38 protein-coding genes and 3 tRNA genes are annotated in these 57,671 nt (G+C 57.9%); 11 read left to right on the plus strand and 30 right to left on the minus strand.

Features of this window, described 5'->3' with window-relative positions; translation table 11 throughout:
- The first annotated feature begins 202 nt into the window (after positions 1 to 202).
- On the plus strand, positions 203 to 1,408 hold the full coding sequence (csdA, locus tag AC6I8A_RS15545) for a cysteine desulfurase CsdA (protein WP_479486139.1): 1,206 nt from the start codon (positions 203 to 205) through the stop codon (positions 1,406 to 1,408).
- A gap of 4 nt (positions 1,409 to 1,412) precedes the next feature.
- Entirely contained in the window at positions 1,413 to 1,868 is a 456-nt protein-coding gene (gene csdE, locus AC6I8A_RS15550; protein ID WP_479486140.1) for a cysteine desulfurase sulfur acceptor subunit CsdE, read from the plus strand.
- Here csdE and tcdA read toward each other — a convergent pair.
- Together tcdA and mltA are read right to left on the minus strand one after the other, a co-directional pair.
- On the minus strand, positions 1,856 to 2,662 hold the full coding sequence (gene tcdA, locus AC6I8A_RS15555) for a tRNA cyclic N6-threonylcarbamoyladenosine(37) synthase TcdA (RefSeq protein ID WP_436333214.1): 807 nt from the start codon (positions 2,660 to 2,662) through the stop codon (positions 1,856 to 1,858). The two genes, csdE and tcdA, sit on opposite strands and share 13 nt — an antisense overlap.
- A gap of 28 nt (positions 2,663 to 2,690) precedes the next feature.
- Positions 2,691 to 3,839: a murein transglycosylase A gene (mltA, locus tag AC6I8A_RS15560; protein WP_265299342.1), complete on the minus strand. Its 1,149-nt coding sequence runs from the start codon at positions 3,837 to 3,839 to the stop codon at positions 2,691 to 2,693.
- 204 nt (positions 3,840 to 4,043) lie between these two features.
- Here mltA and AC6I8A_RS15565 point away from each other — a divergent pair.
- From AC6I8A_RS15565 to AC6I8A_RS15575, 3 genes are all read left to right on the plus strand, one after another.
- A tRNA-Met gene (locus AC6I8A_RS15565) sits at positions 4,044 to 4,120 on the plus strand.
- 53 nt (positions 4,121 to 4,173) lie between these two features.
- A tRNA-Met gene (locus tag AC6I8A_RS15570) sits at positions 4,174 to 4,250 on the plus strand.
- A 51-nt stretch (positions 4,251 to 4,301) separates the two neighbouring features.
- Positions 4,302 to 4,378 (plus strand) — tRNA-Met (locus tag AC6I8A_RS15575).
- A gap of 72 nt (positions 4,379 to 4,450) precedes the next feature.
- On the opposite strand, the gene amiC is transcribed toward AC6I8A_RS15575, so the two are convergent.
- Positions 4,451 to 5,686 (minus strand): N-acetylmuramoyl-L-alanine amidase AmiC, encoded by a 1,236-nt coding sequence (gene amiC, locus AC6I8A_RS15580; RefSeq protein WP_265299341.1) that lies wholly within the window; start codon positions 5,684 to 5,686, stop codon positions 4,451 to 4,453.
- Between the two features lie 233 nt (positions 5,687 to 5,919).
- Between amiC and argA the strand changes: the two genes are divergently transcribed.
- Positions 5,920 to 7,248, plus strand: coding sequence for an amino-acid N-acetyltransferase (gene argA, locus AC6I8A_RS15585; protein ID WP_265299340.1), 1,329 nt, complete (start codon positions 5,920 to 5,922; stop codon positions 7,246 to 7,248).
- A gap of 122 nt (positions 7,249 to 7,370) precedes the next feature.
- Here argA and recD read toward each other — a convergent pair whose 3' ends face one another.
- From recD to rppH, 12 genes are all read right to left on the minus strand, one after another.
- Entirely contained in the window at positions 7,371 to 9,209 is a 1,839-nt protein-coding gene (gene recD, locus AC6I8A_RS15590; protein ID WP_497818742.1) for an exodeoxyribonuclease V subunit alpha, read from the minus strand.
- Positions 9,206 to 12,745 (minus strand): exodeoxyribonuclease V subunit beta, encoded by a 3,540-nt coding sequence (gene recB, locus AC6I8A_RS15595; protein WP_497818743.1) that lies wholly within the window; start codon positions 12,743 to 12,745, stop codon positions 9,206 to 9,208. The genes recD and recB overlap by 4 nt, the downstream gene beginning before the upstream one ends.
- The gene (gene ptrA, locus AC6I8A_RS15600; protein ID WP_497818744.1) at positions 12,742 to 15,639 is read right to left on the minus strand and encodes a pitrilysin; all 2,898 of its coding nucleotides are present in this window, start codon (positions 15,637 to 15,639) and stop codon (positions 12,742 to 12,744) included. The genes recB and ptrA overlap by 4 nt, the downstream gene beginning before the upstream one ends.
- A gap of 107 nt (positions 15,640 to 15,746) precedes the next feature.
- Positions 15,747 to 19,127, minus strand: coding sequence for an exodeoxyribonuclease V subunit gamma (recC, locus tag AC6I8A_RS15605; protein WP_497818745.1), 3,381 nt, complete (start codon positions 19,125 to 19,127; stop codon positions 15,747 to 15,749).
- Positions 19,128 to 19,196: 69 nt separating this feature from the next.
- Positions 19,197 to 19,538 carry a prepilin-type N-terminal cleavage/methylation domain-containing protein gene (locus AC6I8A_RS15610; RefSeq protein ID WP_256697257.1) on the minus strand — a complete coding sequence of 114 codons (342 nt, stop codon included), beginning with the start codon at positions 19,536 to 19,538 and terminating at the stop codon, positions 19,197 to 19,199.
- Positions 19,471 to 19,893: a DUF2509 family protein gene (locus AC6I8A_RS15615; protein WP_256697258.1), complete on the minus strand. Its 423-nt coding sequence runs from the start codon at positions 19,891 to 19,893 to the stop codon at positions 19,471 to 19,473. The genes AC6I8A_RS15610 and AC6I8A_RS15615 overlap by 68 nt, the downstream gene beginning before the upstream one ends.
- Positions 19,890 to 20,429 carry a prepilin peptidase-dependent protein gene (locus AC6I8A_RS15620; RefSeq protein WP_265299335.1) on the minus strand — a complete coding sequence of 180 codons (540 nt, stop codon included), beginning with the start codon at positions 20,427 to 20,429 and terminating at the stop codon, positions 19,890 to 19,892. Before AC6I8A_RS15620 ends, AC6I8A_RS15615 begins: the two co-directional genes overlap by 4 nt.
- A complete protein-coding gene (locus AC6I8A_RS15625) occupies positions 20,420 to 20,890 on the minus strand; it encodes a prepilin peptidase-dependent protein (RefSeq protein WP_497818746.1) in 471 nt (156 codons plus the stop codon). Before AC6I8A_RS15625 ends, AC6I8A_RS15620 begins: the two co-directional genes overlap by 10 nt.
- A 178-nt stretch (positions 20,891 to 21,068) precedes the next feature.
- Positions 21,069 to 21,863 (minus strand): thymidylate synthase, encoded by a 795-nt coding sequence (gene thyA / locus AC6I8A_RS15630; protein WP_256697263.1) that lies wholly within the window; start codon positions 21,861 to 21,863, stop codon positions 21,069 to 21,071.
- Positions 21,860 to 22,741 carry a prolipoprotein diacylglyceryl transferase gene (lgt, locus tag AC6I8A_RS15635; protein ID WP_008109262.1) on the minus strand — a complete coding sequence of 294 codons (882 nt, stop codon included), beginning with the start codon at positions 22,739 to 22,741 and terminating at the stop codon, positions 21,860 to 21,862. Before lgt ends, thyA begins: the two co-directional genes overlap by 4 nt.
- Before the next feature lie 113 nt (positions 22,742 to 22,854).
- Positions 22,855 to 25,101: a phosphoenolpyruvate--protein phosphotransferase gene (gene ptsP / locus AC6I8A_RS15640; RefSeq protein ID WP_256697265.1), complete on the minus strand. Its 2,247-nt coding sequence runs from the start codon at positions 25,099 to 25,101 to the stop codon at positions 22,855 to 22,857.
- A 12-nt stretch (positions 25,102 to 25,113) separates the two neighbouring features.
- Positions 25,114 to 25,641 carry an RNA pyrophosphohydrolase gene (rppH, locus tag AC6I8A_RS15645; RefSeq protein ID WP_007890933.1) on the minus strand — a complete coding sequence of 176 codons (528 nt, stop codon included), beginning with the start codon at positions 25,639 to 25,641 and terminating at the stop codon, positions 25,114 to 25,116.
- A 682-nt stretch (positions 25,642 to 26,323) separates the two neighbouring features.
- Between rppH and mutH the strand changes: the two genes are divergently transcribed.
- From mutH to AC6I8A_RS15660, 3 genes are all read left to right on the plus strand, one after another.
- Positions 26,324 to 27,010, plus strand: a complete 687-nt coding sequence (gene mutH, locus AC6I8A_RS15650; protein ID WP_479489241.1) for a DNA mismatch repair endonuclease MutH — start codon at positions 26,324 to 26,326, stop codon at positions 27,008 to 27,010.
- 104 nt (positions 27,011 to 27,114) lie between these two features.
- Positions 27,115 to 27,333 (plus strand): YgdI/YgdR family lipoprotein, encoded by a 219-nt coding sequence (locus AC6I8A_RS15655; RefSeq protein WP_007890930.1) that lies wholly within the window; start codon positions 27,115 to 27,117, stop codon positions 27,331 to 27,333.
- A 144-nt stretch (positions 27,334 to 27,477) separates the two neighbouring features.
- A complete protein-coding gene (locus AC6I8A_RS15660; RefSeq protein WP_265299333.1) occupies positions 27,478 to 28,518 on the plus strand; it encodes an NADP(H)-dependent aldo-keto reductase in 1,041 nt (346 codons plus the stop codon).
- 59 nt (positions 28,519 to 28,577) lie between these two features.
- Here AC6I8A_RS15660 and lplT read toward each other — a convergent pair whose 3' ends face one another.
- The 12 genes from lplT to AC6I8A_RS15720 form a co-directional block, all read right to left on the minus strand.
- Complete coding sequence (gene lplT / locus AC6I8A_RS15665; RefSeq protein WP_436333380.1) at positions 28,578 to 29,768, minus strand: lysophospholipid transporter LplT; 1,191 nt, start codon at positions 29,766 to 29,768, stop codon at positions 28,578 to 28,580.
- Positions 29,765 to 31,915, minus strand: a complete 2,151-nt coding sequence (aas, locus tag AC6I8A_RS15670) for a bifunctional acyl-ACP--phospholipid O-acyltransferase/long-chain-fatty-acid--ACP ligase (RefSeq protein ID WP_497818747.1) — start codon at positions 31,913 to 31,915, stop codon at positions 29,765 to 29,767. Before aas ends, lplT begins: the two co-directional genes overlap by 4 nt.
- A gap of 463 nt (positions 31,916 to 32,378) precedes the next feature.
- Complete coding sequence (locus AC6I8A_RS15675) at positions 32,379 to 33,782, minus strand: efflux transporter outer membrane subunit (protein WP_497818748.1); 1,404 nt, start codon at positions 33,780 to 33,782, stop codon at positions 32,379 to 32,381.
- Entirely contained in the window at positions 33,783 to 36,887 is a 3,105-nt protein-coding gene (locus AC6I8A_RS15680) for an efflux RND transporter permease subunit (RefSeq protein ID WP_497818749.1), read from the minus strand.
- Entirely contained in the window at positions 36,884 to 40,027 is a 3,144-nt protein-coding gene (locus AC6I8A_RS15685) for an MdtB/MuxB family multidrug efflux RND transporter permease subunit (RefSeq protein ID WP_497818750.1), read from the minus strand. Before AC6I8A_RS15685 ends, AC6I8A_RS15680 begins: the two co-directional genes overlap by 4 nt.
- Positions 40,024 to 41,268, minus strand: coding sequence for an MdtA/MuxA family multidrug efflux RND transporter periplasmic adaptor subunit (locus AC6I8A_RS15690; protein WP_497818751.1), 1,245 nt, complete (start codon positions 41,266 to 41,268; stop codon positions 40,024 to 40,026). The genes AC6I8A_RS15685 and AC6I8A_RS15690 overlap by 4 nt, the downstream gene beginning before the upstream one ends.
- Before the next feature lie 142 nt (positions 41,269 to 41,410).
- Positions 41,411 to 42,811: an efflux transporter outer membrane subunit gene (locus tag AC6I8A_RS15695; RefSeq protein ID WP_497818752.1), complete on the minus strand. Its 1,401-nt coding sequence runs from the start codon at positions 42,809 to 42,811 to the stop codon at positions 41,411 to 41,413.
- Positions 42,801 to 45,935: an efflux RND transporter permease subunit gene (locus AC6I8A_RS15700; protein ID WP_497818753.1), complete on the minus strand. Its 3,135-nt coding sequence runs from the start codon at positions 45,933 to 45,935 to the stop codon at positions 42,801 to 42,803. Before AC6I8A_RS15700 ends, AC6I8A_RS15695 begins: the two co-directional genes overlap by 11 nt.
- A gap of 8 nt (positions 45,936 to 45,943) precedes the next feature.
- A complete protein-coding gene (locus AC6I8A_RS15705; RefSeq protein WP_497818754.1) occupies positions 45,944 to 47,080 on the minus strand; it encodes an efflux RND transporter periplasmic adaptor subunit in 1,137 nt (378 codons plus the stop codon).
- A 290-nt stretch (positions 47,081 to 47,370) separates the two neighbouring features.
- Positions 47,371 to 47,559 carry a toxin-antitoxin system HicB family antitoxin gene (locus AC6I8A_RS15710; protein ID WP_293794505.1) on the minus strand — a complete coding sequence of 63 codons (189 nt, stop codon included), beginning with the start codon at positions 47,557 to 47,559 and terminating at the stop codon, positions 47,371 to 47,373.
- 404 nt (positions 47,560 to 47,963) lie between these two features.
- Complete coding sequence (locus AC6I8A_RS15715; RefSeq protein WP_061719881.1) at positions 47,964 to 49,694, minus strand: penicillin-binding transpeptidase domain-containing protein; 1,731 nt, start codon at positions 49,692 to 49,694, stop codon at positions 47,964 to 47,966.
- A gap of 269 nt (positions 49,695 to 49,963) precedes the next feature.
- Complete coding sequence (locus AC6I8A_RS15720; protein ID WP_293794502.1) at positions 49,964 to 52,225, minus strand: molybdopterin-dependent oxidoreductase; 2,262 nt, start codon at positions 52,223 to 52,225, stop codon at positions 49,964 to 49,966.
- A 197-nt stretch (positions 52,226 to 52,422) separates the two neighbouring features.
- Between AC6I8A_RS15720 and galR the strand changes: the two genes are divergently transcribed.
- On the plus strand, positions 52,423 to 53,424 hold the full coding sequence (galR, locus tag AC6I8A_RS15725) for an HTH-type transcriptional regulator GalR (RefSeq protein ID WP_036649453.1): 1,002 nt from the start codon (positions 52,423 to 52,425) through the stop codon (positions 53,422 to 53,424).
- 135 nt (positions 53,425 to 53,559) lie between these two features.
- Here galR and AC6I8A_RS15730 read toward each other — a convergent pair whose 3' ends face one another.
- Together AC6I8A_RS15730 and lysA are read right to left on the minus strand one after the other, a co-directional pair.
- Entirely contained in the window at positions 53,560 to 54,009 is a 450-nt protein-coding gene (locus tag AC6I8A_RS15730; protein ID WP_008108205.1) for a GNAT family N-acetyltransferase, read from the minus strand.
- A complete protein-coding gene (gene lysA / locus AC6I8A_RS15735) occupies positions 54,009 to 55,262 on the minus strand; it encodes a diaminopimelate decarboxylase (RefSeq protein WP_154155361.1) in 1,254 nt (417 codons plus the stop codon). The genes AC6I8A_RS15730 and lysA overlap by 1 nt, the downstream gene beginning before the upstream one ends.
- Positions 55,263 to 55,372: 110 nt before the next feature.
- On the opposite strand from lysA, the gene AC6I8A_RS15740 reads away from it, so the two are divergent.
- Complete coding sequence (locus AC6I8A_RS15740; protein ID WP_256697281.1) at positions 55,373 to 56,293, plus strand: LysR family transcriptional regulator; 921 nt, start codon at positions 55,373 to 55,375, stop codon at positions 56,291 to 56,293.
- Here AC6I8A_RS15740 and AC6I8A_RS15745 read toward each other — a convergent pair.
- Positions 56,290 to 57,453 carry an MFS transporter gene (locus AC6I8A_RS15745; RefSeq protein WP_256697282.1) on the minus strand — a complete coding sequence of 388 codons (1,164 nt, stop codon included), beginning with the start codon at positions 57,451 to 57,453 and terminating at the stop codon, positions 56,290 to 56,292. The two genes, AC6I8A_RS15740 and AC6I8A_RS15745, sit on opposite strands and share 4 nt — an antisense overlap.
- Positions 57,454 to 57,671 lie beyond the last annotated feature (218 nt).

Consider the following 57,671-nt stretch of genomic DNA (forward strand, 5'->3'; position numbering starts at 1 on the left):
TTTCTCCTTGCAGATTGATTGCATTAAACCACCCGCATGCGCTCACCAAAGGTAGCGCCAGTGAAATCGACTGTGAATAGCGACGCGTTATGCGGGTTTCGGTTCAAACCTTGCAATAATTAGCATAACGCGCTTTTCCAGCTTTGCCAGGCAACGGGCCAGCTTTCAGCCTGGTCCTAATATGATTAACAGTGGGCTGAGTATGACCATTTTTTCCCCAGGCGCCTTCCGCCAGCAGTTCCCCGCAATGAGCGATGCCGGTATCTACCTCGATAGTGCCGCCACTGCGCTCAAGCCGCAGGCAGTGATCGACGCAACCGCACAGTTCTACAGCTTAAGCGCGGGCACCGTGCATCGCAGTCAGTTCGCTGCCGCCCGCGCGCTGACGGAAAAGTACGAACAGGCGCGCGGTTTAGTGGCGCGCTGGCTCAATGCTGCGGACGATCGGCAGATTGTCTGGACGCGCGGCACCACCGAAGCGATCAATCTGGTGGCGAACAGCTGGTTGGCACCGCGACTGCAAGCTGGCGATGAAATCGTGGTTAGCGAAGCCGAGCACCACGCCAATCTGGTGCCGTGGCTAATGGTGGCACAAGCGGCGGGCGCGAAAGTGGTGAAATGGCCGCTGGGCGCCGATCGCTTGCCGGATATCGCGCAGCTGCCGGCGTTGCTCAATTCACGCACCCGATTGCTAGCCGTTGGCCAGATGTCGAACGTCACCGGCGGCTGTCCGGATCTGGCGCAGGCGATCCGTTTAGCCCATGACGTCGGCGCCAAAGTGATGGTTGATGGTGCACAAGGCGTGGTGCATTGTCCGCCGGATGTGCAGGCGCTGGATATTGATTTCTATGCTTTTTCCGGCCATAAACTTTACGGCCCGATGGGCATTGGCGTGTTGTATGGCAAGGCGGAATTGCTGGAAGCGATGGATCCATGGCAAGGCGGCGGCAAAATGCTGACGCAGGTCGACTTTAACGGTTTCACGCCGCAGCCGGTGCCGTGGCGTTTTGAGGCTGGAACGCCTAACGTTGCGGGCGTGGTGGGTTTGAGTGCCGCGCTGGAGTGGCTGGCGCAACATGATGGCAAAAAAGCCGAAATGTGGAGCCAGCAGCTGGCCAGCCTCGCTGAAGAGCAGCTGAGCGAGATCGCCGGTTTTCGCAGCTTCCGCTGTGGCAATGCAAGCCTGCTGGCGTTTGATATTGCCGGCATTCATCACAGCGACATCGTCACGCTGCTCGCCGAGCACGGCATCGCGTTACGCGCCGGACAGCACTGCGCGCAGCCGCTGATGGCGGCGCTTGGCGTAACCGGCACGCTGCGCGTCTCGTTCGCCCCCTATAATAATTTGCAGGACGTGGATGCGCTGGTGCGCGCCATGCGCCATGCCGTCGATTTACTGAGTGAATAAGCCCATGAAATCAACTCTGCTCGCCCCGCATCCGTTCGGCGATCTGATCACCGCAGCCAGCCTGACGGAAAAGTTCACCCATTTTCATCAGTGGGAAGATCGCTATCGTCAGTTGATCCAGCTCAGCCGCCAGCTGCCTGCGTTAGCCGAAGAGCTAAAGACGGCGGATATCGAGCTTACAGGCTGTGAAAATCGCGTGTGGCTCAGCTGCCAGCTGTTGAACGACGGCACGCTGCACTTTTATGGCGACAGTGAAGGACGCATCGTGCGTGGATTGCTGGCGGTGTTACTGACGGCGGTGGAAGGCAAAACGCCAGCCGACTTGCTGCAGCAAGATCCGCTGGCGTTGTTTGATACGTTAGGGCTGCGTGCGCAGCTGAGTGCGTCGCGCAGCAGCGGCTTACAGGCGCTGGCGGATGCGGTGCAACGCGCTGCACGTCAGCACACTCAGGCCGTTTGACGCGCCGCTTTCGCCAGAAACTTCTTCAACGCGTGAGAAACCGCCACAAACCCGAAAGTGGCGGTCACCATGGTCGCCGCGCCGAATCCGGCGGCACAATCCATCCGTTTCGGCCCTTCGGCGGTGGAGCGTGAAGTGCACACGCTGCCGTCCGGCTGCGGATACATCAGTGCTTCCGTTGAGAACACGCAGTCGATGCCGAGCTTGCCTTTGCTGTTCTTCACCACGCCGAAATCCCCTTTCAATCTCTCACGCAGCTTAGCCGCCAGCGGATCCTGAATGGTTTTCGCCAGATCGCTAACCTGGATCTGTGTGGGATCGATCTGGCCGCCCGCGCCGCCGGTGGTAATCAGCGGGATCTTGTTGCGACGACACCAGGCAATCAACGCAGCTTTGGGCCGCACGCTATCAATCGCATCAATCACGAAGTCGAACCCCGCCGATAACAGTTCGGCGGTATTCTCCGGCGTGATGAAGTCATCGATACAGATCACTTCGCATTCCGGATTGATGGCGCGCATACGTTCCGCCATCACTTCGGTTTTCGCCTGGCCCACTTTGCCCTGCAGCGCATGGATCTGGCGGTTGGTATTGGTGATACAGACATCGTCCATATCAATCAGGGTGATTTTACCGATGCCGGTGCGCGCTAACGCTTCCGCCGCCCATGAACCTACGCCACCAATACCAATCACGCAAAAATGCGCGTCGGCAAAACGCTGTAGCGCGTCCTGCCCATAGAGACGCGCCGTGCCGCCAAAACGTTGTCGCCAGGCGTCGCTTACTACTGTCATAACCAAACCTTTCCGCTAAAACGGGACATTAATTAGAACCTAACAGCAGCGAACCGTTGTTGCCATTTTGTGGGTTGCTGAACACCGGCTGACCGGTGCCCGGCGCGGCTTTCAATACCCAGACGCGGCCATAGTGGTTGTAGAAACCGGCCAGATGCGCCGCATCGGGGCCAACGCCCTGATAGATATCGAAGTGCTGGCCTTTAATCGCGCCGCCCACGTCCAACGCCACCATCAGGCGCATCTCATATTTGCCATTGAACTTGCCCTTCTCGTTCAGCTGCGGCACTTCCGCTAACAGCACGGTTCCGGCTGGAATCAGTGAACGATCGGAGGCAACAGAGGCTTTGGCAATTAGCGGTACCGCGCTGGCACCGCGCACCGGCACATACTCTTCCGGTTTAAAGAAGACGAAGGATTGGTTGGTTTCCAGCACCGAACGCACTTCCTGTGGCGAATGCTCTTGCGCCCACTGGCGAATCGCCTGCATCGACATATCTTCGCGCTTCACTTCACCGCGATCGATCAGCTCTTTACCAATGCTGTGGTAAGCCCAGCCATTTTTGCCGCCGTAGCCAAAGAAGCGCAGCGGACGGCCATCGCCAAAATCAACATAGCCGCTGCCCTGCACATCCATCATGAAGTTATCGATCAGCGAGTTGCTGTAAGCAATGATGTAGCGATCGTCGAGCCCGCCGCTATATATAGAAGCGCGACTCGGCAGCTTCTGTCCGCGCGGACGCGGCGGCATACGATAAATCGGATACTGGAACTCGCCCTGACGGGTATAACGCGCTTCCACGACCGGCGTGTAGTAGCCGGTAAATTGCACGTTACCGTAATTGTCGGTGCCTTCCATCTGGTAGGCATTCAAACCAAACTGATTAAGCTGACGCGTATCGGCGCCGGACAGCAGCCAGTTTTGCACTGCGCTGTAGGTGCCGTTGTTGCGCCCAAACAGGCCAGAAGAGGCGTTTTGAATCTGCACCACCTGATCGCCAAAGTCTTTACCGTTCACCGGACGCCCTTTGGCATTCGGCTGATTGACCAACCCGAGCGGTTGCTCCAGCTTGCCATCAATATATTGTTGACCGCGGTCGGTCGGTTTGGAACTACAGCCCGCTAACAGCGCGATAAATGCGCCAGTAAGTGCATACTTCGCCCAATGTCCTTTCATAACCTTCTCTTTTTATCGATTGTTTGCCCGGCGAAGATAGCAAAGGGACAGAGAGATTGAAATCTGCCCTAAGCGGTCACGCTCACATCTGTACAATAATTCACCCGATGGCGAGTTTATTCATCAACTGACTGTAAATTTGGCGTTTTGTCTCAAAAAGGGGTTGCATCGCCGCGCGTCCAGAGTATAGTGCGCATCCACGGACGCGGGGTGGAGCAGCCTGGTAGCTCGTCGGGCTCATAACCCGAAGGTCGTCGGTTCAAATCCGGCCCCCGCAACCAATTCTTCTTAAATGAAGAGACAATGTGAAGTGTCGTGTAACGCGTCAGTCGGACGCGGGGTGGAGCAGCCTGGTAGCTCGTCGGGCTCATAACCCGAAGGTCGTCGGTTCAAATCCGGCCCCCGCAACCAATTGTCTTAAGAAGAATACAATGTGAAAAGTCGCTTAATGCGACAGACGGACGCGGGGTGGAGCAGCCTGGTAGCTCGTCGGGCTCATAACCCGAAGGTCGTCGGTTCGAATCCGGCCCCCGCAACCAATCATTTAAACACCTTAACGGGTGTTTTTTTGTTTCTGGCGTTCAAAAAAAGCGGCATTGCTGCCGCCCTCCTCAGCGATGTGCCAGCGCCGCACCTTTATCAAAATACGCTTTAATCCCATGCAGAATCGCCTCGGCCACCTGATGCTGATAGCGCGACGTGCGCAGCTTGCGCTCCTCTTCGACATTACTGATAAACGCGGTTTCCACCAGAATCGAGGGAATATCCGGCGCTTTCAGTACGGCAAATCCGGCTTGATCGACCGTGCGCTTGTGCAGGTGGTTGATATGTCCCATGCGCGAAAGTACCTCTTTGCCAAACTTCAGGCTGTCGCTGATGGTTTGCCGCTGCACCATGTCAAACATGGTGTGGTCGAGATAGCGATCGCCGCTCATGCTGACGCCGCCAATCAAATCGGCCTCATTCTGCGTTTGGGCGAGGAAGCGCGCTGCCGCTGAAGTTGCGCCGCTGGTTGAGAGCGCAAACACCGATGAACCGCGCGCGGCGCGACTGGTGAAGGCATCAGCGTGGATCGAGATAAACAGATCCGCACGCTGCTTACGCGCTTTCGCCACGCGAACGCGCAGCGGGATGAACACATCCTCATTGCGCGTCATGTAGGCTTTCATGTTGCGCTCTTTGTCGATCAGCGCCTTCAGATAGCGACCAATCTTCAGCACGATATCTTTCTCACGCGTTTTGTATTTGCCATGCGCGCCAGGATCTTCACCGCCATGTCCGGGATCGATCATGATAATAATCGGGCGATCGCGCCCCGCTTTCCCCGGCAGCGCCGCCTGCACCGGCTGATCGCGCTCAAGATCGCCCTGATTGTAATCCTGCAGTAATGCCAGTAGCGGATCCTCTTCCCGTGATTGCTGATTAGGATAGAGATCGACCACTAAGCGATGCTTGATGCCCGCCACCGGCGCCAGGGTGAAGGTCTTAGGTGCCGTGCTGCGCTTCAGTTCCAGTACAAGGCGTACCGTGTTGGCGTCAAACTGACCCACGCGTGCCGTTTTGATGAAGGGATCGTCCACGCGCACCAACTTATCGACCCCTTTCAGGACCGGATTGATGTGCATATTTTCAACATCAATAACCAGACGATCGGGATGACTCAGCGTGAACTGCTTGTACTTAAGGGGAACGTTCGATTCCAGTGTAACGCGGGAGTAAGTCGATGATGGCCAGATGCGCACCGCCACAATGTGCTGACTGGCAGCCAGCCCGGTGCGCGTGACGCTCAGCATGAATAGTGCGCCTGCGCCCTGTAATAATCGTCGTCGTGTGAAAGCTTCGGACATGCCGCTCCAACTACTGTGTTATGTCTAAAAAATCGTCACTTGATGGCAAGAAAGTGAAAACTTTGTTCGATGAGAATTGTCTTGTCTTGCCGGAAAACCCAGATAATGCAGGCTGTTAGCGCGTGTTGCATCAGGAAAATCGTAAAGTAACGTCAGGCCCGGCGCTTGCAATAAGGGGCAAAAGAGCATAAAAATACGAAAATTACGAATAAACATGCACAGAGGGCTTTGCCGTGAAGGAACGCAGTACAGAACTGGTTCAGGGTTTTCGCCATACCGTTCCCTATATAAATACCCATCGTGACAAGACCTTTGTCATCATGTTGGGTGGCGAGGCCATCGAGCATGAGAACTTCTCAAGCATCGTTAATGACATCGGTTTGCTGCATAGCCTCGGCATTCGCCTGGTGGTGGTTTATGGTGCGCGTCCGCAGATTGACGCCAGCATGGCCCAGCAACAGCTGGAACCGATTTACCACAAACACACCCGCGTGACCGATGCGCAGTCCCTTGAGCTGGTAAAGCAAGCCGCAGGTCGTTTACAGCTGGATATCACCGCGCGTCTGTCGATGAGCCTAAACAACACGCCGCTGCAAGGTGCGCATATTAATGTGGTGAGCGGCAACTTCATCATCGCGCAGCCGCTGGGCGTGGACGATGGCGTTGATTACTGCCACAGCGGCCGTATTCGTCGTATTGATGAGGAAGCGATTCATCGTCAGCTGGACAACGACGCGATTGTACTGCTCGGTCCGGTGGCGGTTTCTGTGACCGGTGAGAGTTTTAACCTGACGTCAGAAGAAGTGGCGACGCAGCTGGCGATCAAATTGAAAGCCGAGAAGATGATTGGTTTCTGCTCTGAACAGGGCGTGACCAATCGCGAAGGCACGATTATTTCTGAACTGTTCCCGAACGAAGCCCAGGCGCGCATTGACGAGATGGAAAGCGACGGCGATTTCCTTTCTGGCACCGTGCGTTTCTTGCGTGGTGCGGTAAAAGCCTGCCGCAGCGGCGTGCGTCGCAGCCACCTGATTAGCTATCAGGAAGATGGTGCGTTGCTGCAAGAGCTGTTCTCGCGCGACGGTATCGGTACCCAGATTGTGATGGAGTCGGCCGAGCAGATTCGTCGCGCCAACATCAACGATATCGGCGGTATTCTTGAACTGATTCGCCCGCTGGAGCAGCAAGGGATTCTGGTGCGTCGTTCCCGCGAGCAGCTGGAGATGGAGATTGATAAGTTCACCATTATTCAGCGCGATAACCTGACCATCGCCTGCGCCGCGCTCTATCCGTTCCCGGATGAGCAGATTGGCGAGATGGCTTGTGTGGCAGTGCATCCGGATTACCGTAGTTCGTCGCGTGGCGAACTGTTGCTGGATCGCGTGGCGTTACAGGCGCGTCAGATGGGGCTGAAGAAGCTGTTTGTGTTAACCACGCGCAGCATTCACTGGTTCCAGGAGCGTGGCTTTACGCCGGTGGATATTGAGTCGCTGCCTGAGAGCAAGAAGCAGATGTATAACTATCAGCGCCGTTCAAAAGTGCTGATGGCGGATTTGGGTTAAGTGCGGTTGGTGTGATTGGTCGCCATGAATGGCGACCCTACTAAAACCGTTCATATCGGCCATACGAAACCATTCCCGTAGGGTCGGCATTAATGCCGACCTTGTCCATCACCGCACCAGCTTTACTCACCGCTCAACCGCTCCAGCAAACCGCTGCGTCGCTGGGTACGCAACTGCACAGCACGGCGGAACACGCAGTCATCGCTATACAACGTCAGCTGCTTACGTGCGCGGGTAATCGCGGTGTAAATCAGTTCGCGCGTTAACACTGGCAGAAACTGCGCCGGCATCACCAGCGCCGTATGATCAAACTCCGAACCCTGCGATTTATGTACCGTCATCGCCCACGCGGTATCGTGCGTCGGCAATCGGCTCGGCTGCACCGCTTTAATGCTGCCATCCGGCAACGGGAAGAACACTTTCAGCAGACCTTCCTCATCAAACAGCGTAATGCCGATATCGCCGTTAAACAGGCCCAGCGCGCTGTCGTTGCGTGTCACCATCACCGGACGTCCCTGATACCAGCGACTGCCGCCGGTTGGACGACGAATCAGCTGCAGCTGCATCAGCTTCTGCTCAATACGCTGGTTCAATCCCTGCACGCCAAACGGCCCTTCACGCAGCGCGCACAGCAGCTGATATCGGCCAAATGCCGCGATAATCTCTGCAGGATCAGCGCGTTGGCTAATAAGTTTCAGGAATGGCTGATAACCGGCAGCAATCTCCGTCAGCATCGCCTGATACGCATCCGCATCCTGCAAAGGTTGACGGGTGATATCGCTGAACCCGGCCTGGAACACAGCTTCAACCGCCTTTACATCACCGGCGTTAACCGCTGCGGCCAGTTGGCCAATGCCGGAGTTGGCATCAAAGCGGTAGCTTTTACGCAGCAGGCAAATCGCGTCGCGTACGGCGGGTGCGCGGATGTCATCAATGCCCGCCACCTGGCTGCCGGTGAGTTCGCTCAGCTGCGCAGCACGTATCGGGCTGTAACCGGCTTCAGCACAGCGACAGATATCACCGAGCACCGCGCCCGCTTCCACCGACGCCAGCTGATCGCGATCGCCAAGAAATATCACGCGCGCCTGCGCTGGCAATGCCGCAATCAGGTTCGCCATCATGCCGAGATCGACCATTGAGGCCTCATCCACCACCAGCACATCCAGATGCAGCGGATTCCCGGCGTGATAGCGCAGGCGCTGCGTTTCCGGCTGCGCGCCTAACAAGCGGTGCAGCGTGGTGGCATCAGCGGGAAAGCGCTGCCGTTCCGCCTCGCTCACCGGCAGCTTTTGCAGCGCCTTGCCCAGCGATTCGGTGAGGCGCGCCGCCGCTTTGCCGGTCGGTGCAGCCAACTGAATACGTAACGCGCCTTCGCTAAGACGGATCAGCGCCGCCAGCAGTTTCGCTACCGTGGTGGTTTTGCCGGTGCCGGGACCGCCCGAGATCACCGCAGTTTTCTGCGTCAGCGCCACCGCAGCCGCAATTTTCTGCCAGTTATCCGGCTCGCTGCCAAACAGCTGATCCAGTACTTGCCGGACCTGTTCAGGCGCAAAAGGCTGTGCTGTTGACTGTGACTGAAAGAAGCGTGCCACCTGCCCTTCGTTGTGCCAAAGGCGATGCAGATAGAGACGATCTTCGCTCAGCACGATGGGTGCCGCTTGCTCGCTGCGACTCAGCGCCGACCAGCCGGCTAAAATTGCCGGCCAACCCTGCGGTTCGCCTGCCGCTTGCCAGATAGCCTGCGCCAGCTCCGCATGACGCCCTTTAAACAGGTTGTCGCGGCTCAGCTGTGATAACGGCAAACAGACATGCCCATCTCCCGCTTCCGCGCTCAGGCAGGCCGCCAGCAGCAGACGCGCCGGTTGCTCGTCATCAGCCAGCAGTTGGGCGAACTGGACATCCAGCGAGCGCAGCAAACGCAGCTCAGCCGCTTGTGCTAAAAGCGCGGTCATACCGCTCATGCTGTCGCTCCCGGCCCGCGAAACAGGCTATCCAGTTGTGAAACAAAATCGAACGTCGGACGGGTGTGGAACACGCCGTTGTCTGGCGAGCTGCCGTCCATGCCACGCAGGAAGAGATAAAACACGCCGCCGAAATGCTGCTCATAATCGTAATCCGGCACGCGATGTTGTAAATAGCGGTGCAGCGCCAGCGTGTAGAGCTGGTACTGCAAATCGTAGCGGTGGTCGATCATCGCCTGCGCCATTGCCTGCGGCGTGTAAGCTTCATGGCTGTCGCCGAGCCAGTTGGATTTATAATCCAGCAGGTAATATTTGCCCTGCCAGCGGAATACCAGATCGATAAAGCCTTTCAGCATGCCCTGAACCTGACGGAAATCGAGCGGTGGAGCCTGCGCCGATAAGGCATCCTGAGCAATCAACGCGCTCAGTTCACGCGCGGTCAGCACGTTGTCAATTGGCAGATAGAACGCCATCTCCACCAACCGATCGCTGCTCTGCACCTGCGCCAGATGAATGCCCTGCGCGTTAAGCGGCGTGCTCAATACGCGCGTAATCCACGCGCTGAGCATCGGCTGCCAGTGCAGCGAATAGCCGTTTTGCTGCAGATGTTGCGCCAGCTTCTCCTCGGAAGGCGGCTGCGGGAAATCCAGTGATTCGAACAGTTCATGCAAAAACGTTCCCGGCGCAGCACCGCGCGGGAAGTGATGTGGCGTAAGCGCCGCTTCCCCTTCCTCTTCACGATCCTCTTCGCCAGCTGCTTCCACATCGAAATTCGGCATCACCTCAAGCAGACGATGAGAACTGTGCTGCTGCAAACCAGAGTAACTCGTCACGCGCCACGGATCGGCCAGCACGCGCGTTACGGATCGCGCACCCAATTCGCTATCGGCGACTGCCTCAACCTGCCAGCGCTCGGCTTGCATATCTTCTGCCAGCACCACATCGGTGCCCGCCGCGTCCATGTCATGCAGTAATGCACCGAGCTGTTCGGCCGTCGCCGCTTCGCCGCGTTGCAACAGAAAACCGAGCGCGCTTTTATGCAAATCGCTCTCGCCCTCTTTCTTGCGCGTGCCGCGAAACAATGGCGCCACGCCGACGCTGCAGTGATAGATCGAACGGGTCAACGCCACGTAGAGCAGGCGCAAATCCTCTGCCAGACGCTCCTGTTCGGCCAGCGCCAGGCTCTCCTCATCGGCTTGCAGATCCAGTACCGCGTCAAAGTTCTCACGATCGTGATAGAGCGCGGTATCCGCCTCGCGGAAACCGGCGGCGAACGGCAGCCACACTAGCGGATACTGCAGCCCTTTAGATTTGTGGATGGTGACAATCTGCACCAGATGGCGATCGCTCTCCAGACGCAGCTGCTGGCTGGCAGACTGGCTGTCCGGACGCGCGATCTGCTGTGCCAGATGGCGCACCAGCGCATGCGGGCTATCCAGTTGTGCAGCCGCTTCCTGCAGCAGTTCGCCCAGATGCAGTAAATCTGTCAGACGACGCTCGCCGTTCTCTGATGCCAGCAGATTTTCCGCCAGCTGGCGCTCCAGCATCATTTCGCGCAGCATCGGCAAAACGCCACGCTGCTGCCACACCAGCTGCCAGCGGGCAAAGGTATCCACCAGTTCATCCCAACCGCGCGCATCCTGATCCAGCGCATCCAGCTGCGAGGCATCAAAAGCAAACAGCGAGGTTGCCAGCGCGGTGCGCAGCATACGCTCCTGCTCCGGCGCCAGTACTGCCTGCAACAGCCATAACAGCTCACGCGCTTCCGGCGTGGTGTAAACGCTGTCGCGATTCGAGAGGTAAACCGATGGAATGCCCAGCAGATTGAGTGCTTCGCGAATCAGGTTGGCTTCGTTACGGCTGCGCACCAGCACGGTGATGTCAGAGGCTTGTACCGGCCGCAAAGTGGGCGCTTTGCCCAGCATCGCGCGCTGCTGCTGCCCGGCCTGCAACCAGCGACTAATATCGGCTGCACACTGCTGCGCCATACGTTGCTGATAATCGCCAACGCTGCAGCCTTCGCCTGGTTGTAGCCAGAAGCGTAACGCCGCTTGCTCAACCTGATCGATGCTAAGAGACAACGGCTGGTTTGGTGGTGCGAACTGCACCGGCTGGAACGGGATCTCCGCAAACAGGAAGGGCGCGTCGAGGCGTGCAAACAGTTGATTAACGCTATTGACCATCGCTGGCGACGAGCGCCAGTTGGTGTCCAGCGTGTAGTGCGCACTGACTTCGCTGCGCGCGCGGATATAGGTAAAAATATCCGCGCCACGAAACGCGTAAATCGCCTGTTTGGGATCGCCAATCAGCAGCAGCGCATGCGCTGGCTGATTGATGTAAAGCGTGCGGAAGATGCGGTATTGCAGCGGATCGGTGTCCTGAAACTCATCTATCAGTGCCACCGGGAAACGCTGGCGAATCGCCTGCGCCAGCTGCTCACCGCTCGGCTGTTGCAGGGCTTCGTCGAGGCGGCTCAGCAAATCATCAAAGCCTAACAGCGCCTGCTGACGTTTCTCTTTGCGCACCGCAGCGCGCACCTCGACCAGCGCGCGCGCAATCACCAGATCGCGCAGCGACAGCGGCTGGGCAAGGAAACTGTCGATGGCGTCAAACAGGGTGTGATGCGGCGGATTGCCCTTTTTGGTCTTCTCTTCAAGCATGCGCTGACCGAAGCGCGCCAGTTCGGCAGGCACCTGATAATCACGCGTTTCACTCTGCGCCCAGGAGCTAACTTTGTTGACCCAGACCGGCAAATTTTTGCTGCTGTAGCTGCGCTTATCCACATCAGATTGCCCCACCAGCGTCAGCACCTCTTCACCCACCGCCAGCCATTGCGCTTTCATGGCGGCGATACGCGCCAGGTTTTCGCTGTGGCGTGAAGCCAGAGTTTCACTGTCAGCAGGCGGCAGAAGCAGGCTGGGCGATTCGCCCTGCAACCACGGACGCAAAGTGGAAAGCAACTGCTCTGGGCCGCTCCATTCACTGACAATTACCCGCGCAACATCCAGCGTCAGCGGATAGCAGTGACGACGCCAGAAATCGGCGGTCGCCTGGCGCAGCAGCAGCTGTTCATCCTCAATCAGCTGTTGTTCAAACAGCATGCCGGACTCAAAGGCGTTGAGATTCAGCATGCGCTGGCAGAAGCCGTGGATGGTGAAAATGGCGGCTTCATCCATCTGACGTTCGGCGGCCAGCAGCAGCGAGGCGGCATCGGCGGGTTTCGGGATCTCTTGCAGCAGCTGCATCAGCATCGGATTGCTGCTAATGCCGCGCAGGCAGGCTAACCGCAGCTCGTGGATGTTGGCGCGAATACGCCCGCGCAGTTCAGCGGTAGCGGCCTCGGTAAAGGTCACCACCAGAATCTCTTCGACCGACAGCGGACGCGAATAAGCATGTTGTCCGCCCAATCCCAGCAGCAGCCGCAGATAGAGCAGCCCGATGGTAAAGGTTTTACCGGTCCCTGCGGAGGCCTCAATCAGACGCTCACCGCGCAGCGGCAGCGTCAGAGGATTGAGCGATTCAGGTAGCAGACTCATTGCGCGTCACTCTTCACGGGCAACGATTGCTGCAGTTTCTGGACCTCATCCCATGTGGTCCAGCCCGGCAGCTGTGCGTAGTCATCTTTGGTCGCGCCATCATGGCTGCCGCCAATCTGAGAAATCATCGCCATGCCTGTTTGTGCTAATACCGCCTGATGGAAGAAGTCGGCCAGACCAGCTGGTGTTAGCTGCTGGATTTGCTCAATCGCCTTTTCACGCGTATCGAAAGCAAAGTTCTGACGTTTAAAGTCACGGTTAAAGCGGTTCGCCTCTTCATCCAGCGTTTGCGGGCGCTGCTTCATATCGTTAATTAGCGCCTGCTGATACTGGGCAAAATCTTCCGCTTTCATGCTGCGCAGACGCTGTTCCGCCTGCGGATAAAACGCCTGGAAGCGTTGCAGTAAAAACGCCGGCTGCTTGCTGTTACTTTGCAGCAGGAAACCGATGCCCCATTGCCGACCAATCGGCATCTGATACGCAAACACCGCGTAGCCGAGCTGCTCTTCGGTACGCAACTGGTTGTAGAACCAGGGTTGGACGATCTGGCTCAGCATGGTGCTGTTGGCCATGCTTTGATATTCGCTGAAGCCCAACGGCACATACAGTGCGGCCAGCGCCGAATCGGTGCTACTGCCGGCTTTTTGCAGGTTGGCCTTCATCGCTTTATCCACCGACACATAATCACTGTGCCAGTAGCCGTGACCATCGCTCTGCAACTGCTGCTGCAGCTCATCGCCGAGCTGTTTCACGCGATCGGCAGAGAGATTGCCCACCACCATCATTTCCGGCGTTGCATGATGAATCAGCGCATCGCGGTAATCGGTGACCTCTTTCAGCGTGATGTCCTTCACCAGTTTGCGGCGCGTTTCACGCTGGGTGTAAGGCAGCTGCGACAACATCTGCATCGGCTGAATCGCCTGCTCAAACGCTTTGCCCTTCTCTGCTGCCTCCAGTCGATCCAGATACCAGGATTTGGCCTGCTCCAGCTGCTGCTGATCCGGCGTAAAGGTGGCGTAACCTTCCACCAGCTTCTTCAGCAATTCCGGAAGACGTTGGGTAAAACCGCTGGCGCTAAACACGATGCCATCATCTTCCCCGGTGGAGAAACTGATGCCGCCAACCGAGGCCTGCGAATTCAGTTCATCCAGCGCCAGGCTAGAGAGATAGTCATTCAAGCCAAACAGCACCTGCTGGCGCGCATCGCTAATCGCGGATTTGTTACGCAGCGCCAGGGTGATAGCGGCTTTCGGTTCGCTGGCAAACAGCTGACTTGGCATCCAGTAAATACGCATGCTGTCGCCATTGGTCAGTGCGACCGGATGATCGTAGGTTTTGCCATCGGCAGGAATGATGGAGAAATCCGACGGAATGTAGGGATTCAGCGTGGGCATCGACAGCTGGAGCTGTGCGGCGCGTTGCTGCCAGTCGCTGAATTGGGCCTCGCTGATTTTGTCCACCTGATAGGGCGCATTCACAAAGTAGGCCTCTTTGTTATGCGGCTCCTGCGGGCTGATGTACCAGATACGCGCGTTCTGCGGCGTCATCTCATCGAGACGCGTTTTGATTGCGGCGGGATCGAACTGATCTGCCAGATACGGCGCATCCAGCGTGTGTTCAACCGGCACCCGCAGCATGGTATCCACCAGCCACTCAATGTAATCCATATCGCGGGTAATCGATGGATAACGGAAATCCAGCGCCAGCACGTGGGAGACTTCATCGAAGTACGCTTTACTGATGCCTTTGCTGCGCAGCATATCGAGGTAGCTAAACACCGCAGCGACCACTTCATCGCGCTGCGCCAGACCTTTGTCGGTTAACGAGACGCTGATAGCGAAGACGCCGCTGTTGCGCTCGGTCATTGGGTCAGCACCTGCACTGACGCCATCCGCCAGCCCCTGCTTTTGCAGCCAGTCGTTGAGGGTGTTTTTGCTGCGATTGCCGAGAATGTAGCTGATCAGCGTATCGGTTTTACTGCGGAACTGGCCGCTGTTGTTCGGGATACGGAACTCAATTTTTAACTGCTTGCGCGGCTGCGCGGGCACGTAATGGATAATGATGCCCTTCTGCGCGTCGGTCACCACCGGCACGTCAATCTCTGGCACGGTGGTCTGATGATTAGCCACACGACCAAAGGTTTTTGCCGCAATGTCGGCCATCTCGGGTAGCGGTTTGTTGCTGTAGATCACCGCCTTCATCAGATTGGCGGAATAATGGCTGTGACAAAAATCGGTCAGCGCCTGATGTAATTTGCTGTCCGGCTTGTCACTTAACGTATCGAGGTTGCCGCCGGAATAGCGCGAACCCGGATGCGCAGGGTTAAGGGTTTCTGCGCCCACCTGCGCCATGCGCAAGCCATCGCGAGAGCGAGCCATGGTCAGTTCTGCGTTGACCGCATGACGCTCACGATCGGCATTAACCGGATCGAGCAGCGGTTCAGCAATCGCATCGGCCAGACGATCTACCGCTGGCTGCAGCGCACTGTTTTCCACTTCCAGATAGAACGCCGTGCGATACGACGCGGTGCTGGCATTGTGGCTGCCGCCATTCTTTTTCAGGAATTCGGCGAGATTATCAGGCTGCGGATAACGCTTTGATCCCATCAACACCATGTGTTCGAGATAGTGCGCCAAACCCAGTTGCTGATTAGGATCGTCCAGCGAACCAATCGGTAAGGTCAGCGCCGCCAGTGATTTAGGCGCTTCGGCATCCGAGACCAGCAACACGGTCATGCCGTTGTTTAATGTAATCGCCTGGTAACTGCGTGGATCGTGATCGCTTTTACGAATGGTGTCATTGATGGGTTGCCAGCCGCGATCGGTATCGGCAAAGGCATTCAGCGCTAACGTGCTCAGCAGCAGCGCTCCAATCCAGCGTGCGTAAATCCGCATTTAAACCCCTTACGTTACCCTTTTCCGCTGGCTGTGTGCCCAGCGGTGAAATAGACAAACTTTCTTATCGTGTCAGGAACAACCTCAAATGAGGCCGTATTCCCTTGCTATTCATCATTTTGATGCGCCAGGCGCACCGGCAAATACCATTGGCGTGCGGCGGCAGTTATCGCCTGCACGGCATCATCATCCAATGAGCGACTCAGGCGCTGCAGATAGGGATCGCTGCCCTCGCCTTCCACCTGGAAACCACCCTGCCAGGCTTGCAGCAATTTGTTAAGTGCCTTTTTCTGCGTTGCTTCGTCTTCCAGCAACTGCTGCGACTTACTGTCAAAGCTGGCTTCCAGCCAGGCGCCGCCGGATTTATTCAGTAGCATCAGCGGCTGGACTAATCCGGCCTGATAACCCACAACATACTCATTCAGCAGCGACAGCGCCTGTTCAGCAGGCAGCGCCGCGAAGCGCCAGTGACTCTGTTTACGACCGTACATGCGGCTTTCACCGCTGCCGCCCAATGCGCAATACACCAGATGTTCCAGCCATAGCAGCAGACCATCATTCATGTTCAGCACGCCCGGACGCCAGCGCAGCAGGCCATCAGCTTGCACCTGCGTTAGCCAGCCGGTCAATTGCACTGCGCCGAGCGCCAGATTGATTTCCCAACTTTCGGCGGGCTGGCGTTGACCACTCACCTCGACTGCCACTTCCAGCATCTCTTCGGTCTGGCTCTGCCAGAAAAGTTCCCCGAACGCGCCGTAAGGCAGATTGCCTGCCGCGCGATGGCGCGCATACAGTTGCGCCGGATCGTCACCGTTGACCAGCGTATTCAGTAATTGGGCGTTGATTTGGTAGCGTTCGAGGCTATCAGGCGCGAACGGTTCGCTGTTGGGCAGTTCGCTCTCTTCCATCCAGAAGGCCACACCCAAGCGCTGCTGGAACCAGGCGCGCACCGGATGACGCCAGAAGCGCAGCAGTTGCTCCAGCGACAAGGTTTCTAACGGTGCAGGCGGCAAAGGCTGTACAAAATCCGGCTGTGCCACGCCGCTGCCGCTGGCCGCTGGCAACCAATCCGCAGCAAAGCTTTGCCCGGGTGCGCCCGGTTGGAAGTTCTCTGCGGCAAACGGCATGCGGCTGTGCAGCTTTTGCAGATGGTCGCGCACGCGTTGCTCACTGATATCGGGTTCAAGTGCTTCATCCCCCGGCAGACGGAAGCTTTGTCCCAGATAATCCACCAGCTCGCTCACTAATACCGATGGATAGCGCTCCGTGTTGTCCTGAATCGCCCGGCCAATGTAGCTGATATAGAGCTGCTGCTGCGCCGAGATCAGCGCTTCGAGGAACAGATAGCGGTCATCGTCGCGGCGGCTACGGTCGCCTTTGCGCATCTGTTGCTGCATCAGGTCGAAACCAAGCGGCGCTAAGGTGCGCGGATAGACGCCATCGTTCATGCCCAGCAAACACACGACTTTGAAGGGAATGGAACGCATCGGCATCAGCGTACAGAAGTTGATGGGTCCAGCGAGAAAACGTTGGCTGATGCGCTGTTGATCGAGGCGTGAACGCAGCTCATCACGCAGCAGCGTAACCGGAATTGGCTGTTGATACGCCGCCTGCATGCCTTGTTCAATAATCTGTTTCCACTGCGTTTCCACCAGCAGTAGCGCGGCTTCACTTTCGGCGTCTCCGCTAAAGAAGCACTCAATCAGCTCACGGCACAGCGGCTGCCACTCTGCCAGCGTGCGTTCTTCTGCCAGACGCGCACGCCACTCTTCCAGTCGCGATAGCAATTCAGCCAGATGACCCGCCAGTTCAGCGATCAAACCACTGGATTCGTCATAAGGCAGAATCCCTTGCCAGTCACCGTTGCGGCTCTCCAGCGCATAGCCGAGCAGCATGCGCTGCAGGCCAAAGCGCCAGGTGTGTTGTCCGGTTACCGGCAGCGCCAGCGCTTCTACGCTGGCATCATCCAATCCCCAGCGAATGCCGGACTCCATCACCCAACGGCGCAGCAGTCGCAGCCCGCTTTCATCTACCGAGAAGCGCTGTGCCAGCGCGGGAACCTCAAGCAGCGCCAGCACATCTTCGGAGGCAAAGCGACTTTCAGGCAGCGACAGCAAGCTGAGCAGCGCCAGAATCGCCGGATGCGCCTGACTGGCGCGGCGGTCGGAAATGGCGAACGGCAAATAGCGTTCGCTCGGCGCGCTGGCAAAAGCTGCCTGAATAAAAGGGGCGTAACTGTCGATATCCGCCACCATCACGATGATGTCGCGCGGCTTGAGTTCGGGATTGGCTTCCATCAGCGTGAGCAGATGATCTTGCAGCACTTCAACTTCACGCTGGGCGCTGTGGCACACCTGCAGCGTGATCGAGCGATCTTCCGGATCAAGCAGGCGTTTCTCGGCGCTGTTCGCCAGTTCTCCCGCATTAAGGCCAATGACCGCTCTATCGTCCAGATTGAGCAGATCCGCTTGCAAGCTGTGCAGCAGATTGTCTTGTGGCATCTCAACGAAGGCATCAATGTCGTTGGCAGCGGATTCCATCTGGCTCAGCAGAAACAGATTATCGCGCCCCAGTTTGCCCCATGATGCCAGCAGCGGATTGGTTAGCTGCTGCTCGCCGATGTCGTTAAACAATGCCGGCGCGCTGGCTGGATCGCGGAACAGCGGCTGCAGCTCGTCCGATTGTATGCGGCGACGCTGGCGGCTTTGCAGCTTCGCCAGAAAAGCATAATCCTGAATGTCGCCCCAATAGTGACGGCAGGGGTTGGTGAACAGCAGATGGATATCAATGTGCCGACCCAGCGCTTCCAGTGCCTGCAGATAGACCGGAGGCAGCGCGGAAATACCGCAAATAAACACGCGTTGCGGCAAGCCTGCCGGCGGCGTTTGCGCCTGTTCCAGCTTTTGGATGAAGCGCGCATAGAGATTGGCGCGATGCCACATCGGCTGACCCAGGCTTTCGGTGAAGTTGACCAGATCGCACCACAGCGGCGCCTGCCACTGCTGCGATTCGCCCAAGCCATCAATCAGTTCACCGCGCTCCCAGCTGTTGAGCCAGTCCGAGCGATACACCAGATATTGGTCAAACAGGTCAGCAACACGGGCGCTGAGCTGATACAGCTTGCGCTTATCGTCATCATCATTGAGGTAGTGACGCAGCGGCTGGAATGCGTCCTGCTCCAGCAAAGTTGGCAAGCGATGCATCAGCTTCCAGCTCATGCTGGCTTTGGTAAAGGCGCTCTCTTCAGGAATATCGGGCAGCACCTTGACGAACATGTTCCAGATGAAGCTGGCAGGCAGCGGGAAATCGATGTTGGCGGCAATGCCGAAACTGTTAGCCAGCTCCATTTGCAGCCACTGCGCCATGCCTGGGCTTTGTACCAGCACCTGCTCAGCCGCCAGCGGGTCGGCCAGCGGTTGATTTTCAATCAGAATTCCTGCCAGATTCTTCAACAGATCAAGCTGATTTGAGTGATAGACCCGGAACATATTTCTCCTAAACACAAGACAACAACGCAGCCGAGCCACTCTACCGTTTATCACCTGCGATGCCTACCGCTAGTGGCAATTGAGCTGCGCCAGTGAGGCGGAACGCTGCTGTGGACCCGTAACCGTCACGCGCTCCAGCGTACAGCCGCCCGCCAGGCTCTGCTGCTGGCGCTGATTCTGCCATCCCTCAACCTCACGTCCAAGCAACGCCTGACCGGCAACACGCCACGCCTGTCGCTGCTGCCACTGCTGGCTAAAACCCAGCGCCAGCGCGCGATGATATTGCAGCAAGGTGCTGATGGTCATCGCCAACATCAGCATCGCCACCAGTGTTTCTGCGAGGCTAAAGCCCTGCTGCTTCTGGCTGGCACAGCGCCGGCTGCGACAGCGGACAGTAATCGATCCAGCCATGCGCTTGCCGCTGTGGTTGCGTGTTGGGGATTGATACCCAACGATAGAGCCACAGCGCGCGCCCTTCTCCATGTCCCGATAACAACGCATTGTCATCCTCCATCCGTAGCAGGCAGCTTTGCCACTGCTCTGCTGTCCATTGCTGACATTGCCAGCCGGTGGCCTGCGGCCAGTTTTGCACGCTGCCCCACTCTAACGCCGCCTGCGCCTGCCAGAAATCCTGGCCGTGCAGTTGCTCGTCAGCCACTAATACCATGCTTTGCGAAAGCTGCGTTCGCGTGGCGTGTAGCGTCAATCCGCCCATCAGTAACATCATCAGCACCATGCCCAGCGTGCTATTGCCGCGCTGCTTCACAGATTGATTCCTTCAATCCAGTTTTCCAGTTCTACGCTTTGGCTGTCAGCGTGTCCCGCCAGTTGCAGCACCAGACGCGTTCCCTGCCGCTCAAGCTTGAAGGTATCGATGGTGAGAAACGCCGGATCGGAGAGTTTCTCCCAACCGCTGCTGTTGCACTCATCCACGCCACGCTGCATTTCAAGCTGTCCGCTGCGCAGCCGATAGCCGTAATAGTCACTTTCGCTGTGGCCCACACCTTCCCAGCGCCCGTTGCTATTCTCATCCCAGCGCAGTAAAACGCAACTGCCGCTGGCGGCAATCGTTAGCGCCGAACCGCTGCACTGGCCGTGACAATAGCCAGCTCGGCGCAGCGCTTTTTGCAGCGTATTGACGATCTGCTGCAGCTCCTGCTGTAACTGCACGCGCTGTTGCAGGCGCAGATTCTGCTCCAGCAGCAGCGGTAAAAATCGCCCGACGCTGATCATCAGTACCGCGCCTATCGCCATGGCAATCAGCATCTCCAGCAGGCTGAATCCACGTTGCGCTATTCGCATCCTTTTTCTCCCGGCTGGCAGGCGCGGATGCGCGCTCTGGCGGAGATGATTAAGCGCCAGCGCCCCGCCGCACTGGCGAGATCGATGCTGCCAGGACGCGCAACATCACGCCGTCCGTAAAAACCGACGTCGCCGGTGATGGCGACAAGGCGCACGCTGTCGTGCGGCGGTTTAAATAACCAGCGCGAGGGCAATGCGCAGCCTTCTGCCGGTTTGGCTCCCGCGCCAAGACAACCGTTTTCACCGCTTTGTAGCCACAGCGTGAGATCGCGATTGTGCCAGTTAGCATGGGCGCGCAGGCGCAGCAGAAATCCCTGCAGTTGCAGTACGCTGTCGCGCAGCTGTTGATATTGCTGCCATCGCTGCCAACCTTGCAGCGCGCCAGCGCTAAGTATGCCGGCGATCACCATCACCAATAGCAGTTCGGGCAAAGTGAAGCCGTGGTTATCGTTTCTGTTCATGGCGGGTAATGTGCCCAGCAGCATGAGGCTGAACAAGCGAGGGAAATCAGTGTTGGGAAACGTTGCGCAGGGAATCGGGTGAGGTGTGCAGTGGGATACAGCGTTTTGTGAGGCGGATTCAGGATTCAGGTGCGGGTGAGTAGAGGTCGCCATGAATGGCGACCCTACGAGAGTGGTGTTAAATTGCGACGGGCGCTTTAATCGCGGGATGCGGATCGTAGCCTTCAATCTCGAAATCATCGAACTGATAATCAAAGATAGAGGCCGGTTTACGCTTGATCACCAGCTTCGGCAACGGACGCGGTTCGCGCGTTAACTGCAGGCGTGCTTGCTCTAAATGGTTGCTGTACAGATGGGTATCGCCACCGGTCCAGACAAAATCGCCCACTTCGAGATCGCACTGCTGCGCCACCATATGCACCAGCAGCGCGTAGCTGGCGATGTTGAATGGCAGACCAAGGAAGATATCGCACGAACGCTGATAGAGCTGGCAAGAGAGCTTGCCGTTCGCCACGTAGAACTGGAAGAAGGCGTGGCAAGGTGCCAGCGCCATTTGATCCAGCTCGCCCACGTTCCACGCCGAGACGATGATGCGGCGCGAATCCGGGTCACGCTTCAACTGCTCAATCACTTTACTGATTTGATCAATCTCTTCGCCCGACGCGCTGCCCCAGCTGCGCCACTGCTTGCCATACACCGGACCAAGATCGCCATTATCATCTGCCCATTCGTCCCAGATGGTGACCTTGTTCTCTTTCAGGTAACCGATGTTGGTCTCACCTTTCAGGAACCACAGCAGCTCATGAATGATCGAGCGCAGGTGCACTTTCTTGGTGGTAACCAGCGGAAAACCGTCCTGCAAATTGAAACGCATCTGGTGGCCAAAGATCGAGAGCGTGCCGGTGCCGGTACGGTCGGCCTTTTCAGCGCCTTCATTCAGCACATGTTGCATTAGGTCCAGATACTGTTTCATTTTACCTCACGAGTTTGTTGCTGCGGGCGACGACGATACGCCCAGATCATCATAATCACACCGGCCAGAATCATTGGGATCGACAAAATCTGTCCCATGCTGACGCCGCCTTCAAACAGGCCAAGCTGCGCATCCGGCTGACGGAAGAACTCCACGATAATGCGGAATGCGCCGTAGCCAATCAGGAACAGGCCCGAGACGCTGCCCATTGGGCGCGGCTTGCGGATAAACAGGTTGAGAATGATGAACAGCACGATACCTTCGAGGCACAGCTCATACAGCTGTGACGCATGACGCGGTAGTACGCCGTAGGTGTTCAGCAACTCCTGGTACTGCGGATTGTTGGCCGCCAGCGCGATATCTTCGCTGCGTGAACCCGGGAACAACATCGCGTATTTGAAATCGGGCGCCACGCGGCCCCACAGTTCGCCATTGATGAAGTTACCGAGACGACCGGCACCCAAACCAAACGGGATCAGCGGTGCAATGAAATCCGCCACCTGGAAGAAAGTACGCTTGGTGCGGCGTGCGAAGATCAGCATCACCACAATCACACCAATCAGGCCGCCGTGGAACGACATGCCGCCATCCCAGACCTTAAACAGATACAGCGGATTTTCCAGGAACAGCGGCAGGTTGTAGAACAACACATAGCCGATACGTCCACCGAGGAATACGCCGAGGAAGCCCGCATACAGCAGGTTTTCCACTTCCTCTTTTTTCCAGCCGCTGCCAGGTTTGTTGGCGCGTCGCGTCGCCAGCCACATGGCAAATACAAAGCCCACCAGATACATCAAGCCGTACCAGTGAAGCGAAACCGGTCCGATAGAGAAAATTACCGGATCGAATTGGGGAAACGAAATGTAGCCGTCAGTCATCTTTCACCACTGTTTTTTTCTGCCCTGAAACGGGTCTGGCTAAGGGTTCACATAATAAAAGGCCGCGCATAATAGCACAGCCACGTTTAACACAGGTCGCGAAGATGTAACCGTTAACGCCCGCCGCGAATTAAACCGCCTAAACCACGGCGCTCCATAAAGGTAGAGACCAGATGGCGCACTTCCGAGGCGGTATGCGCAGCCAGCCCATGCTCGCTAAGCTTCTGCGCCTCTTCAAAGTCGAGATGACGCAGCAGATATTTCACACGCGGTACATTCTTGCCGTTCATGCTGAGATGGTGATATCCCATGCCCACTAACAGCGCGACACACATGGGATCGCCAGCCATTTCACCACACAAGCAGAGCTCCAGTTTGGCCTGGCGGGCTTCGCTGGCGATGGTGTGCAGCGCCCGCAGCATCGCCGGATGCAGCGAATCATACAGGTTCGCCACGCGCGTGTTGTTACGATCGACCGCCAGCAAATATTGCGTCAAATCGTTGGTACCGACGGAGACAAAATCCACGCGATCCGCCAGATGCGGGATCATAAACAGCATCGACGGCACTTCAATCATGATGCCAATGCGCGGCTTAGGAATCACATAGCCGAGCATCTCTTCCACTTCGCGGCCAGCGCGATCGATCAGGCGACGCGCATCATCGATCTCATCGATATGGCTGATCATCGGCAGCAAAATGCTTAAGTTGCCAGACGCCACGTTGGCACGCAGCATGGCGCGCACCTGTACCAGGAAGATTTCAGGCTGATCGAGCGTTAAGCGAATGCCACGCCAGCCAAGGCACGGATTCTCCTCGCTGATTGGCATATACGGCAGCTGTTTATCCGCGCCGACATCCAGCGTACGCAGCGTCACCGGCTTGTCGTAGAACAGCTGCAGCATGCCCTGATACTGCGCCACCTGCTCCTCTTCGGACGGGAAGCCGTTGTGCAGCATGAACGGAATTTCGGTGCGGTACAGACCGATGCCATCTACCCAGTTATCCAGTGCCTGCTCGTGTTCCGCGCTGAGACCGGCATTCAGCATCACCTGAATGCGCTCACCGCTTTTCAGCTCGCCGGGCTGCTCGACCACGCCTTCGGCCATTTTGCTCAGCGCGTTCTCTTCGCTGATCAAACGCTGATACTCCTGCACCAGCACCGGTTCCGGATCGATCAGCACTTCGCCGCGATAGCCATCAACAATCAGCAAGCGTTTGTTGAGCTGCGCCGGCAGGATATCCGCGCCCATTACGGTGGGGATGCCCATCGCGCGCGTCAAAATCGCCGCATGCGAGTTGGCCGCGCCGTCGCGCACCACCACGCCCGCCAGACGCTCCTGCGGCAATTCCGCCAGCGTGGTGGCGGTGAGTTCATCGGCGACTAACACGAAGCGTTCCGGCCAGGCATTGGTGCCGACCAGTGAATCATCGAGGTGGAACAGCAGACGTTGACCGAGCACGCGCAGATCGCCGGCGCGCTCGCGTAAATATTGATCCTGCAAGTTGGCGAACTGCTCGGCGAACTTCTCGATCACCGTTTTCACTGCCCACTCGGCTACCGATCCGCGCTCGATCTCATCAAACAGATCTTTTTTCAAGCGCGCATCGGTAAGCAGGTGCGAATAGAGATCGAAGATCGCCGCGCTCTCTTTCTGCACGCTGGCAGCAAAGCGTTTACTGAAGCGGCGGAATTCGTTGCCGGCTTCGCCCATCGCCAGCACCAGACGCTCGCGTTCACGCTGCACGTCGAGCGTGGAGGCAGCAGAAACCTGGTCGAGCAGCGGTTGAGTTTCATCCACCCAACCGGGCGCAACCGCCACGCCAGGCGCCGCAGCAATGGCTTTTACCCGCGTCTGACGGAATTGGCCGAACAGTTGACCGAGCTGCGACTGCGACAGCAAGCCCGCCATTTGCGTGGCGAGCGTGACGAGGAAAGACTCTTCGCTTTCATCAAACTGACGGTGTTCGCGCTGCTGGATAACCAGCACGCCAAGCAGCTGGCGACGGCTGATGATCGGGACGCCGAGGAAGGAGCGATAGCGCTCCTCTTTAACAGAAGGAATGTATTTGAAGCTGGGATGGCTTTGCGCGTCGGCGAGGTTGATCGGCTCAGCTAAGCGTCCAACAAGGCCAACAATGCCTTCATCAAACGCCAGCGTGACCGTACGACCACGCGGCTTTTTTAGCCCGCGTGTCGCCATCAGGTAATAGCAACGACGATCGTGATCGGCGAGATAAACCGAGCAAACCTCGGTTTCCATCGCAAGGCAAATTTCGTTTACCAGAATGTCGAGTGCTTCATTCAGACGTGGAGCACTCGCCACTTTCTCTACAATTTCGCGTAACTGAGTGAGCATAAAGGGCGTGGCCTATCCTCTTTTACGTCGTTGGGCGGCGTTATTCCGCTGCCCCGCACTCTCCTGCATAGACATCACTACGCCCGCGAATTCTTTCATTACGCGGCGATAAACATCGCGCTTGAAAGAGACCACCTGACGTACCGGATACCAGAAGCTAACCCAGCGCCAACCATCAAACTCCGGCGTGCTGCTGTGCTGCACATTGATTTCCGCGTCACTACACATCAACTGCAGAAGAAACCACTTTTGTTTCTGGCCGATACACACCGGCTTTGTGTCCCAACGCACCAAACGTTTTGGCAACTTGTAGCGTAACCAGTTTCGGGTTGAAGCAAGTATTCGAACATCTTTGCGGTGTAAACCCACTTCTTCGAACAGTTCGCGATACATCGCCTGTTCAGCAGTTTCACCCGGATTGATGCCTCCCTGAGGAAATTGCCAGGAGTGCTGTCCAAAGCGCCTGGCCCACAACACTTGTCCTTGCCTGTTACAGATTACGATACCAACATTCGGGCGGTAGCCATCATCATCGATCACTGGACTACCTCAAAGCTAAATTTGAATAGCCTGATTGTTTCACACTCCTTACAGGCGGTAAACCACTGGATAGCGGGCCGCAGGCGGAATAAAAACAGGATAACTCACAGAGATTAGCCAAGTTATAAACAGATGCCCCCATTTATCGGCGATCTTATTCACGTTTTCTGTGGATAGCTTTGTGCAGAACACGGGAATGAGTTGAATAACCACTTCGGATAAATCTCATCACCCAGCATGATAACGACGATAAATACGATATATTTCATCTACATAAAACTTATTAACCGTTAAATTACGATCAGGATCAACGGTTATCCTCCGCTCGGTTTTTTCGATCGGTTAAAGATCCATCACCGACGTTTTTATCCACAGAGAATGCCCTAAACCTGGTCAAAGAAAGGAAAAAAAGCGTTCAAAACACGAAAGTCAAGGCTGTAAATGGAAACAGGGGTAGGAGCAAAGGGCTGTTACCCCACTTTTCTGTGGATAACTAGGTTCAACACCTGTTCATTGTCGATAACAAGCTGGGATAACCTGGCCATATCATCGGATGTCCTCATTCCATTGGAATAAAAAAGCATGCTGAATCATGCTATTATCACAGTTATTTTACTAACTGCCATGTGGACAAACCCGGCCCGCGTTTACTGTTCACTCTTCAACCAATATGGGTTTTAGCATGCACTCCTCACCGTCATTACCATCGCCACCTGAAAACGAAGCGGAGTTACTGCAACGCGCACAACAGCTGGCGGGACAGACCTTTGCCGCGCTGGCGGCGCAGATTAACCTGCCGATCCCGGCGGATTTGAAACGCGACAAAGGCTGGGTTGGCATGCTGTTAGAGCTGCATTTGGGCGCCAGCGCCGGCAGCAAAGCCGAGCAGGATTTCGCCCATCTCGGCATTGAGCTGAAAACCATTCCGGTGGATGCCCAGGGCAAACCGCTGGAAACCACCTTCGTGTGCGTCGCGCCATTAACTGGCAATAGCGGCGTGACCTGGCAAACCAGCCATGTGCGACACAAACTGGCGCGAGTGTTGTGGATCCCGATCGAAGGCGATCGTACCTTGCCTTTGGCCGAGCGCCGTGTCGGTTCGCCGCTGCTGTGGCATCCGAGTGAAGAAGAGGAGCAACAGCTGCGCGAAGACTGGGAAGAGTTGATGGATATGATTGTGCTCGGCCAGGTGGAGCGCATCACCGCACGTCACGGTGCCTGGCTGCAAATCCGTCCTAAAGCCGCCAATAGCAAAGCGTTGACCGAAGCTATCGGCGAACACGGTGAGCCAATCATGACGCTGCCGCGCGGCTTTTATCTGAAGAAAAGCTTCACCGGTCCGCTTTTGGCGCGACATTTTTTACTGTAAATGCATATTGCTGCCGATAATTTTAGGAATGATGCGATTACTCCTAACGACGAAAGCATTTATTACTACACTTTTGCTGTTGAAGTCGCGAGAAGGAGATAAGAATGAAAGGGTTGGTGAGTGCAGTAGGTTTAGCGTTGGTTGCCGTGTTACTGAGCGGTTGTAGCAGTGATTACGTCATGGCGACCAAAGATGGCCGCATGATCATGACAGATGGCAAACCTGCCATCGATAAAGAGACCGGATTGGTACAGTACACCGATGAGAAAGGCCATCAGATGCAGATCAATGGTGATGAGGTTTCAACCATCATTGAGCGTTAAGTGCCAAATTGCCCTGCCTGCACGCGTTTTCCCTTTGTGCAGGCGATTTCCCGAACTTTCCCCTCTTCCTTCCGCGCCGCTTCACACGCTATAGTCCCCAAGGACACAACATTCCCTTTCATAATGAAAAAAGGATGCCGGCACATGCACTATCACCGTATTCCCCATAGCACGCTGGAAGTGAGTCAGCTGGGGCTTGGAACCATGACGTTTGGTGAGCAGAACAGCGAAGCCGACGCCCACGCACAGCTTGATTACGCGGTTAGCAGTGGTATTAACCTGATTGATACCGCGGAAATGTATCCGGTGCCGCCGCGCCCGGAAACCCAGGGATTAACCGAACAATACATTGGTAGCTGGCTGAAGAAGCGCGGCAGCCGTGACAAAATCATCCTCGCCAGCAAAGTGGCCGGTCCGGTACGCGGCGCGGATGCGTCGATTCGCCCGAACCAGGCGCTGGATCGCAAAAACATCCGCGAAGCGCTGGATGCCAGCCTGAAACGCCTGAACACCGATTATCTCGATCTCTATCAGCTGCACTGGCCGCAGCGTCAGACCAACTATTTCGGCAAGCTGGGTTATCAATACACCGATTCCAGCGTGCCGGTGACGCTGCTGGAAACGCTGGAAGCGCTGACCGAACAGGTGCGCGCCGGTAAGATTCGCTACATTGGCGTGTCGAACGAAACCGCGTGGGGCGTGATGCGTTACCTGCAGCTGGCTGAAAAACATGAGCTGCCGCGTATCGTCACCATCCAGAACCCGTACAGCCTGCTGAACCGCAGCTTCGAGGTCGGTTTAGCGGAGATCAGCCAGCATGAAGGCGTCGAACTGCTGGCGTATTCCAGCCTGGCGTTTGGTACCTTGAGCGGTAAATACCTGAACGGTGCAAAACCCGCCGGTGCGCGCAATACGCTGTTTAGCCGCTTCACCCGTTACAGCGGCGATCAGTCCAATCAGGCGATTGCTGCCTATGTTGCGCTGGCGCAGAAGCACAATATGGATCCGTCGCAGATGGCGCTGGCCTATGTGCGTCAACAGCCGTTTGTCGCCAGCACCTTGCTGGGCGCCACCACGCTGGAGCAGCTGAAGATTAACGTAGAGAGTTTCAATCTGACGCTGAATGCCGAGGTGTTAGAGGAACTGGAAGCGATTCATCGCCAGTTTACCTATCCGGCCCCGTAAAACCGTAGGGTCGCCATTCATGGCGACCTTTTCAATTACCGCACAATCCACCGCCCAATCTACCGCCGCCCTTTCCACCACAACACCGCAATCGCCACGGCGAAAATCGCGCCGAATCCGACGCCGGTTGCCACCGCAGGCGCGCCCAACTTAATCGCCACGGTATACAATCCCAGCATCAGCAGCATCGCGGTATTTTCACCGAGATTCTGCACCGCAATCGCGTTGCCCGAACCCACGGATACCTTGCCACGCTCCTGCAGCAGCGCATTGAGCGGCACCACGAAGAAACCACCCAGCGCACCAATCAGCATCAGCACCAGATAGGCATTGAGCAAGCTGGTTTGCAACGCGAACACCACCACCATCACGCCAATCAGTACACCGGCGGGCATGCAGCGACGCACGGTTTGCAGCGTCACCAGCTTCGCCGCTGCTGCCGCGCCCATCACGATGCCAATCGCCACCATCGCATTCAGCGTGGTCGGGGTTTTGTTGTCGCTGATGCCAAGCGCCACCGGTACCCACAGCACCAGCAGGAAACGCAGCGTCACGCCCGCGCCCCAAAACAAACTGGTACCGAGCAGCGAGAAACGCGTTTCGCCGTTACGCCACAGCAGCTTCGTGGCCGTGACGAAACTGCGCAGCATGGCAGCAAAATGCCAGCTCTGGCCCGGACGCGCCGCCGTCAGGCGCGGAATAAAGATGTTCGCCACCACCGCCATCGCGTAGGTCATGGCACACACCACCAGCGCGGCAACCAGGTTCCAGTCTGCCAGCATCCCGCCCGCCACCGAACCCAGCAGAATCGCTGCAATGGTCGAACCTTCCATCAAGCCGTTGGCTTTGACCAGACGTTCACCGCTGGTGATTTCGGTCAGAATGCCGTACTTGGCCGGCGAATAGGATGCCGCGCCAATCCCCACCAGCGTGTAGCCAAGGAACGGATTGAAGCCGAAGCAGATGGTCAGCGCGCCCAGCAGCTTGAGGCTGTTGGCGAACATCATCACCCGACCTTTGGCGAAGCTATCCGCCATCTGCCCAACGAACGGCGCGAGCAGAATGTAAGTGGCGACAAACAGCATTTGCAGGATGGGCTGGCTCCAGTCCGGATAGAACTGGTTTTTCAGCACCGCCAGCGTTACGAACAACAGCGCGTTGTCGCCAAATGCTGAGAAGAACTGCGCCACAATCACCGCCAGCATGTTGCGTGACATTAGCGGTGCATCGTTATTTAACGCCTGGCTCATGCCTGCTCCTGTTCCGCCAGCTGCTTGAGGCTGACATAGTCCGGTTTGCCGCTGCCCAGCATCGGCAGCTGTTTCATCACGCGAATATCGCGCGGCACCGCCAGTTCTGGTGCGCCAATTTCACGCGCCGCTTTCAGCAAGGTATCGCGCCCCAGTTCGCTGTCGGTAGTAAACAGCACCAAAGCTTCACCCCGATTACCGTCCGGACGCAGCGATGCCGCATGCTGTTTCTCGTTGGAGGCTTTCAGCGCAATCTGCTCCACAATTTCCAGCGACACCATCTCACCGGCAATTTTGGCAAAGCGTTTCGCACGCCCCTGAATCTGGCAGAAACCGCCTTCATCAAAGCTGACGATATCGCCGGTATCGTACCAGCCCGCTTCCATCTCGCCTTCGCCGTTATCGGCAACCGGTACTTCCAGCACGCCCGGATTCTCCATGCGCAGATAACCGTTCATCACGTTCGGACCGCGCAGCTGCAGGCGACCGCCCTGCTCAATGCCCGGCACCGAAATCAGACGCGAATCCATGCCCGGCAGAATGCGGCCGACAGTGTGATTTTTCGCCGCCATCGGCACGTTGATCGCCACCACCGGCGCACACTCCGTCACGCCGTAGCCTTCGAGAATACGGATGCCGTATTTCTCCATGTAGATCTGACGTGTCGCTTCCTGCAGTTTCTCCGCGCCTGCCACCACATAGCGCAGACGCGCAAAATCGTAAGGGCTGGCGAAACGCGCGTAGTTACCGAGGAAGGTTGAAGTACCAAACAGCACGGTGCAGTTACGGTCATAAACCAGCTCCGGCACGATGCGGTAATGCAGCGGACTCGGATAGAGAAACACCTGCGCGCCGGTCAGCAACGGGGTAAACAGGCCAACGGTTAAACCAAAAGCATGGAACAGCGGCAGCGCCGACATAAAGCGGTCGCGCGGGGTGAAATCCGCCACGGTACGAATCTGCTCAACGTTCGCCAGCAGACTTTTATGCGAGTGCACCACACCTTTGGGATGGCCTTCCGAACCGGAGGTAAACAGCACCATCGCCGCATCTTCCGGCTGCTGCGCCACCAGCGCACGGCGCGGCATCAGCAGATGCGCCACAATCCACAACTTGTCCTGCAGCGTAACGGTATCTTTCAGATCTTCCAGATAGATCCACTGCACTTCGGTCAGTCCCTGCGGCAAGTGCCACAGGTTGCCTTTTTCGAGGAACTGCCGCGAGGTAAAGACAGTTTTCACCTGCGATGCGGTCAACGCCGCACGCATGCCATTCACACCTGCGGTGTAGTTGAGCATCGCCGGAATGCGGCCGCGCAGCGAAGCACCGAGAATCGCCGCCGCCGTCACCGTGGCGTTCGGCAGCAGCAGACCGACGTATTCACCTTGCTGGCTGTAGCGCTCCAGAATGCGGCCCACGCCCAGCGCTTTCTTCAGCAAACCGGTGTAGCTATCCGGTTTGAAGTTGACGTCTTCGATACACGGCTTCATCGCGCCATAACGCTGACGCGCATTGAGGAAAGCCTCGAACAGCGTTTCACGCGGACGCACCGCCATGCGGGCTTCCATCATCACATGGTGCAAGTGCTCGCCCGCCAGCGTGCGGCGATCGCGCGCGCGCTTAGCCTCAGGCATCGGGATTACCGTTGGCGGCAGCACCGTTAAGGTGATGCGTGGGAACAGGCGGCGTTTAAACACGCCCGCCAGACGACCAAACGGTGTATATTCCGCGCCTTCGATACGCATCGGCACCACGGTGGCACCGGATTTCGCCGCCACAAAGCCCGCGCCGCTGTAGATCTTCATCAGCGATCCGGTCACGGTGATGCGTCCTTCCGGGAAGATCACCACCGGACGGCCCTGATTGATCATGCGCACCAGATGTTTGATCGACATCGGCTTGGTGGGATCGAGCGGAACGAAGTCGATGATCGGCTTCAGCAGACGCATAAACCATTGATCGCTGATCGACGAATAGACCGCGAACACCGGTTTGATCGGCAGAAACAGCGCCACCAATACGCCATCGAGAAATGACATATGGTTGGGGGTGATCAGCACTTTCTCTTTATGCAGTGCCGCGAGGTCGCCGCGCAGTTCCACACGCCACAGCAGGCGGAACAGGAAACGGAAAAAAGTCAGTAGCATGCCAGCTCCTTAGCAGTCGTAAAAAATGGCTCTTACGATGCAGGATCTGGGGATTTTCGACAAGTGGCGCGGTGATTTAAACGCAATTGCGGTTGTAGAGCCGCCATTCATGGCGTTAAGCACAGAGCGACTTTCGTTCGCCTCGTGCTGATGCAGTTGCAGCACCTTCGTGCGGCGACCGAGCAGAGGACGCCTGGCCGCGCCCTCTGCACTCCCGGGCCTTGCGCCAGCCCAACCCGCCGCTTCGCGGTGCCTTCACTTATTCACGATTCCTGACGGACCGGTGGCGATTCGCTCCTGCTCAACGCCACCTCTCACCGCATCCATGCGGCTCGCCCTGGAATCCCTCATTCGCTCAGCGGTTTGGATGTCGCCTCAACACCCGCGCTGCAGCATCAATGTATTATTTTGACTCACAGTCGCTGCAAATCCCGTAGGGTCCGCCATTCATGGCGACCTGGTTTCACCGCGCATCCACCTGCCAGCCGCCGCCCAGCGCCGCGATCAGACCAACGCTGCTCACACATTGCGTGCTCTGCAGCGACAACAAACTCTGCTGTGCACTCAGGCTGCTGTTTTCGGTGGTGGCGACGTCGAGATAGTCGATCATCCCGGCATCATACTGATTGCGCGTCACGCGTGCCGATTCCTGCGCTGCGTCGGTGGCCGCCTGCTGCGAGGCGATTTCGCCCTGCAAGGTGTTCAGCTGCACCAGATAATCTTCTACTTCCCCCATGCCCGTCAGCACCGACTGGCGATAACTGGCGACGCTGGCATCATAGGCGGCGCGCGCCTGTTCGACTTTCGCTGAGGTGGCGCCGAAATCTAACAGCGTACCGCTCAGCTCCGGCCCCAAAGACCAGACGCGATTGGGCAGCGAGAACAAACTGTTGATCGCCGATGAACTCACGCCGCCGCTGGCGCTCAGCGTCAGGTCAGGATAGTAACCGGCAATCGCCACGCCAACCGCCGCATTTGCCGCCGCCACGTTGCGCTCGGCATAGGCGATATCGGGACGGCGCTGCAACAGCTGCGACGGTACGCTGTTCGGTATCGCGGGCATTGCCGCCTCCAGCTTCGCTACCGGCAAGGAGAAATCCGCCGGTGCGCGGCCCAGCAGCAGCGCAATCGCGTGCTCCATCTGTGCACGCTGCCACTGATAATCCTGCGCTGAGGCGCGGGCGCTCTCCAGCTGCATCTGCGCCTGCGCTAAGGTGGCGCGCGATTCGCTGCCCGCCGCGTATTTATTTTGAATCACGGTTAAATAGCGCTGATAAGCATCGATACTGCGCTGAAAGAGCGCGATTTTCTCGTCGATGATGCGCAGTTGGAAATAGTCCTGCGCCAGTTCGGACTGCGCGCTCAAGGTGATATTTGCCAGCTCGGCTTTGCTGGCTTCGGCGCTGGCGTTGTTCTCCTCCAGCGTGCGCCGCAGTTTGCCCCACAAATCCAGCTCCCAGCTGGCGCTGAGTTCGGCGGCATGGCTGTTGCTAACGCTGCGTTGTCCGGTAGCGCTGGCGCGGCTGCCGCTGCGCGTGCTACTGGCATCGTAGCCCACCGACGGCAACAACGCCGCGCGTGATTGCCCGGCCAGCGCCTGCGCTTCGCGGTACTGCGCGGCATAAGTGGCGACGTTCTGATTGGAGATGCTCACCTGCTTCAGCAGGCTATCCAGCGTGGCATCGTGATACACCTGCCACCAATCCCCTTTGCTGGTTGCATCCTGCGGCGTCGCCTGCGTCCAGCCTTTGGCTTCTTTGAAATGGGTCGGCATCGCCATCGTCGGGCGCTGATAATTGGGGCCAACCGCGCAGCCCGCCAGCAGCATCACGGTGAGCAACGGCGTTATTTTCAGGGACATTTTCATCTATCGGGATTCCACATGACGCAACCGCAGCCACTGACGTTGCGTGGCGCGGCTCAAACGATCAAGCCAGAGATAAACCACCGGCGTAGTAAACAGCGTCAGCAGCTGGCTCAGCGCCAAACCACCGGCAATCGCCAGCCCGAGCGGGCTACGTAAGTCGGCATCGCCGCCGCTGCCCAACGCCAGCGGCAGCGCGCCGAAGAACGCCGCCAGCGTGGTCATCATGATCGGCCGGAAACGCATCAAACAAGCTTGGGTAATCGCCTGCTGCGGCGTCATGCCTTGACTGCGCTCGGCGTGAATCGCAAAGTCGATCATCATGATGGCGTTCTTTTTCACGATACCGATCAGCAGGATGATGCCGATCAGCGCGATCACCGTCAGCTGCGTGTTGGTGAGCAGCAACAGCAGCAGCGCGCCCACGCCCGCCGACGGCAGCGTCGAAAGAATAGTGATCGGATGGATGTAACTCTCATACAGCACGCCGAGCACGATATACACCGCCGCCAGCGCCGCGATAATCAGCCACGGCATGGTGGCGGTAAGCTGGGCGAACGCGGCGGCGGTGCCGGCAAAACCGGCCTGAAGGGTGGAGGGTAAACCGAGCTGCGCCATCGCCTGCTTAATCAGCGCCTGCGCCTGCTCCAGCGACACGCCATCATTCAGGTTGAAGGCGATGGTGCTGGTGGCGGATTGGCCCTGATGCGCCACCGACAGCGGTGCGTTGCCGCCGGTGAAGCTGGCGAACGCCGCGAGCGGCACGCGATCGCCGCTGTCGTTAATCACGTACAGCTGCTGGAGAATCGCCGGATCGCGCGTGTAGCTATCCTGCAGCGACATCACCACATGATACTGATTAAGCGTGTGATAGAGCGTGGCGACCTGACGCTGGCTGAAGGCGTTATTCAGCATTGTGTCGAGCATCTGCACGTTCACGCCAAACCGTTTGGCGCGGTCGCGATCGATGTTGATCACCACTTCCTGACCGCCGGTTTGCGCATCAGAATCGACGCTATTCAATTGCGGGATCGCCGCCAGCGCAGCCTGCACTTTTGGCGTCCATGTGCGCAGCAGATCGAGATCGTCGGCCTGCAAACTGTATTGATAGGTAGCATTGGCGCTGCGCCCGCCGATATGCAGATCCTGCGCCGCCATCAGGAACATCTGCGCACCAGCGATATCGCGGGTTTTCATACTCAGGCGATTGGCCACTTCGGTAGCTGTAGCATCGCGCTTGTCAAAATCTTTGAGCCGCACAAAGAAGTTGGCGCTGTTACGCGAACCGAACATGCCGCTGCCCATCGACGACATCACGCTCTCCACCGCCGGATCGGACTGGATGATTTTGGTGAACTGCAGCATTTTCGGCTTCATCGCCTGGAAGGAGATGTTCTGGTCAGCGCGCAGCGCGCCCATCAGCAAGCCGGTATCCTGATTGGGGAAAAAGCCTTTCTGCACCACGGAAAACAGGAACAGATTGAGCAACACGGTCAGCACCAGACTGAACATCGTCAGCTTTTGGTGCGCCATCACCCAAGCCAACCCGCGCGAGTAAGCCGCCAGCAACGCGTTAAGTTGGTTTTCGATAAACTGATACAGCGGATGCGGGCGTTGAGTGACTTTGGGCTTTGGCTTTAACAGGCGCGCGCACAGCATCGGCGTCAGGCTCAGCGAGACAAACATCGAGATCAGTAGCGATACCGTCAGCGTGACGGCAAATTCGCGGAACAAGCGTCCGACGATGCTGCCCATCAGCAGAATCGGGATAAACACCGCAATCAGCGACATAGTCATCGACAGCACGGTAAAACTCACTTCCTGCGCGCCACGCAGCGCCGCGCGCAGCGGACTGAGCCCTTCTTCAATATGGCGCGTGATGTTTTCCAGCACCACAATCGCGTCATCGACGACAAAACCGGTGGCGATAATCAGCGCCATCAGCGACAGGTTATCGAGGCTGTAACCCAGCAGATACATCACCGCGCAGGTGCCAATCAGCGAGACCGGCAGCGCCAGCGCCGGGATAATCACCGCCTGCACGTTGCGCAGAAACACAAACACCACGCCGATCACCAGCAGCATCGCCACCAGCAGCGTCTCTTCGGTGTCGTACAGCGAGGCGCGCACCGTCGGCGAGCGATCCACCACCACTTTGAGTTGCGTATCGGCGGGCAGATCTTTTTCCAGCGCCGGTAGCTGTGCTTTGATGGCATCAATGGTGTCGAGCATATTGGCACCGGCCTGGCGCTTGATGCCCACCATCACCGACGGCATAGCGTTGAGGAAACCGGCCTGATACTGATCTTCCACCGAATCATAAACGGTCGCCACATCATGCAGCCGCACCGCTTTGCCCGCTTTATAGGTGACGATCAGATCCTGATACTGCGCGGCTTTATCCAGCTGGCCGTTGCTGTCCACCACCCACGACTGGCTGCTGCCCTGCAAAATGCCTTTCGGCTTATTGGTGGTGCTGTTGGCGATGGCGCTGCGCACCGTATCCAGCGAAATGCCGTACTGCGTCAGCTTCATCGGCTGCAGATCGATACGCACCGCCGGTAAGGCGCTGCCCATCAGCGACACTTCCCCCACGCCTTTCACCTGGCCCATCGCCTGCTCGATTTTGCTTTCAGCCAGATCGTAGAGTTCGCCCGGCGTGCGCGTGGCGGAAGTCAGCGCCAGCATCACAATCGGCGCATCGGATGGATTGGCTTTGCGATAGGTCGGCAGCGACTCCATCGCGCTCGGCAGCAAACTGCGCGCGGCGTTGATCGCCGCCTGCACGTCACGCGCCGCGCCGTTGATGTCGCGATCGAGATCAAACTGCAAAATCACGCTGGTCGATCCCTGCGAACTGCTTGAGGTCATCTCGGTGACACCGGCGATTTGCCCCAGCGAACGCTCCAGCGGCGTGGCGACGGTGGCCGCCATGGTTTCCGGGCTGGCACCGGCCAGGCTGGCGCTTACCATAATGGTGGGGAAATCCACCTGCGGCAGCGGCGCCACCGGCAGCAGCCGATAGCCCAACGCGCCCAGCAGCAGGATCGCCAGCGTCAGCAATAACGTGGCAACCGGGCGGAAGATAAACAGCCGGGTGAGGTTCATCGCTCGCCTCGCGCCTGCTGCTGCTTGCGCTGCATGTAGCGCTTGCCGCGCTGCGCGATGCCATCAAACCACAGGTAAATTACCGGCGTGGAGAACAGCGTTAGCACCTGGCTGACAATCAAACCGCCGACAATCACCAAACCCAGCGGCTGGCGCAGCTCAGCACCGGAACCGGACGCCAGCATCAGCGGCAGCGCACCCAGCAGCGCCGCCATGGTGGTCATCAGAATCGGGCGGAAGCGCAGTAAACAAGCCTGATGAATCGCGTCGCGCGCGCTCATGTGCTGCTTGTTTTCCGCCTCCAGCGCGAAGTCGATCATCATGATCGCGTTCTTCTTGACGATACCGATCAGCAGAATCACGCCAATCAGCGCAATCAGGCTGAACTCGCTGCCCGCCAGCAGCAGCGTCAACAGCGCGCCGACCGCCGCCGACGGCAGCGTCGAGAGAATGGTCACCGGATGAATAAAGCTCTCGTACAGAATGCCGAGCACCACGTACATAGTGATTAATGCCGCCAGAATCAGCCACAACGTATTGCCGGTGGCGCTCTGGAACGCCGAGGTTTCGCCCTGATAACGCAAGGTGATGCTCGATGGCAGATTGAGCTGCTGCGTCACCTCGGCGATCGCCTTCTGCCCATCCTCCAGCGAATAGCCGCTGTTGAGATTGAACGACACCATCACCGCCGGGAACTGATTAAGGCGCATGTGCATTAGCGAACCGGTGCGCTGGTGAATGGTGGCGATGGAAGTAAGCTTCACCATGCCGGTGGTGGTTGTGGTGTCATCAGTTGAAGATGTGGTACTGCTGGTCACCGGCAAATAGACATCATCAAACGAAGCTGGCGATTGCTGATACTGAGGCGCCACTTCCAGCACCACGCGATACTGATTGGCCTGGGTAAAGATGGTCGAGACCAGACGCTGACCGAAGCTGTTATACAGCGCGGTATCGACGTCGGCGGCGGTAATGCCGTAGCGCGCCGCTTTATCGCGGTTGAGTTCGACGTAGGCGACGCGCCCTTGATCCTGCAGGTTGCTCACTACGCCGTTAAACTCCGGACGCTGCTGCAAGGCGGCGACCATCTTCGGCGTCCAGCTCACCAGGTTTTCGCTGTCGGCATCATCCAGCGTGAATTGATACTGGCTCGGCGACACCTGATCGTTGACGGTTAAATCCTGCGCCGGTTGCAGATAGAGCTGAATGCCCACCACCTGCTGCGCCGCCTGTTGCAGCTGTTTGATCACCACGTCGGCTTTGTCATCGCGATCGCCAAATGGCTTGAGGTTGATCTGGATGCGCCCGCTATTCAGGCTGGTGTTGCTGCCATCAATGCCGATGGTTGAGGACAAACTCTCCACCGACGGATTTTGCAGAATCACCTTCGCCAGCGCCTGCTGCCGCTTCGACATCTCGCTAAACGACACATCCTGCGACGCCACGGTGACGCCCTGAATCAGCCCGGTATCCTGGGTCGGGAAGAAGCCTTTTGGGATGGCGATATACAGCAGCGCGGTGAGCGCAAAGGTCGCCAGCGCCACCAGCAGCGTCAGCTTCTGATGGTTCAGCACCACCGTCAGCATGCGGTCGTAGCCGCGAACCAGCTTGTCGAACAGTTCGCCGCCTTTACGCGAGAAGCGCGACTGTTTTTCTGGCGGAATGTGCTGCAACAGATAGGCGCACAGCATCGGCGTCAGCGTTAGTGACACCCCCATCGACACCAGAATCGACACCGCCAGCGTGATGGCAAATTCGCGGAACAGCCGCCCAACCACATCGCCCATAAACAGCAGCGGGATCAGCACCGCAATCAGCGAAAAGGTCAGCGAGATAATGGTAAAGCCAATCTGCTGCGAGCCTTTCAGCGCCGCCTGCATCGGCGTTTCGCCCTCTTCCAGCCGCCGTGAAATGTTCTCCACCACCACAATCGCGTCATCAATAACGAAGCCGGTGGCGATAGTCAGCGCCATCAGCGACAGGTTATTCAGGCTGAAGTCGGCCAGATACATCACGCCGAAGGTGCCAATCAGCGACAGCGGCACCGCCACGCTGGGAATCAAGGTCGCCGCCACGTTGCGCAGGAACAGGAAGGTCACCATTACCACCAGCGCCACCGACAACATCAGCTCAAACTGCACGTCGCTGATCGAGGCGCGAATGGTTTGCGTACGATCCGACAGGATGCTCATCTTCACGCCGTCCGGCAGCGCCGCCTGCAATTTCGGCAGCTGCGCTTTGATGCTGTCCACCACCTGAATCACGTTGGCACCGGGCTGGCGCTGCACGCTGATCACAATCGCCGGGCTGTTGTTAGCCCACGCCGACTGGTAACTGTTTTCTGGCCCCTGCTCGATATGCGCGATATCTTTCAGCCGCAGCGCCGCGCCGTTTTGATAAGTGATGATCAGATTGCCGTACTCATCGGCGGTGCGCAGCTGATCGTTGGCGTCGATGGTGACCGAGTGATATTTGCCGTCGAAGCCGCCTTTCGAGCCGTTCACGTTGCTGTTGCTGATCAGCGTGTTGACGTCTTCCAGCGACAGCTTGTGCGCTGCCAGCGCTTTCGGGTCCATCTGCACGCGAATCGCCGGTTGATGGCCGCCCGCCAGCGTCACCATGCCGACGCCGTTAATCTGCGACAGCTTGAGCGCCACGCGCGTGTTCACCAGATCCTGCACCTGGGTCAGCGGCAGCGTGTCGGAACTCACCGCCAGCGTAATCACCGCCGTATCAGCCGGATTGACCTTTTTGTAGGTTGGCGGATTGGGCAGATCGCTCGGCAGCAAATTATTGGCAGCGTTGATCGCCGCCTGCACTTCCTGCTCGGCGACATCCAGCGACAGATCGAGGCTGAACTTCAGCGTGACGATCGACGATCCGCTTGAACTGGTCGACGTCATCTGGCTCAAACCGGCCATTTGACCGAGCTGGCGCTCCAGCGGCGAGGTGACGGACGACGCCATCACATCCGGGCTGGCACCGGGATAGAGCGTGGTGACCTGGATGGTCGGGTAATCCACCTGCGGCAGCGCCGAAGTAGAAAGAAAGCGATAGGAGAAGATCCCGGCGATCAGCACGCCGACCATCAGCAAAATGGTGGCGACCGGACGCTGGATAAACAGGCGAGACGGATTCATTTGGCCTCGACGGTCGCGGTGGTTTTGCGCTCATCCGCCAGCTGCACTTTGCTGCCGTTGGTCAGGCGATCGATGCCTTCGGTCACCAGACGATCGCCCGGCGCCACGCCTTTGAGGATCGCCTGCTGATCTTCACCAAACGTTGGTCCGGTGGTGACCGCTTTGCGCGTCACGGTGTTGTCTTTATTGATGACAAACACGAAGCTGCCGTCGCTGCTCAGCTGCAGCGCCTGCGCCGGGATCACCGTGGCGTTTTTCAGGATGTTGGTTTGCAGTCGCAAATTAACGAACTGATTGGCAAACAGCGACTCGTCTTCATTCGGGAAGGTGGCTTTCAGCTCAATGGTGCCGGTGGCGGTATCGATCTGGTTGCTGATGAACTTCACCTCGCCCTGCGCCAGCGCGCTGCTGTTGTCCTGATCGTAGGCGGTGGCGGGCAGGCTTTGTCCGCCGTGCAGCGCTTTGGTCAACTGCGGAATGTTGCCCTGCGGCACGCTAAAGGTCACGGCGGCGGGCTGCATCTGCGTCACCACCACGATGCCGGTGGTATCGGTGGTTTGCACCATGTTGCCGGGATCGACCAGACGCAAACCGACGCGTCCGGTGATCGGCGAGATGATGCGCGCGTAATCGATATCCAGTTTAGCGCTGGCGATCTGCGCTTCATCGGCGGCGACCGCGCCTTTGTATTGGCCGACGGTGGCAGTTTGCGTATCGAGATCCTGGCGCGACAGCGAGTCCTGCGCCGCCAGTTTCTGATAGCGCACCAGCGTTAACTGCGCGCTTTTCAGCAACGCCTGATTCTGATTGAGATCGCCCTGATACTGCGCCAGCGTGGCTTGATAGCTGCGCGGATCGATTTGCGCCAGCAGCTGTCCGGTGCTGACTTTCTGTCCTTCGGTGAAGAACACCTTTTCCAGCTGACCGGCGACGCGGCTGGTGACGGTGACGCTGGCATTGGGGATCACCGTGCCAAGCGCGTTGAGATATTGCGGTACATCGGCAGTCGTGGCGACGCCGCTGTGCACCAGCGTTGCGCCGCCCATCATCATCGCCATGCCCGGCGGGCCGCCCGCGCCACCGCGATGACCGCCGCGTCCGCCCTTCTCGCCGCCCGGCGGCATCCCGCCATGTCCGCCGACCACGCGCCAGATCACGCCCGCCACAATCAACAGCACAACCAACAGGAGCAGCCATTTCAGCCAGCGAGAGAACGTGGAGCGGGAAGCGTTAGGAGTCATCAGGATCTTCAAGTCAGCAAGAAAAAGGAAAGTCCCCGGTAAAACAGGGGATTATTTCAAAGGGAAACCATCACTGCGCGCATTATCGGTTGAATGCCCGCGCGAATTCCATACGCGAACCGTAAGGGTTTCGTTAAGGCAATTAAGATTTCCAGCCGCCGCCTAACGCCTTGTAGAGGGTGATTTTCTGGCTCAGCTGGCCCAGATGCGCGCTGATCAGCGACTGCTGCGAACTGTAAAGCGATCGCTGGGCCACTAACACATTGAGATAATTGTCTACGCCTTGCTTGAAGCGCAATGCGGAGTAGTCGTAGTCGCGCTGATTGGCGCCAACCTCCTGTTGCAGCGCTGTCAGCTGATCCTGCCAGGTGTCCTGCCCGGCCAGCGCATCTTTCACCTCTTTAAACGCGGTTTGAATCGCTTTCTCGTAATCCGCAATGTCGATGCGTTTTTCGATATGCGCGATATTCAGGTTTGCCTCGTTTTTACCGCCGTCAAAAATCGGCAGGTTAATCGATGGCATGAATGACCATGCGCCGGTGCCGCCGCCCAACAGGCTGCCAAGCGAACTGCTGGTAGAGCCGCCGGACGCGGTCAGCGTGATGCTTGGGAAGAAGGCGGCACGCGCCGCGCCGATATTGGCATTCGCCGCCTTCAGCGTGTGCTCCGCTGCCATGATGTCCGGGCGACGCGTCAGCAGATCCGACGGCAAGCCAGCCGGCGTGGCTGGGAACTGCCAGTTGGCGTCCAGCGTGGCGTGCGACAGCAGCGTGGCGGGCAGATCGGTGCCGACCAGCAAGCGCAGCGCATCGACATCCTGCCGCACCTGCCGCGTATAACTCGCCACGTCGGCCTGCGCCGCGCGCACCGTGCTTTCAGCCTGCGCCAGATCCTGATCGCTGCTGGCACCGCCGTCGTAGCTGAGTTTGGTCAGGTGATACGACTCCTGCTGGCTTTGCGCAGTACGTTGCGCCAGATGCAGCAGATCGTTATCCGAACTCAGCGTTAGCCACGCCGTCGCCACTTCCGCAATCAGCGAGATACGCGTGGCGCGCTCGGTGGCGGCGCTCGACAGATAGGTTTCCTGCGCCTGATCGCTCAGGCTTTGCAGGCGGCCAAAGAAATCCAGCTCCCACGAGGTCACACTCAAACCACTGTTCAGCTCGTGATAGGTCACCGCGCCGCTGGTTTTGGTGTTGTAGAGATTGGCCGGTTCATGCGCCGAGGTCTGGCTGGCCGTGGCGTTGATCGACGGCATCAACGCCGCGCGCTGCACCGTGACGCCCTGCTGCGCCTCTTGCACATTCAGCGCCGCCACGCGCAGGTCGCGGTTGTTGTCGAGCGACAGCTGAATCAGGTTGCGCAGCGTGGGATCAGTGAAGAAATTCTGCCACGGCAAATCCGCGACGTTACCGACCGACGTCGCCTGATCGTATTTCGCATCCACCGGCAGCGCCGGGCGCTGATAGTGCGGTGCCAGCGTACAACCGGCCAATGCCAGCGCCAGCGGCAACAGCGCCAGACGGAAATTATTAATGTTCATTTTTAACCCCCTCTGCGGATGTTTGTTTCTTACGCGCAAAGAACTGCGAAACCACCACGTAGAACATCGGCACAAAGAAAATGGCGAGGAAAGTGGCGGTGATCATCCCGCCCGCCACCGCCGTACCGATCGAGTGCTGGCTGCCTGCGCCCGCGCCGTTGGAGATGGTCAGCGGCAGTACGCCGAGGATAAACGCCATCGAAGTCATGATGATTGGACGGATACGTAGCCGCGCCGCTTCCACCGCCGCTTCCACCAACGTTTTGCCCTCGCGCTCATGCAGCTCTTTGGCGAACTCGACGATAAGAATCGCGTTCTTGGCCGCCAGCCCAACCGTGGTGAGCAAGCCAACCTGGAAGAACACATCGTTCTGCAGGCCGCGCAGTAGCACCGCGCTGATGGTGCCGAGAATGCCGAGCGGCACCACCATGATCACCGAGAACGGAATCGACCAGCTCTCGTACAGCGCCGCCAGACACAGGAACACCACCAGAATCGAGATCAGATAAAGCTGCGTGGTTTGGCTGCCGGAGGCTTGCTCCTCATACGAAATGCCGTACCACTGCACGCGGAACCCGTGCGGTAGCTGCTTCGCCAGCTGCTCCACCGCCTTCATCGCTTCACCGGTACTTTGGCCCGGCGCGGGCGATCCGAGGATCTCTTCGGCGGTTAAGCCGTTAAAGCGTTCAAAGTGCGGCGAGCCATACACCCATTTACCCGAAGCAAAAGCGGAGAATGGCACCATGGTGCCGCTGCTGTTGCGGAAGTACCATTTGTCGAGATCGGACGGCGTGACGCGTGAGTCCGCTTTGCCCATCAGATAGACCTCTTTCACGCGGCCGTTATACATGAACTGATCGATGTAGCTGGAGCCCCACGCCACCGACAAGGTGTTGTTGATGTCGGTCATGCTCAGGCCAAGCGCGCTGGCCTTCTCATCATTGATCTCCAGCTGATACTGCGGCTCATCTTCCAGCCCGTTAAGACGCACCTGCGCCAGATGCGGATCTTTGTTCGCCAGCGAAATAAGCTGGTGCGCGGCATCCATCATCTGCTGATGGCTGTGCGCGCCGGTATCCTGCAGATAGAGGTCGAAGCCGGTTGCGTTGCCCAGCTCCATCACCGCTGGCGGCACCATGGCGAAGATTTTGGCGTTCTGATAGTTGGCGAAGTGCGCCATCACGCGGTTCGCCAAATCCTGTACGCTTTGCCCGCTGTGCGTGCGGTCGCCCCAATCTTTCAGGCGCACAAAGGCCATGGCGTTGCTCTGACCGCGACCGGCAAAGTTAAAGCCCGCCACGCCAAAGGTGGTGGTCACCACCGACGCTTCGTTCTGTTGCAGATAGGCGTTGAGATCGTTGATGACCTGCTGAGTACGCTGCGACGACGAGTTCACCGGCAGTGTGATTTGCACCATCATCAAGCCCTGATCTTCGCCCGGCAGGAAGGTGGTCGGTACGCGGGTGAACAAAAAGCCCGTCACGCCGACAATCACCAGATAGATCACCAGGAACAGGCCGCGACGGGAAATCACTTTGCTGACGCCGTTGGTGTAATGCATCGCCCCGCTGTCGAATTTGCGGTTAAACCAACCGGCGAATCCGGTGGTTTTATGCTCCGCCGCCGCCGGTTTCAGCAAGGTGGCGCACAGCGCAGGCGTGAAGATCAGCGCCATAATCACCGACAGCGCCATCGCCGAAACGATGGTGACCGAGAACTGGCGATAAATCACACCGGTCGATCCGGAGAAGAACGCCATCGGCAGTAGCACCGCCGACAACACCAGCGCAATGCCAAACAGCGCGCCCTGAATCTGCTGCATCGACTTGATGGTGGCGGCTTTGGGATCGAGATGCTCTTCGTGCATCACTCGCTCGACGTTCTCCACCACCACAATGGCGTCATCCACCAGCAACCCGATGGCGAGCACCATACCGAACATGGTGAGAGTGTTAATGCTGTAACCAAACGCCGACAGAATGCCGAAGGTGCCCAGCAGCACCACCGGTACCACCAGCGTGGTGATCAGCGTAGCGCGCAGGTTTTGCAGGAAGATCAGCATCACGAAGAACACCAGCACTACCGCTTCGATCAGCGTTTTCACCACTTCTTCAATCGAGGCGCTGACCACCGGCGAGGTGTCGTACGGGTACTGAATTTCGACGTTATCCGGCAGCGAATCTTTCAGGTCGGCGATGGTTTGGCGCACCGCCTTGGCGGTATCCAGTTCATTGGCACCGGTTGCCAGACGCAACGCGATACCGGCGGCCGGTTTGCCGTTCATGGTGGCATCGATGCCGTAGCTTTGCGGCCCGAGCGCGACGCTGGCCACATCTTTCAGCCGCACCTGCGAGCCGTCGCTATTCACCTTCAGCAGCACATTCTCAAACTGCTGCACGGTGGTGAAACGGGTTTTGCCGAGGATCGTCGCCTGGGTTTTTGCGCTCTGAATGGTCGGCAAACCGCCGAGTGAACCGGACGACACCTGCACGTTCTGGTTATCAATCGCCGTGGTGACATCGCTCGGCATCAGGTTGTATTTGTACAATTTGGCCGGATCGAGCCAGATGCGCATCGCGTATTCGGATCCCAGCACCATGAAGTCGCCGACGCCCGGCGTACGCGAGATCGGATCTTCCAGTTTCGACACCAGCATGTCGGCCAGATCGCCGTTAGTCAGCTTGCCGTCTTTGGCGATCAGCCCGATGACCATCATGAAGTTTTTCTGATACTTACGGATGCGGATGCCTTGCTGCGTGACATCGGTGGGCAACTGCGACTCCGCCAGCGACACGCGGTCCTGCACCTGAACCTGGGCGATATCGGGATTGATGCCCTGATTAAAGGTGGCGATGATCTGCGCGCTACCGTCCGAGGCGCTGCTCGACTCCAGATAGCGCAAACCATCCAGGCCGTTCAGCTGCTGCTCAATCACCTGCACCACGGTGTTTTGCGTGGTTTCGGCGCTGGCGCCCGGATAGGTCACCGAGATGGAGACCGCCGGCGCGGAGATGTTAGGATATTGATTGACCGGCAAACTGATAGCGGCAATCGCGCCCACCAGCATCACGATAATCGCGATAACCCAGGCAAAAATTGGACGTTCAATAAAAAACTTCGACATGCCGCCTCCTATTGCGCTGCTGCGTCAGTCATCGAAAGACTCACCGCATTGGCGGATGGCGTGTCATTGGTGTTGGCAGCGGTAGTGGTGACTTTCACCCCGCTGCGCACGCTTTGCAGGTTGTTCACCACCACGTTTTCCCCTTGCTGCAGGCCCGACGTTACCAACCATTCGCCTTTGATCATCTCGCCGGTGTGGATGCTGCGCTGCTCAATGGTGTTGTCGCTTTTCACCACATAGACATACGGCTGGCCTTTGGTGTCATGCATGATCGACTCTTGCGGCAGCAAAATGCCCTGCTGCTGAATGCCCTGCGGGAAGCTGGCGTGCACGTACATGCCAGGCAGCAGTTCGTTGTGTGGATTCGGGAACACCGCGCGCAGCACCACGGTGCCGGTGGCGGTATCAACGTTCACTTCCGAGAACGCCAGCTTGCCCTGCTCGGCGTACTGGCTGTTATCTTCCAGCGACAAACCCACTGCGGCGGTGTTGTCGGCCACTTTGGCGATTTTGCCGTCGGCCAGCGCGCGGCGCAGACGCAGCAGATCGGTGGAGGATTCGCTGACATCGACATAGATCGGATCAAGCTGAGTGACGGTGGCGAGATAATCGGTTTGCCCGTTGGTGACCAGCGCACCGGCGGTATACAGCGAGCGGCTGATGTGGCCGGAAATCGGCGCTTTCACCAGCGTGTAATCGAGATTCACCTTGGCGGTTTCCACATCGGCCTGCGCTTCACGCGCGGCGGCAACCGCATCGTCGTAGGTTTGCTGGCTGATGGCGTGCGCGTTGGCCAGCGGCTGATAGCGTTTCACCACCATTGCATCGTTCTGCCAGGTCGCCATCGCTTTGTCGTAGGCGGCTTTATAGGTGGCCGAATCGATTTGATACAGCGGCTGGCCGGCTTTCACTTCACCGCCCTCAGTAAACAGGATTTTTTCAATCACGCCGCTCACCTGCGGACGCACCTGCGCGGTTCTCACCGCCGTGGTCCGGCCTGGCAATTGGCTAACGAGCGTAACGGGTTGCGCTTTCAGGTTGACCACGCCCACTTGCGGGGTGGCGGATGCGGCGGGCTTTGCTCCGCCCTGATCACAGGCTGCCAGTAAAAACACCACGCTGGCAGAAAGAAGTTTCAGGCGCATAGTTGTTCTCTAAAAGATAGGAAGGGAATAGTCACGAAGGTAATGACTCAAAAAGTCATTGTAGGGAGGCGGGTTAAGCGAGGTTGTTAAGGTTGCGTAAAATATATTTTCCAAAGGAAAATGGTAAACCTTTCGTGCCATAAATCGTTGGTGTTTTTGGCTTTTTGCGGTTTTTTGATGGCAATTCCGTCCGTGCATATCGCACCCGTAGGGTCGCCATTTAGGGTGACCGTTCCGGAGGCCGCACAGTACGGTCATTGGCAAGGTCGTCATGAATGACGACCCTACGGTTAACCTTTGGGTTCGATGCCGCGGCGGCGCAGCTCGCAGCGTGCCAGCTCTTTTAACCAGCACGACAGCGTGACGTTGTCGTCGTCGGTCACACTGCGCAGCTGTTCATGCAGCTCCGGATGAATACGTAACTGAAACGCCGAGGATCGGCCCTCGCCTTTTGGCGTGCGGTCTTTGGTTTTTGGCATTGCGGGTGGCCTCAACGAATCGCAATAAAAAATCGCCCCCTAAAGCGCTACCAACACTGTAAGAGGCTAGCGAACCGCCATAGAATGCGACATCGCGGTGCGTTACATATAGGTTACACAACCCGATATTTTTATGTTGCCGGGGAAGTGTTAAGACTCAGACAAGAGGTGTGAGCGAGTTCGCGCGGCAGTAAATAACAGGCAAAAAAAACCCACGCATCTGCGTGGGTCGGTGTAATAACAGGGTACTGCCAAAGCAGCTTGTTTCACACCCATCAATACCTCTGGGATGTCCATATTGGCACCGTTGAGCCGGTGAAAGACAGGTGCAAAAAGCAACGGTGTTTGGGGAAGTGAAACGAGGTGTGAATATTCTCCACACCTCACTTACACTTTTGATTTAACTAAGATTTGTCTGAAGAAGGTTTACTGTAGATCGCGTCAGGTGCCACGTTCATGTGCTTGAGTACCGGGCCCATGATGTTGCCGAAGATCGGTGCCGCCACCGAGCCACCAAAGTGATCGCCAGCGGTGGGATGGTTGATCATCACCACCAGCGCCACTTCCGGATGGCTGGCAGGCGCGATACCTGCGGTGTAGTTGATATAACCGCCATCGTACTTGCCGCTGGTGCCCATCTTCTCTGCGGTACCGGTTTTGGTCGCCAGACGATAACCCGGCACCGCCGCTCTGACACCGGTGCCGCCCGGCAGCACGTCGCTCTCCAGCATATGCACCACGGTTTGTACCACCTGCGGATTCGCCACCTGCTTGCCTAACACCGGCGGCGTTACTTTGGTGATCGACAGCGGACGATAGACGCCGTACGAACCGAGCGTGGCGTATTCACGCGCAATCTGCAGCGGCGTAACGCGCAAGCCGTAGCCAAAGGCGAAGGTGGCACGTTCGATATCAGCCCAGCGCTCGCGGTGCAGCGGGAAGTAACCCACGCTCTCGCCGGTCAATCCCAGCCCGGTAGGTTTACCCAGACCAAATGCCTGATAGGTGTTAACCAGCGCTTCAGCGGGCATCGCCAGCGCAATGTGCGAGACGCCGATGTCACTCGATTTCTGCAGGATGCCGGTCATGGTGAGGCGCGGCCAGTGACCGACGTCGCGGATCAGGTGGCCGTTAACACTGTACGGCGTGGTATCGATCACCGAATCGGCGCGCACCAGATGGCGCTCCAGCCCTTCCATCACCACCAGCGGTTTCACCGTGGAGCCAGGTTCGTAGCTGTCGTTGATCGCCGAGTTACGCATCTGCGCCGGCGTGGCGTTTTCATAATTGTTCGGGTTGAACGACGGATAAGAAGCCATCGCCAGAATTTCGCCGGTATCGATTTTCACCAATACCGCCGCGCCCGAATCCGCCTTGTTGAGCAGCACGCCGTCGCGCAGTTTGCTGTAGAGCGTGAATTGGTCGAACTTGTCGATACTGAGCTGCACGGTTGGCGGCTGCTGTGGCGGCTGGTAATCGATCATCGCAATGATGTTGCCTTCGCCATCCTGACGATAAACCTCTTTGCCCGGATCGCCCTGCAGCACATGGTCGAAGCCCTTCTCGATGCCGTTCAGGCCGTTGCTGTCGGCTCCCACGATACCAATCAACGGCGCAGCCGCTTCACTCATCGGATAGAAGCGGCTGTCGTTGTATACCGAACTGATGCCTTTCAGTTTCAGCTCGGCGATATCCTTGGCGATGCCGAGTTCGATTTTACGGCCCAGATAGAGGAAACGTTTTTTCGGGTTGGCGGTAATGGCCGCGCGCAGATCTTCCGGACGCTGATTGAGCGCCGCCGCCAGATACGCCCATTTGGCGCTGGTGAAATCGGGATTCGCCTCCAGCACGCGCATTGGGTCGGCGATGATGTCACGCGCCGGAACGCTCAGCGCTAACGCCTGGCCGTCGCGGTCCAGCAAGGTGCCGCGGTTGGTCGGCAGCGTCACGGTACGCAGCGAGCGCTGATCGGCTTCGTGCTCCAGCATCGGATGCTTGATCAGCTGCAGGTCACCCACGCAAATCAGCAACAGCACCAGACAGCAGAAAACGCCGAGGCAAATCAGGCGAAAACGAAACGGGTTAAAGGGCGCTTTTATCTGGTCTTTTCCCAGAAATTTTTTAATTGGAGGCATAGCAATCCGCTGCGATGAAAATCAGGCTTAATGCCAGCAGTTATAAAGAAACGTAAACCGAGTTGACAGGAAAACTGTGTTTCAGTTCGTTAAGCAAAAAAAAACCTGCGCATCTGCGCAGGTCGGTGTAATCAAGAAAACTTTTTGATGTTCACCCATCAATACCTCTGGGATCCTGACTGTAGCAAGGTGGCACGCTGGGAAACCATCTCCTAAACGCAACAGTTACCGGCAAAATGTAACCAGCGATGAGATTATTCGTTGCCCATTCACATCAGATGTTTTTTGATTTCCACCAGGCAACTCATGGCGTTAGGGCCCTGAGTTAACGACGAGGTACCGATGTCTAATGTCAGTACATTCGGGTTGCCGGCGCGATCCCACGGTTGCCAGGCACGACCAAATCCGGGGTCGAACCAGGCTCCGGTGGCGATGATCACTACGCCCGGCGTTAAACCGTCGGTCAGGCGTACGCCCGCCAACATGCGACCACGCGCGTTGCTCACCTCAATCTCATCGCCATCCTGAATATCACGCGTTGCCGCATCCTGCGGATGCATATACAGCGTCTCATGTCCGGCAGTTTTGTTGCCTTGCACCGTGGCGGTGGCATCCATCTGGCTGTGCAGACGATCGGATGGCTGAATCGAGATCATATGCAGCGGAAACTCGGCGCTGAGCGGCGCACCTAGCCACTCCTGCGGCTCACGCCACTCAGGATGTCCGGCGAAATCATCCAGCTGATAATCGGCGATGGTCTGGCAGAACAGCTCAATCTTGCCGCTGGCGGTTTGAATTGGATGCGTTTCTGGGTTAGCGCGGAAATCATCCATAAACACGAACGGCTTGCCGCCTTCGGGAATCTCGACAAAACCGCGCTCCCAGAATTCCCCGAACTCCGGGAAGGGAATATCACGGCGCGCATGCGCTACCGCGCACTGTTGATACAGATGCTCAATCCACTGCATCTCATTGCGCCCTTCGGTGAACACCTCACGGTAGCCCAGACGATCGGCGATATCGGCGAAGATATCGAAATCGTTACGCGCCTGATGCTGCGGCTTAATCGCCTGATGCATCGCCAGCACGAAGCGATCGCGTGACGATCCGCCGATGTCGTTGCGCTCCAGCGTGGTGGTGGCGGGCAGCACGATATCCGCCATCTGCGCCGCTGGCGTCCAGACGATATCCTGCACAATCACGGTATCCGGGCGCTGCCAGCCTTCCACCAGACGATTGAGCTGCTGATGATGATGGAACGGATTGCCGCCCGCCCAGTGCACCAAATGGATATCCGGATAGTGCTGGGTTTCACCCTGGAATGCGTACGGCTGGCCGGGATTGAGCAGCATGTCGCTGATGCGCGCCACCGGAATCGACAAATTGCCCGGATTCGGGCCGGTGCTCATCATCGGTGCCGGACCGTCCTGACGCGGATTGCCGACGCTGTTCATCGAGCCGTGACCAAAGGAGAACCCGCCGCCCGGCAAGCCCGGCTGACCGAGCATTGACGACAGCGCAATCATCATCCAGTACGGCTGCTCGCCGCGATGGGCGCGCTGTACCGAATAGGAGCAGGTAATAAAGCTGCGTTTGCCAATCAGCTGCTGCGCCAGCAAAGCAATGCGCGCCGCCGGAATGCCGGTAATGCTGCTGGCCCACTCAGGCGTTTTGGCGATGCCATCGCTTTCACCGAGCAGATAGCCGCGCAGCTGCGGCCAGCCGGTACAGTGGCTGGCGAGGAAGCTTTCATCCAGCGCGTTATGCCTGGTGATTTCAAAACCCAGCGCCAGCATCAGCGCCACGTCGGTGTTCGGGCGAATCGGAATCCACTCGGCATTGACGAACGCCGGACAGTCATCGCGCATCGGGCTAATGTTAATGATTGGCGTGCCTTTGGCGCTAAGCTGCTCCAGCGCCGGTTTCAGGCTGTGCTGCCCCGCGCCGCCGGACGCCACCTGCGCGTTTTTCAGCGCCAGGCCGCCGAAGGCGATAAAGATGTCGGCGTGCTGCACCACTTCCGGCCAGTCGGTCACGCGGCCAGTGAGCGGCATGTAGGTGCCAATCACGTACGGCAGGAAGAACTGCGCCGCGCCCCAGCTGTAGTTGCCTTGCTGATCGACCCCGCCGCCGCCCTGAAAATAGAAGCGGCGAATCAGCGTGCGCGCGTGGTTGACGCGCCCGGCGGATGACCAGCCGTATGAGCCGTTGAAAATGCCCGCTGCGCCGTAGCGATCGCGCACGCGGCGATTCTCTTCCGCCACCAAATCGAGCGCGGTATCCCAATCCACCGCCACGAAATCTTCCCGACCGCGTAAGGTGCGATCGCTGTTCTCGCGCGACTTCAGCCATGAACGGCGCACCATCGGCTGGCGAATACGCTTATCCGAATAGACCAGTTCAGGAATGGTGTTGAGCATCGGCGACGGATCGGCATCGGCGAAGAAGGGTTCACAGCCAATCAGGCGATCGTTTTCAGTGACGGCAGTGAATGCACCCCAGTGCGCCAGGTGTGGCACGCGAGTTTTCATGGTTTTTGGGTCCGGCAGGCAGGTGTGATTGTGTCTGGCAGCATAACATGAGCCTGTAACCGAGCTAAAGCGCGGCTGTGAGCGCCTGATTTTCCGTGCTTTTGCGACAGCGCTGGCATTCTGCCGGGTTGCTACAGGGTGGGTTTTCCGTAACACTGGTGGCATGTGTAAACGTTTTCCCGGATGTCGATAATCGCATGGCTACCATTAAGGATGTTGCCCGTATGGCTGGGGTGTCGGTTGCGACCGTCTCCCGCGTCATCAATAATTCGCCCAAAGCCAGCGAGAGTTCTCGCCTCGCCGTTACGGCGGCAATGGAGCAGTTGCAGTATCACCCGAACGCCAACGCACGCGCCCTGGCGCAGCAATCCACCGAAACCCTGGGTTTAGTGGTGGGCGATGTTTCCGACCCGTTTTTTGGCGCGATGGTCAAAGCGGTGGATGAAGTTGCGGGCCAGACCGGCAACTTTTTGCTGATTGGTAACGGTTACCACAATGAGCAAAAAGAGCGTCAGGCGATTGAGCAACTGATGCGTCATCGCTGCGCCGCCTTAGTGGTGCACGCCAAGAAAATCCCCGATGACGATTTAGAGATGCTGATGAAGCAGGTGCCGGGCATGGTGCTGCTGAATCGTCTGCTGAAAGGCTTTGAACATCGCTGCATCGCGCTGGATGACCGCTACGGCGCGTGGCTGGCTACGCGCCATCTGATTCAGCAAGGCCATACGCAAATCGCCTTTATCTGCTCTACTCACACCATTTCCGATGCTGAAGATCGTCTGCAAGGCTATTACGACGCGCTGAAAGAGCACGGTTTGCCGTGCAACGATCGTTTAGTGGCGTGGGGCGAACCGGACGAAGTGGGCGGCGAGCAGGCGATGACCGAGCTGATGGGACGCGGCAAGCAGTTCACGGCGGTGGCCTGTTATAACGATTCGATGGCCGCCGGCGCGCTGGCGGTGCTGAGTGATAACGGCATTCGCGTGCCGGAAGAGATGTCGCTGATTGGCTTTGATGATGTGCTGGTGTCGCGCTATGTGCGCCCGCGTTTAACCACGGTGCGCTACCCGATTGTCACCATGGCGCAACAGGCGGCGCAACTGGCGCTGGCGTTAGCCAATGGCAGCGAGATGCCGGAAGTGACCAATATGTTTAGCCCGACGCTGGTAAGACGGCATTCGGTGAGTGGGCCGGGTTAATTTGGGTTTGTGCGTGGTTTCCCTCACCCTGGCCCTCTCCCAAAGGGAGAGGGGACTGACCGAGTGCGTTTTTCACCTAATCATCCCCTCGCCCGCTTGCGGGAGAGGGTTAGGGTGAGGGACAACGCGCACCCATCACAACTCCCGCGAGTACACCTTCACCCGCACATCCGGGAACTCCAGCGCGTCACACTGATACTGCCAGCCAAAACGTTCGTAATAACCGCCAAAGGTTGACCATAACCACAGCTTGTCATGACCACGCTGCTGCGCGAAATCGATCACATGCTGCTGCAGCGCTTCGCTCAACCCTTTGCCGCGCGCGGACTCCTCGACAAACAGCGCCGCCACCCATGGTGTGAGATCCTGACGGCTGATCAAATCGCAGCGCCAGAATCCCACCGTGCCGAGCGGTATATCGCCATCAAGCGCCACAAAGGTCACCGGAAAATCGGCGCCGTTGAGGCTGCTGCGCACGATACTGTCGTAAAACTCACGCGACGTACCGTCGCCAAATGCCTGCCACAGCCAATCGGTGATCTGCGAGGCGTGATGCGGCACCTCGCTGAGCGCGACAATCTTCATCAGATCAGCTCCAGCGCCAGCAGCTCCTGAATGGTCTGCGCACGACGAATTTCACGCGGTGCGCCATTCTCAAACAGCACTTCCGGAATCAGCGGGCGGCTGTTGTAGTTCGACGACATCGATGCGCCGTACGCGCCGGTATCGTGGAACACCAGATAATCGCCGACCTGCGCCGCAGGCAGCGCGCGGGTTTCCACTTTGCCGCCTTCCAGCTGCGTGAACACGTCGCCCGATTCACACAGCGGACCGGCCACCACGCTCTCGACAGTGGCGTCGCCCAGCGCGCGGCCATCGACCGGCAGCAGAGAAATGTGGTGATAGCTGCCGTACATCGACGGACGCATCAAATCGCTGAAACCGGCATCGACCAGCACAAAGTGACGGCTGCCCATCTCTTTCACTGCACGCACCTGCGACACCAGCACGCCCGATTCGGCCACCAGGAAGCGACCTGGCTCGATCTCCAGTTTCACTGGATGACCGAGATGCGCGGCGATACGCTCACGCGCGCCGTTCCACAAGCCGTAATAGTGCTGGGTATCAATGGCTTCTTCGCCAAAACGATAAGGAATCGACAAACCGCCACCGGCAGAAATCGCCTCGAGATCCTGGCCAAACGCCACCACCTGATCGACCATCGCGTCACACACCTGCTGCAGATGGCCGTAATCCACGCCGGAACCGATGTGCATATGCAAGCCGACCAGACGCAGGCCGTGCTGCTGAATCGCCGCCAGCGCCAGCGGCAGATCGCTGTGCCAGATGCCGTGTTTGCTGTTCTCACCGCCGGTGTTGGTTTTCTGGCTGTGACCGTGACCAAAACCAGGATTGATGCGCAGCCACACCGCGTGGCCCGGCGACAGTTCGCCCAGTTGATGCAGCATATCCACCGAACCAGCATTGACCGGCACTTTTAGCTCGGCGATGCGCGTCAGCGTTGGCTGATCGAACACATCGGCGGTGAAGACGATATCTTCGCCGCCCGGCTGATAACCGGCGGCAATAGCACGCTCGATTTCGCCCAGCGACACCGAATCGACTTTGACGCCCGCCGCGCGCATCAGACGCAAAATGTGGATGTTGGAGCAGGCTTTCTGTGCAAAACGCACCACGTCAAAGGCGCCGAGTTGCGCAATACGCTGCTGAATGATCGCCGCATCGTACGCCCAGAATGGGCCAGAATAACGCTGCGCCAGCGGCAGTAAGTTGGCGGCAGTTAACGCGGTTTCGCTGTTGTTGAGTGGGCGTGGCATGTCAATTCTCCTGTGTCATTGAGGCCATTTAGCCACAGCGCATCAATTCAGAAAAATATCTGTTTTAGCGACATCTATACAAATATGATATGGATTCAGCGGAGGAGACGATGGCAAAAATTAACTGGCGACATATCGAAATTTTTCACGCGGTGATGACCAGCGGCAACCTGACGCAGGCGGCCACGCTGCTGCACACTTCGCAGCCGACGGTAAGCCGCGAACTGGCGCGCCTGGAGCAGCAGCTTGGCCTGCAACTGTTCGAACGCGTGCGTGGCCGCTTGCAACCAACGGTGCAAGGCTTGCGGCTGTACGAAGAGGTACAGCGCTCGTGGTACGGACTGGATCGCATTATGGATGCCGCCGAAGGATTGCGTCAGTTTCGTCAGGGCGAATTGTCGATCGCCTGCTTGCCGGTGTTTTCGCAGTCGCTGTTGCCGCCGCTGCTACAACCGTTTTTGCAGCGCTATCCGCAGGTCAGCCTGAATATTATTCCGCAGGAGTCGCCGCTACTGGAAGAGTGGCTGTCGGCGCAGCGTTACGATCTCGGTCTGACCGAAACCCAACACCCGCCAGCGGGTACCGAACGTGTGCCGCTGCTGACCTGTGATGAAGTGTGCGTGCTGCCGCCACAGCATCCGCTGTGTCAGCGCGAGGTGCTGACGCCACAGGATTTCCACGGTGAAAACTACGTCAGCCTGTCGCGCAGCGATAGCTATCGTCAGCTGCTGGATTCGCTGTTTCATGAGCAGGATGTGGAGCGTCGTCTGGTGCTGGAGACGCACAGCGCGGCGTCGGTGTGCGCGATGGTGCGCGCGGGCGTGGGGATTTCGATTGTGAATCCGCTGACGGCGCTGGATTACGCCGACAGCGGTGTGGTGATGCGTCGCTTCAGTATTGCCGTGCCCTTCACCGTCAGTCTGGTGCGGCCGCAGCATCGACCGGCTTCGGCGCTGGTCGATCACTTCTGCGACCACCTGCAACAGCACGTGGCCGCGTTTCCACAACGTATTGCCGAGCGGCTGGCTTAAGCGTTGACCGCTTCGCCCTGCCCGCCCGATTTGCGGAAGGTAATCAGGCAGATCACCAAACCAACTGCCGCGAGTGCAGCAGCGGCAACCGGCACCGACGTCAGGCCATAACCTTTCTCGATCACCGCGCCACCGACCCACGCGCCGAGCGCATTGCCGACGTTGAAGGCGGAGATATTCAGCGTCGAGACCAGATTTGGCGCATCTTTGCCGTGGCGCACCACGTTAATCTGCAAGCCCGGCACGGTGGCGAAGGTCGCCATCGCCCACAGGAACAGCGTGATTTCCGCCAGCCACAGCGCATGGCTGGTCCAGCTGAACAGCAGCGAGAACAGCGCAATCAGCATAAAGCTGAGGATCAGGCTAAACGACACTTTCCAGTCGGCCAGCTTGCCGCCGAGGATGTTGCCGACGGTCAGGCCCGCACCAATCAGGAACAGCGTCCAGCTGACACCGCGATCTGAGATGCCGGTCACCTGCAGCAGCAGCGGCGCAATGTAGCTAAACAGCGCAAACATCGCCGCCGCAAAGAACACCGTCATCAGCAGCGACAGCCACAGTTTGCCGTTGGCCAGCGCGCTGATTTCACTCGCCAGATGCACCGGCTTCTCTTCTTTGTTGGTCGGCAGGCTCACAATCAGCGCGATAAAGGCGAAGATGCCGATGATCGCCACGCCCCAGAAGGTGGCGCGCCAGCCAAACATCTGACCAAACCAGGTGCCGAGCGGCACGCCGAGCACGTTCGCCAGCGTCAGGCCGGTGAACATCAGCGCCACAGCAGAAGCCTGTTTACCCGGTGCCACCAGACTCGCCGCGACCACCGCACCGATGCCGAAGAACGCACCGTGACACAGCGCCGTCACCACACGCGCCAGCATCAGCAGGTTGTAGGTGTAGGCCAAAGCACAGAGCACGTTACCGATGATGAAGATGATCATCAGCAGAATCAGAGTACGTTTACGCGGCAGTTTGGCGGTCAGCAACGCCATGATCGGCGCGCCGATGGCAACGCCCAGCGCGTAACCGCTGATTAGCCATCCCGCAGAAGGAATCGTCACTTGCAGATCGCCCGCCACTTCGGGCAGCAATCCCATAATGACGAATTCCGTGGTGCCGATGGCGAACGCACTCAGCGCCAGCGCCAGTAATGCAACAGGCATAACACACTCTCCCAATAATTTTTTTGCAGGCGGACCGCACTGCGAGCGCAGTACGGTTACAACAGACGCTTATTAAAATTTGAACTGCGTCACACTGTTATTAAAGCATAGCCCTCTCATGCCAACTACCCCGCGCGCCGCAAGGCTTATTTGCGCCCGCAGCAATAATCCCTGCGCGGGAAAATGTCACAGACTAACCATTGAGACAGATTGATGTT

The sequence above is a fragment of the Pantoea sp. X-Soil-ISGK-275 genome (genome assembly GCF_059730795.1).

What these genes read in the sequence shown, in the direction of transcription:
- recD (WP_497818742.1), bottom strand. Translation starts at nt 9,209, where the DNA reads ATGAGCGGTATGACCGCGCTTTTAGCACAAGCGGCTGAGCTGCGTTTG.
- AC6I8A_RS15700 (WP_497818753.1), bottom strand. Translation starts at nt 45,935, where the DNA reads ATGTCGAAGTTTTTTATTGAACGTCCAATTTTTGCCTGGGTTATCGCG.
- AC6I8A_RS15710 (WP_293794505.1), bottom strand. Translation starts at nt 47,559, where the DNA reads ATGCCAAAAACCAAAGACCGCACGCCAAAAGGCGAGGGCCGATCCTCG.
- amiC (WP_265299341.1), bottom strand. Translation starts at nt 5,686, where the DNA reads ATGTCCGAAGCTTTCACACGACGACGATTATTACAGGGCGCAGGCGCA.
- ptrA (WP_497818744.1), bottom strand. Translation starts at nt 15,639, where the DNA reads ATGCGGATTTACGCACGCTGGATTGGAGCGCTGCTGCTGAGCACGTTA.
- AC6I8A_RS15690 (WP_497818751.1), bottom strand. Translation starts at nt 41,268, where the DNA reads ATGACTCCTAACGCTTCCCGCTCCACGTTCTCTCGCTGGCTGAAATGG.
- csdA (WP_479486139.1), top strand. Translation starts at nt 203, where the DNA reads ATGACCATTTTTTCCCCAGGCGCCTTCCGCCAGCAGTTCCCCGCAATG.
- thyA (WP_256697263.1), bottom strand. Translation starts at nt 21,863, where the DNA reads ATGAAACAGTATCTGGACCTAATGCAACATGTGCTGAATGAAGGCGCT.
- AC6I8A_RS15675 (WP_497818748.1), bottom strand. Translation starts at nt 33,782, where the DNA reads ATGAAAATGTCCCTGAAAATAACGCCGTTGCTCACCGTGATGCTGCTG.
- csdE (WP_479486140.1), top strand. Translation starts at nt 1,413, where the DNA reads ATGAAATCAACTCTGCTCGCCCCGCATCCGTTCGGCGATCTGATCACC.
- AC6I8A_RS15715 (WP_061719881.1), bottom strand. Translation starts at nt 49,694, where the DNA reads ATGCCTCCAATTAAAAAATTTCTGGGAAAAGACCAGATAAAAGCGCCC.
- galR (WP_036649453.1), top strand. Translation starts at nt 52,423, where the DNA reads ATGGCTACCATTAAGGATGTTGCCCGTATGGCTGGGGTGTCGGTTGCG.
- AC6I8A_RS15660 (WP_265299333.1), top strand. Translation starts at nt 27,478, where the DNA reads ATGCACTATCACCGTATTCCCCATAGCACGCTGGAAGTGAGTCAGCTG.
- AC6I8A_RS15730 (WP_008108205.1), bottom strand. Translation starts at nt 54,009, where the DNA reads ATGAAGATTGTCGCGCTCAGCGAGGTGCCGCATCACGCCTCGCAGATC.
- tcdA (WP_436333214.1), bottom strand. Translation starts at nt 2,662, where the DNA reads ATGACAGTAGTAAGCGACGCCTGGCGACAACGTTTTGGCGGCACGGCG.
- AC6I8A_RS15695 (WP_497818752.1), bottom strand. Translation starts at nt 42,811, where the DNA reads ATGAACATTAATAATTTCCGTCTGGCGCTGTTGCCGCTGGCGCTGGCA.
- AC6I8A_RS15745 (WP_256697282.1), bottom strand. Translation starts at nt 57,453, where the DNA reads ATGCCTGTTGCATTACTGGCGCTGGCGCTGAGTGCGTTCGCCATCGGC.
- AC6I8A_RS15680 (WP_497818749.1), bottom strand. Translation starts at nt 36,887, where the DNA reads ATGAACCTCACCCGGCTGTTTATCTTCCGCCCGGTTGCCACGTTATTG.
- AC6I8A_RS15610 (WP_256697257.1), bottom strand. Translation starts at nt 19,538, where the DNA reads ATGGCTGGATCGATTACTGTCCGCTGTCGCAGCCGGCGCTGTGCCAGC.
- AC6I8A_RS15705 (WP_497818754.1), bottom strand. Translation starts at nt 47,080, where the DNA reads ATGCGCCTGAAACTTCTTTCTGCCAGCGTGGTGTTTTTACTGGCAGCC.
- lysA (WP_154155361.1), bottom strand. Translation starts at nt 55,262, where the DNA reads ATGCCACGCCCACTCAACAACAGCGAAACCGCGTTAACTGCCGCCAAC.
- mutH (WP_479489241.1), top strand. Translation starts at nt 26,324, where the DNA reads ATGCACTCCTCACCGTCATTACCATCGCCACCTGAAAACGAAGCGGAG.
- AC6I8A_RS15685 (WP_497818750.1), bottom strand. Translation starts at nt 40,027, where the DNA reads ATGAATCCGTCTCGCCTGTTTATCCAGCGTCCGGTCGCCACCATTTTG.
- lgt (WP_008109262.1), bottom strand. Translation starts at nt 22,741, where the DNA reads ATGACTGACGGCTACATTTCGTTTCCCCAATTCGATCCGGTAATTTTC.
- recC (WP_497818745.1), bottom strand. Translation starts at nt 19,127, where the DNA reads ATGTTCCGGGTCTATCACTCAAATCAGCTTGATCTGTTGAAGAATCTG.
- AC6I8A_RS15620 (WP_265299335.1), bottom strand. Translation starts at nt 20,429, where the DNA reads ATGCGAATAGCGCAACGTGGATTCAGCCTGCTGGAGATGCTGATTGCC.
- mltA (WP_265299342.1), bottom strand. Translation starts at nt 3,839, where the DNA reads ATGAAAGGACATTGGGCGAAGTATGCACTTACTGGCGCATTTATCGCG.
- AC6I8A_RS15720 (WP_293794502.1), bottom strand. Translation starts at nt 52,225, where the DNA reads ATGAAAACTCGCGTGCCACACCTGGCGCACTGGGGTGCATTCACTGCC.
- ptsP (WP_256697265.1), bottom strand. Translation starts at nt 25,101, where the DNA reads ATGCTCACTCAGTTACGCGAAATTGTAGAGAAAGTGGCGAGTGCTCCA.
- AC6I8A_RS15655 (WP_007890930.1), top strand. Translation starts at nt 27,115, where the DNA reads ATGAAAGGGTTGGTGAGTGCAGTAGGTTTAGCGTTGGTTGCCGTGTTA.
- AC6I8A_RS15740 (WP_256697281.1), top strand. Translation starts at nt 55,373, where the DNA reads ATGGCAAAAATTAACTGGCGACATATCGAAATTTTTCACGCGGTGATG.
- lplT (WP_436333380.1), bottom strand. Translation starts at nt 29,768, where the DNA reads ATGAGCCAGGCGTTAAATAACGATGCACCGCTAATGTCACGCAACATG.
- recB (WP_497818743.1), bottom strand. Translation starts at nt 12,745, where the DNA reads ATGAGTCTGCTACCTGAATCGCTCAATCCTCTGACGCTGCCGCTGCGC.
- aas (WP_497818747.1), bottom strand. Translation starts at nt 31,915, where the DNA reads ATGCTACTGACTTTTTTCCGTTTCCTGTTCCGCCTGCTGTGGCGTGTG.
- AC6I8A_RS15625 (WP_497818746.1), bottom strand. Translation starts at nt 20,890, where the DNA reads ATGAACAGAAACGATAACCACGGCTTCACTTTGCCCGAACTGCTATTG.